The 55,590-nt window shown below is 71.1% G+C and carries 55 protein-coding genes (1 of these 55 only partly in view); 32 read left to right on the plus strand and 23 right to left on the minus strand.

Going from position 1 to position 55,590, the window contains the following annotated elements:
- On the plus strand, positions 1-957 hold a 957-nt coding region (locus M3C17_RS02230), incomplete at its 5' end, for an ATP-binding cassette domain-containing protein (RefSeq protein WP_259976023.1).
- Positions 954-1,955: an ABC transporter permease gene (locus tag M3C17_RS02235; RefSeq protein WP_259976024.1), complete on the plus strand. Its 1,002-nt coding sequence runs from the start codon at positions 954-956 to the stop codon at positions 1,953-1,955. The genes M3C17_RS02230 and M3C17_RS02235, both read left to right, overlap by 4 nt.
- A gap of 7 nt (positions 1,956-1,962) precedes the next feature.
- Here the strand turns inward: M3C17_RS02235 and M3C17_RS02240 are convergent, their stop codons facing one another.
- Positions 1,963-2,697: an aminoglycoside 3'-phosphotransferase gene (locus M3C17_RS02240; protein WP_259976025.1), complete on the minus strand. Its 735-nt coding sequence runs from the start codon at positions 2,695-2,697 to the stop codon at positions 1,963-1,965.
- Positions 2,698-2,923: 226 nt separating this feature from the next.
- Here M3C17_RS02240 and M3C17_RS02245 point away from each other — a divergent pair, with 226 nt between their 5' ends.
- Positions 2,924-3,682, plus strand: a complete 759-nt coding sequence (locus M3C17_RS02245; RefSeq protein WP_259976026.1) for an SDR family NAD(P)-dependent oxidoreductase — start codon at positions 2,924-2,926, stop codon at positions 3,680-3,682.
- Positions 3,683-3,704: 22 nt separating this feature from the next.
- Positions 3,705-4,535 (plus strand): NAD(P)-dependent oxidoreductase, encoded by an 831-nt coding sequence (locus tag M3C17_RS02250; protein ID WP_259976027.1) that lies wholly within the window; start codon positions 3,705-3,707, stop codon positions 4,533-4,535.
- A 132-nt stretch (positions 4,536-4,667) separates the two neighbouring features.
- On the opposite strand, the gene M3C17_RS02255 is transcribed toward M3C17_RS02250, so the two are convergent.
- The 4 genes from M3C17_RS02255 to M3C17_RS02270 all read right to left on the minus strand — a co-directional run bounded on the left by M3C17_RS02255 (position 4,668) and on the right by M3C17_RS02270 (position 7,619).
- Entirely contained in the window at positions 4,668-5,417 is a 750-nt protein-coding gene (locus tag M3C17_RS02255) for a sulfite exporter TauE/SafE family protein (protein WP_259976028.1), read from the minus strand.
- The gene (locus M3C17_RS02260) at positions 5,414-6,115 is read right to left on the minus strand and encodes an ankyrin repeat domain-containing protein (RefSeq protein ID WP_259976029.1); all 702 of its coding nucleotides are present in this window, start codon (positions 6,113-6,115) and stop codon (positions 5,414-5,416) included. The genes M3C17_RS02255 and M3C17_RS02260 overlap by 4 nt, the downstream gene beginning before the upstream one ends.
- A gap of 40 nt (positions 6,116-6,155) precedes the next feature.
- Positions 6,156-6,794, minus strand: coding sequence for a bifunctional 4-hydroxy-2-oxoglutarate aldolase/2-dehydro-3-deoxy-phosphogluconate aldolase (locus M3C17_RS02265; protein WP_259976030.1), 639 nt, complete (start codon positions 6,792-6,794; stop codon positions 6,156-6,158).
- A 63-nt stretch (positions 6,795-6,857) separates the two neighbouring features.
- A complete protein-coding gene (locus tag M3C17_RS02270; protein ID WP_259976031.1) occupies positions 6,858-7,619 on the minus strand; it encodes a GntR family transcriptional regulator in 762 nt (253 codons plus the stop codon).
- A 172-nt stretch (positions 7,620-7,791) separates the two neighbouring features.
- Here M3C17_RS02270 and M3C17_RS02275 point away from each other — a divergent pair, with 172 nt between their 5' ends.
- The 15 genes from M3C17_RS02275 to rlmN all read left to right on the plus strand — a co-directional run bounded on the left by M3C17_RS02275 (position 7,792) and on the right by rlmN (position 26,567).
- Entirely contained in the window at positions 7,792-8,493 is a 702-nt protein-coding gene (locus M3C17_RS02275) for an MgtC/SapB family protein (RefSeq protein ID WP_259976032.1), read from the plus strand.
- A gap of 72 nt (positions 8,494-8,565) precedes the next feature.
- On the plus strand, positions 8,566-9,474 hold the full coding sequence (locus M3C17_RS02280) for a sugar phosphate isomerase/epimerase (RefSeq protein WP_259976033.1): 909 nt from the start codon (positions 8,566-8,568) through the stop codon (positions 9,472-9,474).
- Positions 9,471-10,634 carry a Gfo/Idh/MocA family protein gene (locus M3C17_RS02285; RefSeq protein WP_259976034.1) on the plus strand — a complete coding sequence of 388 codons (1,164 nt, stop codon included), beginning with the start codon at positions 9,471-9,473 and terminating at the stop codon, positions 10,632-10,634. Before M3C17_RS02280 ends, M3C17_RS02285 begins: the two co-directional genes overlap by 4 nt.
- Positions 10,635-10,697: 63 nt before the next feature.
- Positions 10,698-12,107 (plus strand): extracellular solute-binding protein, encoded by a 1,410-nt coding sequence (locus tag M3C17_RS02290; protein WP_259976035.1) that lies wholly within the window; start codon positions 10,698-10,700, stop codon positions 12,105-12,107.
- A gap of 2 nt (positions 12,108-12,109) precedes the next feature.
- Positions 12,110-13,057, plus strand: coding sequence for a carbohydrate ABC transporter permease (locus tag M3C17_RS02295; RefSeq protein WP_259976036.1), 948 nt, complete (start codon positions 12,110-12,112; stop codon positions 13,055-13,057).
- Positions 13,054-13,908 carry a carbohydrate ABC transporter permease gene (locus M3C17_RS02300; RefSeq protein WP_202045679.1) on the plus strand — a complete coding sequence of 285 codons (855 nt, stop codon included), beginning with the start codon at positions 13,054-13,056 and terminating at the stop codon, positions 13,906-13,908. The genes M3C17_RS02295 and M3C17_RS02300 overlap by 4 nt, the downstream gene beginning before the upstream one ends.
- Positions 13,908-14,981 (plus strand): ABC transporter ATP-binding protein, encoded by a 1,074-nt coding sequence (locus M3C17_RS02305; protein ID WP_259976037.1) that lies wholly within the window; start codon positions 13,908-13,910, stop codon positions 14,979-14,981. The genes M3C17_RS02300 and M3C17_RS02305 overlap by 1 nt, the downstream gene beginning before the upstream one ends.
- Positions 14,981-16,237 carry a CehA/McbA family metallohydrolase gene (locus M3C17_RS02310; RefSeq protein ID WP_259976038.1) on the plus strand — a complete coding sequence of 419 codons (1,257 nt, stop codon included), beginning with the start codon at positions 14,981-14,983 and terminating at the stop codon, positions 16,235-16,237. Before M3C17_RS02305 ends, M3C17_RS02310 begins: the two co-directional genes overlap by 1 nt.
- A gap of 41 nt (positions 16,238-16,278) precedes the next feature.
- Positions 16,279-18,966 carry a hypothetical protein gene (locus M3C17_RS02315; RefSeq protein ID WP_259976039.1) on the plus strand — a complete coding sequence of 896 codons (2,688 nt, stop codon included), beginning with the start codon at positions 16,279-16,281 and terminating at the stop codon, positions 18,964-18,966.
- Positions 18,967-19,019: 53 nt separating this feature from the next.
- Positions 19,020-19,958: a 5-dehydro-2-deoxygluconokinase gene (iolC, locus tag M3C17_RS02320; protein ID WP_259976040.1), complete on the plus strand. Its 939-nt coding sequence runs from the start codon at positions 19,020-19,022 to the stop codon at positions 19,956-19,958.
- A gap of 1 nt (position 19,959) precedes the next feature.
- Positions 19,960-20,859, plus strand: a complete 900-nt coding sequence (locus M3C17_RS02325; RefSeq protein ID WP_259976041.1) for a deoxyribose-phosphate aldolase — start codon at positions 19,960-19,962, stop codon at positions 20,857-20,859.
- Between the two features lie 15 nt (positions 20,860-20,874).
- On the plus strand, positions 20,875-22,392 hold the full coding sequence (locus M3C17_RS02330) for a CoA-acylating methylmalonate-semialdehyde dehydrogenase (protein WP_259976042.1): 1,518 nt from the start codon (positions 20,875-20,877) through the stop codon (positions 22,390-22,392).
- A gap of 20 nt (positions 22,393-22,412) precedes the next feature.
- Entirely contained in the window at positions 22,413-23,324 is a 912-nt protein-coding gene (iolB, locus tag M3C17_RS02335; protein ID WP_259976043.1) for a 5-deoxy-glucuronate isomerase, read from the plus strand.
- The gene (iolD, locus tag M3C17_RS02340) at positions 23,324-25,234 is read left to right on the plus strand and encodes a 3D-(3,5/4)-trihydroxycyclohexane-1,2-dione acylhydrolase (decyclizing) (RefSeq protein WP_259976044.1); all 1,911 of its coding nucleotides are present in this window, start codon (positions 23,324-23,326) and stop codon (positions 25,232-25,234) included. Before iolB ends, iolD begins: the two co-directional genes overlap by 1 nt.
- A 43-nt stretch (positions 25,235-25,277) precedes the next feature.
- Positions 25,278-26,567, plus strand: coding sequence for a 23S rRNA (adenine(2503)-C(2))-methyltransferase RlmN (gene rlmN / locus M3C17_RS02345; protein WP_259976045.1), 1,290 nt, complete (start codon positions 25,278-25,280; stop codon positions 26,565-26,567).
- On the opposite strand, the gene M3C17_RS02350 is transcribed toward rlmN, so the two are convergent.
- Positions 26,516-27,139 (minus strand): NAD(P)H-dependent oxidoreductase, encoded by a 624-nt coding sequence (locus tag M3C17_RS02350; protein ID WP_259976046.1) that lies wholly within the window; start codon positions 27,137-27,139, stop codon positions 26,516-26,518. The two genes, rlmN and M3C17_RS02350, sit on opposite strands and share 52 nt — an antisense overlap.
- A gap of 64 nt (positions 27,140-27,203) precedes the next feature.
- Between M3C17_RS02350 and M3C17_RS02355 the strand changes: the two genes are divergently transcribed.
- Together M3C17_RS02355 and M3C17_RS02360 are read left to right on the plus strand one after the other, a co-directional pair.
- Positions 27,204-27,773, plus strand: coding sequence for a TetR/AcrR family transcriptional regulator (locus M3C17_RS02355; protein ID WP_259976047.1), 570 nt, complete (start codon positions 27,204-27,206; stop codon positions 27,771-27,773).
- A gap of 64 nt (positions 27,774-27,837) precedes the next feature.
- On the plus strand, positions 27,838-29,367 hold the full coding sequence (locus M3C17_RS02360; protein ID WP_259976048.1) for a DUF4407 domain-containing protein: 1,530 nt from the start codon (positions 27,838-27,840) through the stop codon (positions 29,365-29,367).
- A 292-nt stretch (positions 29,368-29,659) separates the two neighbouring features.
- Here the strand turns inward: M3C17_RS02360 and M3C17_RS02365 are convergent, their stop codons facing one another.
- Entirely contained in the window at positions 29,660-30,091 is a 432-nt protein-coding gene (locus M3C17_RS02365; protein ID WP_259976049.1) for a hypothetical protein, read from the minus strand.
- Positions 30,092-30,110: 19 nt separating this feature from the next.
- Here M3C17_RS02365 and M3C17_RS02370 point away from each other — a divergent pair, with 19 nt between their 5' ends.
- Both M3C17_RS02370 and M3C17_RS02375 read left to right on the plus strand, forming a co-directional pair.
- On the plus strand, positions 30,111-31,643 hold the full coding sequence (locus M3C17_RS02370) for a PLP-dependent aminotransferase family protein (protein ID WP_259976050.1): 1,533 nt from the start codon (positions 30,111-30,113) through the stop codon (positions 31,641-31,643).
- 29 nt (positions 31,644-31,672) lie between these two features.
- The gene (locus tag M3C17_RS02375) at positions 31,673-32,686 is read left to right on the plus strand and encodes an aldo/keto reductase family protein (RefSeq protein ID WP_259976051.1); all 1,014 of its coding nucleotides are present in this window, start codon (positions 31,673-31,675) and stop codon (positions 32,684-32,686) included.
- Positions 32,687-32,813: 127 nt separating this feature from the next.
- On the opposite strand, the gene M3C17_RS02380 is transcribed toward M3C17_RS02375, so the two are convergent.
- From M3C17_RS02380 to M3C17_RS02400, 5 genes are read right to left on the minus strand one after another with little or no spacing between them, the layout of a single operon-like run.
- Positions 32,814-33,329 carry a glycine cleavage system protein R gene (locus tag M3C17_RS02380; RefSeq protein WP_259976052.1) on the minus strand — a complete coding sequence of 172 codons (516 nt, stop codon included), beginning with the start codon at positions 33,327-33,329 and terminating at the stop codon, positions 32,814-32,816.
- A 20-nt stretch (positions 33,330-33,349) separates the two neighbouring features.
- Complete coding sequence (locus M3C17_RS02385; protein WP_259976053.1) at positions 33,350-34,408, minus strand: PLP-dependent cysteine synthase family protein; 1,059 nt, start codon at positions 34,406-34,408, stop codon at positions 33,350-33,352.
- Positions 34,409-34,430: 22 nt separating this feature from the next.
- The gene (locus M3C17_RS02390) at positions 34,431-35,243 is read right to left on the minus strand and encodes a GntR family transcriptional regulator (RefSeq protein WP_259976054.1); all 813 of its coding nucleotides are present in this window, start codon (positions 35,241-35,243) and stop codon (positions 34,431-34,433) included.
- A complete protein-coding gene (rbsD, locus tag M3C17_RS02395) occupies positions 35,243-35,647 on the minus strand; it encodes a D-ribose pyranase (RefSeq protein ID WP_259976055.1) in 405 nt (134 codons plus the stop codon). The genes M3C17_RS02390 and rbsD overlap by 1 nt, the downstream gene beginning before the upstream one ends.
- Before the next feature lie 14 nt (positions 35,648-35,661).
- Positions 35,662-36,624, minus strand: a complete 963-nt coding sequence (locus tag M3C17_RS02400) for a ribokinase (protein WP_259976056.1) — start codon at positions 36,622-36,624, stop codon at positions 35,662-35,664.
- Between the two features lie 121 nt (positions 36,625-36,745).
- On the opposite strand from M3C17_RS02400, the gene M3C17_RS02405 reads away from it, so the two are divergent.
- On the plus strand, positions 36,746-37,408 hold the full coding sequence (locus M3C17_RS02405; RefSeq protein ID WP_259976057.1) for a transaldolase family protein: 663 nt from the start codon (positions 36,746-36,748) through the stop codon (positions 37,406-37,408).
- Positions 37,409-37,506: 98 nt separating this feature from the next.
- On the opposite strand, the gene M3C17_RS02410 is transcribed toward M3C17_RS02405, so the two are convergent.
- Positions 37,507-38,184, minus strand: a complete 678-nt coding sequence (locus M3C17_RS02410) for a FadR/GntR family transcriptional regulator (protein ID WP_259976058.1) — start codon at positions 38,182-38,184, stop codon at positions 37,507-37,509.
- Between the two features lie 47 nt (positions 38,185-38,231).
- Here M3C17_RS02410 and M3C17_RS02415 point away from each other — a divergent pair, with 47 nt between their 5' ends.
- Positions 38,232-39,107: an amidohydrolase gene (locus M3C17_RS02415; protein ID WP_259976059.1), complete on the plus strand. Its 876-nt coding sequence runs from the start codon at positions 38,232-38,234 to the stop codon at positions 39,105-39,107.
- Positions 39,108-39,207: 100 nt separating this feature from the next.
- Here M3C17_RS02415 and M3C17_RS02420 read toward each other — a convergent pair whose 3' ends face one another.
- Positions 39,208-39,948, minus strand: coding sequence for an SDR family NAD(P)-dependent oxidoreductase (locus M3C17_RS02420; RefSeq protein WP_259976110.1), 741 nt, complete (start codon positions 39,946-39,948; stop codon positions 39,208-39,210).
- A gap of 8 nt (positions 39,949-39,956) precedes the next feature.
- On the minus strand, positions 39,957-40,817 hold the full coding sequence (locus M3C17_RS02425; RefSeq protein WP_259976060.1) for a fumarylacetoacetate hydrolase family protein: 861 nt from the start codon (positions 40,815-40,817) through the stop codon (positions 39,957-39,959).
- A 123-nt stretch (positions 40,818-40,940) separates the two neighbouring features.
- On the opposite strand from M3C17_RS02425, the gene M3C17_RS02430 reads away from it, so the two are divergent.
- Genes M3C17_RS02430 through M3C17_RS02440 form a run of 3 tightly spaced genes read left to right on the plus strand, consistent with a single transcriptional unit; the run spans position 40,941 to position 43,645 of the window.
- Positions 40,941-42,236, plus strand: coding sequence for an L-fuconate dehydratase (locus M3C17_RS02430; RefSeq protein WP_259976061.1), 1,296 nt, complete (start codon positions 40,941-40,943; stop codon positions 42,234-42,236).
- On the plus strand, positions 42,223-43,194 hold the full coding sequence (locus M3C17_RS02435; RefSeq protein ID WP_259976062.1) for an aldo/keto reductase: 972 nt from the start codon (positions 42,223-42,225) through the stop codon (positions 43,192-43,194). Before M3C17_RS02430 ends, M3C17_RS02435 begins: the two co-directional genes overlap by 14 nt.
- Before the next feature lie 31 nt (positions 43,195-43,225).
- Complete coding sequence (locus M3C17_RS02440; protein WP_259976063.1) at positions 43,226-43,645, plus strand: RbsD/FucU family protein; 420 nt, start codon at positions 43,226-43,228, stop codon at positions 43,643-43,645.
- Between the two features lie 106 nt (positions 43,646-43,751).
- Here M3C17_RS02440 and M3C17_RS02445 read toward each other — a convergent pair whose 3' ends face one another.
- Positions 43,752-44,753: a LacI family DNA-binding transcriptional regulator gene (locus tag M3C17_RS02445; RefSeq protein WP_259976064.1), complete on the minus strand. Its 1,002-nt coding sequence runs from the start codon at positions 44,751-44,753 to the stop codon at positions 43,752-43,754.
- A 189-nt stretch (positions 44,754-44,942) separates the two neighbouring features.
- Here M3C17_RS02445 and M3C17_RS02450 point away from each other — a divergent pair, with 189 nt between their 5' ends.
- From M3C17_RS02450 to M3C17_RS02465, 4 genes are all read left to right on the plus strand, one after another.
- The gene (locus M3C17_RS02450; RefSeq protein WP_259976065.1) at positions 44,943-45,812 is read left to right on the plus strand and encodes a sugar phosphate isomerase/epimerase; all 870 of its coding nucleotides are present in this window, start codon (positions 44,943-44,945) and stop codon (positions 45,810-45,812) included.
- A gap of 179 nt (positions 45,813-45,991) precedes the next feature.
- The gene (locus M3C17_RS02455) at positions 45,992-47,494 is read left to right on the plus strand and encodes a sugar ABC transporter ATP-binding protein (RefSeq protein WP_259976066.1); all 1,503 of its coding nucleotides are present in this window, start codon (positions 45,992-45,994) and stop codon (positions 47,492-47,494) included.
- Entirely contained in the window at positions 47,494-48,528 is a 1,035-nt protein-coding gene (locus M3C17_RS02460) for an ABC transporter permease (RefSeq protein ID WP_259976067.1), read from the plus strand. Before M3C17_RS02455 ends, M3C17_RS02460 begins: the two co-directional genes overlap by 1 nt.
- A gap of 132 nt (positions 48,529-48,660) precedes the next feature.
- Positions 48,661-49,662: an ABC transporter substrate-binding protein gene (locus tag M3C17_RS02465; RefSeq protein ID WP_259976068.1), complete on the plus strand. Its 1,002-nt coding sequence runs from the start codon at positions 48,661-48,663 to the stop codon at positions 49,660-49,662.
- A gap of 99 nt (positions 49,663-49,761) precedes the next feature.
- Here M3C17_RS02465 and M3C17_RS02470 read toward each other — a convergent pair whose 3' ends face one another.
- The 7 genes from M3C17_RS02470 to xylB form a co-directional block, all read right to left on the minus strand.
- Complete coding sequence (locus tag M3C17_RS02470; RefSeq protein WP_259976069.1) at positions 49,762-50,298, minus strand: hypothetical protein; 537 nt, start codon at positions 50,296-50,298, stop codon at positions 49,762-49,764.
- A 221-nt stretch (positions 50,299-50,519) separates the two neighbouring features.
- On the minus strand, positions 50,520-51,059 hold the full coding sequence (locus tag M3C17_RS02475) for a hypothetical protein (protein WP_259976070.1): 540 nt from the start codon (positions 51,057-51,059) through the stop codon (positions 50,520-50,522).
- Between the two features lie 70 nt (positions 51,060-51,129).
- Positions 51,130-51,426 carry a putative quinol monooxygenase gene (locus tag M3C17_RS02480; protein WP_259976071.1) on the minus strand — a complete coding sequence of 99 codons (297 nt, stop codon included), beginning with the start codon at positions 51,424-51,426 and terminating at the stop codon, positions 51,130-51,132.
- A 46-nt stretch (positions 51,427-51,472) separates the two neighbouring features.
- Positions 51,473-52,441: a phosphotriesterase gene (locus M3C17_RS02485; RefSeq protein ID WP_259976072.1), complete on the minus strand. Its 969-nt coding sequence runs from the start codon at positions 52,439-52,441 to the stop codon at positions 51,473-51,475.
- The gene (locus M3C17_RS02490; RefSeq protein ID WP_259976073.1) at positions 52,441-53,397 is read right to left on the minus strand and encodes a shikimate dehydrogenase; all 957 of its coding nucleotides are present in this window, start codon (positions 53,395-53,397) and stop codon (positions 52,441-52,443) included. The genes M3C17_RS02485 and M3C17_RS02490 overlap by 1 nt, the downstream gene beginning before the upstream one ends.
- Positions 53,394-54,359 carry a phosphoglycerate dehydrogenase gene (locus M3C17_RS02495; protein WP_259976074.1) on the minus strand — a complete coding sequence of 322 codons (966 nt, stop codon included), beginning with the start codon at positions 54,357-54,359 and terminating at the stop codon, positions 53,394-53,396. Before M3C17_RS02495 ends, M3C17_RS02490 begins: the two co-directional genes overlap by 4 nt.
- On the minus strand, positions 54,359-55,590 hold the 3' portion of the coding sequence (xylB, locus tag M3C17_RS02500; RefSeq protein ID WP_259976075.1) for a xylulokinase. It continues 259 nt past the right edge of the window; only the last 1,232 of its 1,491 coding nucleotides appear in the window; its start codon lies beyond the right edge, outside the window — the gene reads right to left on this strand; it ends in the stop codon at positions 54,359-54,361. Before xylB ends, M3C17_RS02495 begins: the two co-directional genes overlap by 1 nt.

Genomic DNA, 55,590 nt, shown 5'->3' on the forward strand with positions numbered 1-55,590 from the left:
CGGCTCGTCGCCAACGGCGTCGCGGTGATGTACGTGTCGCACCGCATGAACGAGATCGCCCAGGTCGCCGATGTCGTCACGGTCCTGCGCGACGGCCAGGTCGTGCGCACGCTGCCCGTGGCAGACGCCGACGTCGCCGTCGTCACCGAGGCCATGGTCGGCGAGCCGGCCGCCGCCGACGAGTCGGGAGCCCGCCGCACCGCGCCGGTCTCGACGACGGACCTCGAACCGGCACTGTCCGTCATCGGGCTGGCCGACGCCGCAGCTGTGCGCGACGTGAGCTTCGACGTCGCCCCCGGAGAGATCGTGGGGCTCGCCGGGCTGCTCAGCTCGGGCCGCACGGAGACTCTGGAGGTGATCGCCGGACTCCGCCGATCCACGGGCGGCACGATCCGCATCGGGGGTCGTGCGGCCGGGCGGCTGACCCCCGCGCGGGCGCTCGCCCGCGGCGTCGCGCTCGTACCGGAGGACCGCAAACGCGACGGACTCGTGCTCGGGCTCTCGGTCGAGGAGAACATCGCGATGTCGTCCTTCTCGCGGCTCTCGACCGCGGGCGTCGTCCGTCGCGGTGCACGTCGTCGCGCCGCCGAGCGCATGCGATCCGACCTCGACATCAAGGTCGACGACGTGGCCGTTCCGGTCGGGACGCTGTCCGGCGGCAATCAGCAGAAAGCCGTGATCGGGCGCTGTCTGGTCGCCGGGGCGAGCATCTATCTCCTCGACGAGCCGACGCGCGGAGTAGACGTGCGGGCCAAGCAGCAGATCTACGAGGTCATCCGCTCGCTCGCCGACGCAGGCAACGCCGTCGTGTTCGCCTCCTCTGAGTACGAGGAGCTGCTGCTGCTGGCCGACCGCATCGTCGTGCTGACCGACGGCAGGTCCCGCCCGGCCCCGCCCGTCCCCGACCTCACGCTCGATCGGCTGCTCGCCGAGATGATGAAGGAGCACACGCTATGACCGCCTCCGCCGTCCACCCCGCGGGCGCGCCCGCGACCCGTCCGCCGAGGGGGCTGACACGCTTCCGCGATCCGATGCTGCTGCAGCAGCTCGGACTCCTGGCCATCCTCGCGCTCACCGTGGCCGTGTTCTCGGCGACGGCCCCGAACTTCCTCTCGGCGCTGAACATCGAGAACATCCTGCGCCAGGCGGCCTTCGCCGGCATCATCGCGATGGGGATGACGCTCGTGATCGTCGCCGGGGAGATCGACATCAGCGTGGGCTCGGCGGTCGCGTTCTCCTGCGGCCTCATGGGCGTGCTCTTCGAGGCGGGCTGGAACATCGGGGCCGCCATCGCCGTCACCGTGGTGCTGGGTGCGGCGATCGGCGCCGTGGCCGGGATGTTCCGTGCCCGATTCGGCATCCCCTCGTTCATCACCACCCTCGCGCTGTTCCTGACCTTGCGCGGGCTGGCCGAGATGATCACGGAGACCCGCAGCATCCCGATCTCCTCGGAGGTGCTCGACGCGCTCAACGCCTCCTACCTCGGCGTCCCGTTCCCGGTGTGGGTGTTCGGCGCGGTGGCCGCGGTCTTCTGGTGGGTCAGCACCCGGACGGTGTTCGGCCGGTCGGTGTATGCGATCGGAGGCAATGCCCATGCCGCACGACTCGCCGGCATCCCGGTGGCCAGGGTCAGGGTGATCCTGTTCGCGCTCACGGGCGTGCTCGCCGCGATCACCGGGATCCTCACGACCGCGCGGATCGGCGTCGGGACGTCGACCGTGGGCAACGGCCTGGAGTTCAACGTCATCGCGGCCGTGATCATCGGCGGGACGAGTCTCGCCGGCGGCCGGGGCAGCATCCTCGGATCGATCCTCGGCGTGCTCTTCGTGACCGTGCTCGGCAACGCGCTGGTGCTGTACGGGGTGGGCAGCTCCGCACAGCTCGCCGTGCAGGGCGTGGTGGTGCTGCTGGCCGTGCTGGTGAACAGTGTCCGTCGAGGGCCGGTGACGGACTAGCGGTCGCTCAGGTGGCGTTCCACAGGTCGCGGTAGTAGGCCAGGCGCTCGCGGTCGGGCTCCAGGCCGTAGGCCTCGATGAGCGCGTCCTCCCACCCGGGGCCGCAGTTCCACTCGGTGCTCATCGAGGCCACGGCGATGTCGGCCCAGCGGTCGGCGACGCCGAGCGCGGCGAGGTCGACGTGTGCGAGCCAACGGCCGTCGGCGGCGAGCAGGGTGTTCGGCAGGCAGGCGTCGCCGTGGGCCACGACGAGCGTGTCGACGGGCGGCGGGGTGCGCAGCGACGCGGGGACGACGATGCCGCGGCGCTCGGCGTTCGCGATCCGCGACGGCACACCCCAGTCCCAGGGGCAGTCCTCGACCGGCAGGGCGTCGTGCATCGCCCGCAGGCCCTCGCCGACCGCGCGCACGGCGGTCGCGGGATCGTCGGACCAGCGGGGGTCGACGGCGCTGGAGCCGTCGAGAGCCGCCGTGACCAGCCACTCGTGGGTCTCGTCGGCGCCGGCGTCGAGCACGACGGGGACGGTGATCCAGCGGGACGCCCAGCGCATCCGCTCCGCCTCGTCGAGCAGAGAGGATTCGAGGACGCGCGGTGTCCACTTGATGTAGAACGGGTCGCCGACGCCGGTCGCGCGGAACGTGAGACCGTCGTCCTCATTGCGCCACACGCAGACGAGATCCGCCCCTCGGGAGAGGAGATCGACCTGCGCGGGGATGACGACGGACTCGGTAGGGATGCTCACCCGCTCCATCCTGCCGTACCCCGGCGGAGCGGGCTCCGCGTCGTCGGACGCCGTCCGGCCTGGGGACGCCGTCGTCGGGGAGGCGTGACGTAGGCTCGCAGGCGACGCAGCTTCCTGCGTCCGGCTTCCCCGGTGCGCGGTCGCCCCTCATCACGGATCGTGGTGGGACCAGGAACCACGTAGGCTGGGACTCAGTCGCACGACGACGTTCGAAGGAGAACTTCAGATGCAGATCAGCGGACAGGGCGCCCTCATCACCGGCGGCGCCTCCGGACTCGGCCTCGCGACCGCGCGCCGCCTCGCTGCCGCCGGCGCGCACGTGACCATCATCGACCTGCCGAACTCGAAGGGGACGGAGGTCGCGGAGGAGCTGGGCGGCGTCTTCGCCCCCGCCGATGTGACCAGCGCCGAGGAGGTGCAGGCCGCCGTCGCGACCGCGCAGGCCGCGGCCCCCCTCCGCGTCGTCGTGAACTGCGCCGGCATCGCCCCGCCCGCCAAGGTGCTCGACCGCGAGGGCAATCCCGCAGTCCTCGCCGACTTCGAGCGCATCGTCCGCATCAACCTGATCGGCACGTTCAACGTCATCGCGCAGGCCGCAGCCGTCGTCGCGAAGAACGAGCTGCACGACGAGGAGCGCGGCGTCATCGTCAACACCGCGAGCGTGGCAGCGTTCGACGGGCAGATCGGGCAGCCGGCGTACTCCGCCTCCAAGGGCGGCGTGCACGCCATGACCCTGCCGGTCGCACGCGAGCTCGCCCGTCATGCCATCCGCGTCTGCACCATCGCCCCCGGCATCATGGAGACCCCGATGCTGATGGGGCTGCCGCAGGAGGCTCAGGACTCGCTCGGCCAGCAGGTGCCGTTCCCCGCGCGCCTCGGTCGCCCCGACGAGTACGCGGCCCTCGTGCAGCAGATCGTCGAGAACGGCTACCTCAACGGCGAGACCATCCGCCTCGACGGCGCCATCCGCATGGCCCCGCGCTGACCCCCGCCCCGAAGGAGAACCCATGTCACTCGCCGGCAAGACCATCCTGATGTCGGGCGGCAGCCGCGGCATCGGCCTCGCGATCGCGCTGCGCGCCGCCGCCGACGGCGCCAACATCGCCATGCTCGCCAAGACCGACACTCCGCACCCGAAGCTCGAGGGCACCGTGCACACGGCTGCCGAGCAGATCAGGGCCGCGGGCGGGCAGGCGCTCCCGATCGTCGGCGACGTGCGCGACGACGACGACATCACCGAGGCGGTCATGAAGACGCAGGGCGAGTTCGGCGGCATCGACATCGTCGTGAACAACGCCAGCGTGATCGACCTGTCCCGCTCCCTCGACCTCCCCGCCAAGAAGTACGACCTGATGCAGGACGTGAACGTGCGCGGCACGTTCATGCTGTCGCGGGCGGCCGTTCCGATCCTCAGGGATGCGGAGAACCCGCACATCCTGTCCCTCTCGCCGCCCCTGAACCCGAGCCCGAAGTGGCTCGGCGCCCACACCGGTTACACGCTCGCGAAGTTCGGCATGACCATGGTCACGCTCGGGCTCGCAGCCGAGTTCGCGCGCGACGGCATCGCGGCGAACACGCTCTGGCCGCGAACGACCATCGCGACCGCGGCCGTGCAGAACCTGCTCGGCGGGGACAAGGTCATGGCGGCGAGCCGGACCGCGGACATCTACGCCGACGCGGCATACTCCGTGCTGTGCAAGCCCGCCGCGGGCTACACAGGCCAGTCGCTCATCGTGGAGGACGTGCTGGAGGCCGACGGAGTGACCGACTTCTCGCGCTACGCGGCCGTGCCCGGCACCCCGGACAGCGCCCTGTTCCCGGACATCTTCCTGGACTGACGCAAGAGTCGCCGTTCACAACTCAGGAGCGCGGGGTCTCAAAGCGCCCGCCGCGTCCCGTCGCGCGCGATCGGGCGGCGAATCTCCTGAGTTATGAACGGGTCGTCGGAAGGCTCGACCGACACAGACGGCTCAGAACAGCAGATAGATCGCCCCGACCACGGTCAGCGCGATCACGATGCGGTCGAACACGCGCTGGTTCAGGCGCCGCGCGACGCGGAGCCCGAGCAGGGCGCCCAGCACCACGAGCGGCGCGAGCACGGCATCCGTCAGCAGCACGGGGGCGGTGAACAGCCCGATGCCTGCCAGGAACGGCACCTTGATGACGTTAATGATGGCGAAGAACCACGCGGACGTGCCCAGGAACACCTGCACGGGGGTGCGCGTCGCCAGGAAGTACATCGACATCACGGGCCCGCCGGCGTTCGCGACCATCGTGGTGAAGCCGCCGAGCGTGCCGTAGACCCCGGCCAACAGCACCCCGCCGCGCGCCGCCGCCGCGGCCTCCTCACGCCGTTGCCGCCATCGCCGCCACAGGGTGACCGCGATCATCAGCAGCAGGATCACGCCGATCGCCCGCCGCACCACGTCGTCGCCCGTCAGTGCGAGGAACGCGAACCCGAGCAGCAGCCCGGCGATCACGGCGGGGGCCAGCCTCAGCAGGGTCGGCCAGTGCGCGTGGCGACGGTAGGCGATCAGCGCGAACACGTCGCCCACCATCAGCAGCAGCAGCGTGGCAGCTGTGGAGGTGCGCGCGGGCAGCACCGCGGCGAACAGCGCGATGGCCAGGATGCTGCCGCCGGGAAGCGCGGTCTTGGAGATGCCGATCACGACCGCCGCCAGGCCGAGCAGTGCCCAGGCCCAGGGGTCGAGTGCGATCACCGGCGGAGCTCTGCCACGATCGCGTCGTACCCGCGGTCCTGGGCGAGGTCGAGGGGGAGCACACCGTCTCCGTCGCGGAGAGTGGGGTCGGCACCGCCGTCGAGCAGCGCACGCACCACGTCCACGTAGGCCTGCGAGCCGTCCCCGAGCACGATCGCCTCGTGCAGGGCCGTCCAGCCGAGGTTGTTCACGTGGTCGGGGTCGACGCCCGCGTCGAGGAGGATGCGCACCGTGGAGAGGAGCCCGCGCTCGGAGGCGGGGATCAGAGCGGTGCCGCCGAAGCGGTTCGTGCTCGTGAGGTCGGCGCCGTTGGCGAGCGTCAGACGCAGGATCTCGTCGTGGCCCCGGGCTCCGGCGTAGAGGTAGGCCGAGTCCTGGATGTCGTCCTTGGCGTTGACGTCGGCTCCGGCGTCGATCAGCACCGTGGCGGCGTCGATGTGGTTCTGTTTGGTCGCGGCGACCAGGGCGGTCATGCCGCCGTCGCCTCTGGCCTCGATGTCGGCGCCCGCGTCGAGGGCGGCACGCACGGCCTCCGCATCACCCGCAGTCGCGGCGTCGAACAGGGCGGTCGTGGCGTCGGACATCGTGGCCTCCGTGGTCGGTGCGGACGGACGGGGAGCGGGGGCGGCCGTGCACGCCGAGGCGAGAAGCAGCACCCCCGCCAGGGCGGCCGAGAGCAGGACCGGTCGCTTCCGCATCCCTCTGGTATACCAAACGGTGCTGAAAGGCGGGGAGGGCTCAGCCCCGCACGGCGCGCAGCGCCTCCGTGAAGCGCACGGCCCGCTGCTCCAGGTCGGCCCAGTCGGCGGCCTGGATCGAGGCGCTGTTGGCGAGGTCGCCGCCCGCGCCGACGGCCACGGCGCCCGCGGCGAACCAGGCAGCGAGGTTGTCGGGCTTCACGCCGCCGGTGGGCATGAGCGGGGCGTCGGGGAAGGGACCGCGCAGGGCGCCGAGGTACGACGGTCCGCCGAGCGAGGCGGGGAAGATCTTCACCACGTCGACGCCGAGCTCCAGGGCGCCCATGACCTCGGTGGGCGTCATGGCGCCCGTCATGACGACGCGACCCGTGTCGAGCATGGCGCGGGTCAGGTCGGGAAGGGTGCCAGGGCTGACGAGGAACTCGGCACCCGCCTCCGCGGCCTGCGTCGCCTGCTCGGGCGTCGTGACGGTGCCCGCCCCCACGTAGGCCGCCTCGCCGTGGCGGGCGATCAGCTCGCGGATGACGGCGGGGGCATCTGGCGTGGAGTACGTGACCTCGATGCCGGTCACGCCGCCGCGGATGAGCGCCTCGGACGCCTCCAGGGCGAGCTCGGGCGACGGGGCGCGGAGGACGGCGAGGATCCCGGTGGTGCGGGCACGGTCGAGACGGTCGGACATGGGGCTCCTTGATCGAGGGGTCACTCCATTGTCACCGACGACAACTTGTCACTACAAGCTGTGCTACTTCGCGACCAGGGTGGTCTCGAAGCTGTAGAGGTCGGGGCGGTAGCAGTGGTGGCCGAACTCGATCGCGGCGCCCGACTGATCGAACGAGATGCGCTCCATCGTGAGCACGGGTCCGCCCGCGTCGATCTCGAGCAGCTCGGGCTCGTCTGCCTCGGCGCGGCGTGCCCCGATCTTCTGCTTCGCGATGCGGATCGCCACGCCGCGTGCACGCAGCACCTGGTAGAGCCCGCGCGACTCGAGCTGCTCGGTCGTGATGTCGGCGAGTTCGCGCGGGAGGTAGTTCTCGAGCACAGCCACAGCGACGCCGTCGGTGCTGCGCCGCCGTCGCAGGTGCAGCACCTCGGTGCCCGGATCCAGGCCGAGCGCGGCCGCGACCTCGTCGCTCGCGGGGATCACCTCGCGCGCGAGCACCTGCGTGCCCGGCTCGTGGTTGGCGCTCTGCAGGTCTTCGTACAGGCTGGTCAGCTCGACCTGGCGGGTGACGGAGCCCTGCACGACCTGCGTGCCGATGCCGCGGCGGCGCACGAGCAGGCCCTTGTCGACGAGCTCTTGGATCGCGCGGCGGATCGTCGGGCGCGAGAGCCCGAGCTGCTCGGCGATCGACACCTCGTTCTCGAGCCGGGCTCCGGCCGGGATGGCCCCGGACTGGATGGCGCTCTGCAGCCGCGTCGACACCTGGAAGTACAGGGGCACGGGCCCGGTGCGGTCGATGTCCGCGAAGAGCTCGTGGGGCCACGGGGTGACGACTTCGGCCATGGAAGCTCCGCTCTCTGTCAGGGAGTCACATTGTAGCGACAATCAGACGATCGACTCCAGATGCACATTCTCCGCGATATTTCGCGCCTGCACGACCCTCCGCAGGCACCCGGCACCGAGTCCGTAGCCGTGCATGCTTAAAGTGCTATTGTGCTGACATGATTGGAGCAGCGTGAGCTTCCTGTGGGATCCCCACCTGTTCGTCGAGCTCGGTCTCCTCGCTCTCGCGTTCGTGCTCTCCCTCGCCGTGGGCGTCGAGAGGTCCCGCAAGCTGAAGAATGCGGGGCTGCGCACGCACGTGCTCGTCGGGCTCGGATCGGCGATCTTCACCCTCATCTCGGCCTACGGATTCGAGGGCGTGCTCGGCCCCGACGTGGCCGTCGATCCCTCGCGCATCGCCGCCCAGGTGGTGTCCGGCATCGGATTCCTCGGGGCGGGCGTGATCTTCGTGCGCAACAACGCGGTATCGGGTCTCACCTCGGCGGCGACCATCTGGGTGGTCGCGGCGATCGGCATGGCCTGCGGGGCGAACATGCCATTGCTCGCGATCGCCGGCACGGGCCTGCATCTGCTGACGGTCGGGCCGCTGTCCCGACTGCGCGACCGGGTGCGCCCTGAGCCCGAGCGGCTGCGCGTGACGCTGCAGTACGCCGCCGACCGGGGTGCGCTGCGCGAGGTGATGGCCGCCGCCGAGCGCCGGGGCCTGCCGGCGACGCTGCTCGGTGCCGCGCGGATCCACGGGGAGTCCGACATGCGCGCGACGCTCGAGTTCGCCGAGGCCGCGCCCGACTCGCGGTCCGAGCTCATCGACGCGATCGCCCGGCTCGACGGGGTGCGCTCGGTGGTCGTCCAGGGCTTCGCCGAAGACGATTGATGCATATGTCATGACCTGCTAACATTCGAGACGGACCTGGGGTCCGACCATTCGATGGAGAAAGGAACACGCGTGATCCGCATCGCGAACGCGCCGGTGAGCTACGGGGTCTTCGAGTTGGCTCGGCCCGATCTCGTGGCACTCCCGGAGGGGGAGGAGCTCGCCCGCTGGATCAGCGACGCGGGGTACCAGGGAATCGATCTGGGGCCCGTCGGACTCCTCGGCACCGGCTCCGCGCTCAGCGAGCGCCTCGACCGACACGGCCTCGACCTGGCCGGAGGCTGGATCGACCTTCCGTTCGCGGGCGACGAGGAGCGGTTCGCCGCGGCCCTCTCCGGACTCGACGCCACCCTCGACGTCTTCGTCACCGCCGCCGAGCGCGGGCAGGAGCTCGCGCCGCTGCCCACGCTCGCCGACTCCGGCAGCCCCGAGCGCAAGGCGCACCCCGGCGGTGCCCCCGAGCTGACCCTGCGCGGAGACGACTGGTCCCGCTTCGCCGACCGCGTCAACGTCGCCGCCGCGCGCGTGCGCGACCGTGGCCTGGAGCCCACGTTCCACCACCACGCCTGCACCTACGTCGAGACCCCGGAGGAGGTCGACGCGCTGCTCGCGACAACCGAGGTGGATCTGACCTACGACTCCGGCCACCTGCTCATCGGCGGCGGTGACCCGCTGCCGGACTTCCGCCGCTGGCGCGACCGGGTGAACCACCTGCACCTCAAGGACGCCCGCACGGCGATCCTCCACGAGGCGCTCACGGCCGACGACCCCATGCGCTCCGTGTGGGAGAAGCGCGTGTTCGTGCCCCTCGGGGAGGGGGACCTCGCCGTCGATGCACTGCTCGACGAGATCGTCGCGAGCGGCTACGCGGGCTGGCTCATCGTGGAGCAGGACGTGGTGCCGCGCTCCGCCGAGGACGTGGAGCGCGCCCAGGCCGACCAGGTCGCCAACCGCGAGGCCCTGCGGCGGTGGTTCGCGTGACCGTCACCCGCGTCGCCGTGATCGGTCTCGGCGCCATCAGCCAGAGCGTGCACCTGCCGCTGCTGCGTCGCAACGCCGAGGCGTTCGCGATCGCCGCCCTCGTCGACCTCTCCGCCGCCCGCACGGCCGACATGGGCGCGCGCTACGGCGTTCCCTCCACGCAGCTGTTCACCTCGGTGGACGACCTCGTCGCCGCGAAGGCCGCCGGCGACCTCGACGTGGATGCGGCCATCCTCGCGACCACGGGCTCGCACGCCGGAGACACCCTCCGGCTGATCCGCGCCGGCATCCGCGTGCTGGCCGAGAAGCCGCTCGCATACTCGGTCGCCGAGCTCGACGCCCTCACCGCGTACGGCCAGGAGGCCGGCATCGACCTGCGCGACTGGGTGCGCGTCGGCTACATGAAGGAGTACGACACCGCGTCGCAGCGCGCGAAGGAGCTCCTCGCGGACAAGAACCTGCGGGCGGTCGGCGTGCAGGTCATGCATCCGCTCGACGGCTCGCAGCTCGCCTACGCCCGCCTCGCGGCCCCCACCGGCGACGTGTCGCGCGAGGCCGTCGAGCCGCTGCTCGCCGCGACCGCCTCGGTCGTGGACGGGGCCGTCGGCAGCGACCTCCCCGGCGACCTCCGCACGCTCTACACCAACGTCGTGCTCGGCTCGATCGTGCACGACGTGGGACTGCTGCGGGAGCTGGTCGGCGGACTCGGCGACGTGGCCTTCGCGCAGCACTGGGGGCCGAAGATGCCCGGCTCCGTGCACCTGCGCGGCACTCTGGCCCGCGACGAGACGCCGTGGACCGTCGACTGGCACTACATCGACGGGTACCCCGACTACCAGGAGACCGTCACCTTCCACCACGAGACCGGGTCCGTCGAGCTCGTCTTCGGGGTGCCGTATGTGACGAACCTCCCCACGATCCTCCGCGTGACCGAGAGCCACCCGGAGCTGGGCATCCGCGTGAGCGAATCGCGGTGGATGCAGCAAGAGGCTTTCGAGAACGAGCTGTACGCACTCGCGGCCCTGGTCCGCGGCGAGCGCCCCAACGGGGCGAGCGTCGAGGAGTCCATCGCCGACGTGCGTGTCGGGCAGCGGATGATCCGCGCGCTCGCGCTCTCGAAGGGCTTCGCACTCGCACCGAGCGCCGAAGCCGCGCAGTAGACACCCGCAACACCCGAATCCGAGCGCCTCAGCTCGGGGATCAGCGACACAGAAAGGTCGGAAATGGTCACGTATGGAAAGCGCCGCCTCATCGCGGCGTTCGCCCTCACCACCGTCGGTGCGGTCGTCCTGGCCGGCTGCTCCGGAGGATCGGAGCCCGAGACGGAGGAGTCGTCGGGGCCCGTCACCCTGACCCTCACCACCAACTCCATCACCGGCGGCAAGAACGCCGCCGAGGCCGACTGGATCGCGGACTGGGTCGTCCCCGAGTTCGAGAAGGCCATGAAGGAGGACGGCAAGGACGTCACCGTCGAGTTCCAGCCGCAGGGCGTGGACGACGAGGACTACAAGACGAAGATCGCCCTCGACCTGCAGTCCGGCAAGGGCGCCGACATCATCGGCATGGACGGCATCTGGGTCGGCGAGTTCGCCGAGGCCGGCTACATCAAGCCGCTCGCCGAGGTCGGCGGAGACGCCGTGGACGACTGGGACGGCTGGGCGCAGATCCCCGACGCCGTGCAGAGCGCGCTGTCGTTCGACGGCGACCGCTACGGCGTGCCGCAGGGCGCCGACGGCCGGGTGCTCTACTACAACAAGGACCTGTTCGCGCAGGCCGGCCTCGACGAGGAGTGGGCGCCGGAGAGCTGGGACGACATCCTGGACGCGGCGAAGGACCTCAAGCAGCTCGACGGGGTGACCCCGATCCAGCTCAACGCGGGCACCGCGATGGGTGAGGCCACCACCATGCAGGGCCTGCTGCCGATGCTCGTCGGCACCGGCGAGCAGGTGTACGAGGACGACAAGTGGGTCGGCGCGACCGACGGGATGAAGGAGGTCCTCGACCTCTACAAGACCATCTACGTCGACGAGGGCCTGGGCGACCCGGTGCTGCAGCAGGAGGCCTCCGGCCGCGACACCTCGTTCCAGCTCTTCGCCGAGGGCAAGATCGGCATCCTGCTGGAGGGCGACTACTTCTGGCGCTCGGTCATCAACCCCGCCGAGGGCGTGGGCACCGCGCCCATGGCCGACCGCGACGAGGTCGTTGGCTACGCCAAGATCCCCGCGATCGAGCCGGGCGAGGGCATCAAGGACCAGGACTACGTCTCGATGTCGGGCGGCACCGGTCGCGTGCTCAACCCCAACTCGAAGAACCCCGAGCTGGCGTGGGAGCTGCTCGCGTTCATGAACTCGCCCGAGGCGTACGAGGCCCGTGCCGCCGGCACCCTCGCGATCTCGCCGCGTGACGACGTGAACGAGAAGCTGCTCTCCTCCGACCCGATGCTGACGTTCGTGAGCCAGGAGGTGCTGCCGATCACGGCGTACCGCCCGGGTCTGGCCGCCTACCCGCAGGTGTCCGTGCTGCTGCAGCAGGCCACGCTCGACGTCGCCACCGGCACCTCGGTGGACGACGCCCTGCAGACCTACGTCCGTGGTCTCGAAGGCGTCGTGGGTCCGGACGCGATCTCCGAGTGACCATGACGCAAGCAACGATGCCGGCGGGGAGCGTCACCGCTCCCCGCCGGCGCCGCGCGGAGGATGTGGCGGGCCTCGGGCGCGCCAGGGCGACGCTGTTCGCGGCGCCCGGCCTCCTCCTGATCGGCCTGTTCCTCCTCTTCCCGGCGATCTGGACCGTCTACCTCGGGATGACGAACTACCGTCTGACCGGGTTCGCCGCCGCCAACCCGGAGTTCGTCGGACTGGAGAACTTCTCCACCGCGCTCAATGACCCGCGGTTCTGGAACTCGCTGTGGCTGACGCTGGTGTTCGTGCTCGTGTCGGGCATCATCGGGCAGACCGTGCTCGGGTTCGCGCTGGCGTGGATGCTCCGCAACGTCCGCCCCGGCGTGAAGACGTTCGTCGAGACCCTTGTTCTCGCCGCCTGGGTCATCCCCGCCTCCGTGGCCTCGTTCCTGTGGCTCGCCCTGCTCGACCGCCGCAGCGGCACCCTCAACGCCCTGCTCGGCACCGAGGGCGCGGCCTGGCTGATCGAGCACCCCATGGAGTGCATCATCATCTTCAACATCTGGGTCGGGACCGCGTTCTCGATGCAGCTGTTCTCCTCGGCGATCAGCGCCGTCCCGCCGTCCCAGCTGGAGAGCGCCCGCATGGTCGGCGCCAACACCTGGCAGCAGCTGCGCGACGTGATCCTGCCGAACATCAAGGGCCACCTGCTGACCAACACCCTGCTGATCACGCTGTGGACCTTCAACACCTTCACGCCGTACCTGCTCACCGCGGGCGGACCCAACGGGCAGACCGACATCCTCTCGGTGTACATCTACCAGACCGCCATCCCGGGCGGGCAGCTGGGTCTCGGTGCGGCGATCTCGCTCATCATGCTCCTCATCAACCTCGTGATCGCGCTCATGTACACGCGGGTCTCGCGGGGCCGGAGCACCAAGAAGAAGAAGGTGCGCTCATGATGACCACCATCAAGACCGTGGCGCGCGACCGCTCGGTGACGCACTTCGTCTCGCGGATCCTCTTCACGCTCGTGCTCGTGCTGGTGTCGCTGTTCTTCGCGCTGCCGATGGTGTGGCTGATCCTCGCTCCGTTCGACGCGACGCCGTCGCTCACGGTGTCCTGGCCGGACTGGACGCTGGACAACTTCGCGCGGCTGGTGGAGAACCCGTACGCGATGAAGTCGATCCTGAACTCGCTGATCCTCGGCATCGGGACCATGGCGCTGGTGATCGTGCTCGGCGCGCTGGCGTCGTACGCCATGAGCCGCATCAACATCCCCGGGCGCGACGGCATCCTCTACGGGCTGCTGCTGCTGTCGTCGATCGTGACCGGGACCGCGGCCATGGTGCCCACCTTCCAGCTCATCAACCAGCTGCAGCTGATCAACACGCACGTCGGTGTGATCCTCGTGCTCGCCGGCGGCATCCTGCCCACGGTGATCTTCATCCTCAAGGACTTCATGGACTCGATCCCGAAGTCGTACGAGGAGTCGGCGCGCCTGTACGGCGCCGGGCCCTTCCGCATCCTGAAGGACGTGGTGGTGCCGATCGCCCGGCCGGGGCTGGCGTTCATCGCGATCTGGACCATCGTGCAGGTGTGGGGCAACTTCCTGGTGCCGTTCCTGCTGCTGCGCACGCCCGACATGCAGCCGGCCGCCGTGCTCATGTACACCTTCTACACCGAGAGCGGTCAGGCCGACCTGCGGCTCATCTCCGCGTTCTCGCTGGTCTTCTCGGTGCCCGTCCTCCTCATCTACTTCTTCGTCAACCGCCGCTACGGCTTCCGCTTCCACGGAGGGATCAAGTCCTGATGGCCGCCATCATCGCAACAGAACTCGTCAAGGAGTACCCCGGTGGGGTGCGCGGCGTCGACAGCGTCGACGTCGAGATCGCCGACGGCGAGTTCTTCGCCCTCCTCGGTCCCTCCGGCTGCGGGAAGACCACGCTGCTCCGCTCGATCGCGGGCCTGGAGAGCATCACCTCCGGGAAGCTCACGATCGGCGAGAAGGACGTCACGAACGCCGAGCCCGGCGAGCGCGGCGTGGCCATGGTCTTCCAGGACTACGCGCTGTTCCCGCACATGGACGTCGCCGACAACATCGCCTACCCGCTGCGGATCCGTCGTGTCGCCAAGAACGAGCGCCGCGCCACGGCCGAGTCCGTCGCGAACGGCCTCTCGCTGAACGGCCTCATCGAGCGCCGCCCCGGGCAGCTCTCCGGCGGACAGCAGCAGCGTGTGGCGCTCGCCCGCGCGGTGGCGACCCGGCCGGACGTGCTGCTCCTGGACGAGCCGCTGTCGAACCTCGACGCCCGGCTGCGGCTCGAAGCGCGGACGTTCCTCAAGGAGCTGCAGCGCGACCTCGGTGTCACCACCGTGTTCGTGACCCACGACCAGGCCGAGGCGCTCGCGCTCGCCGACCGGATCGCGGTCATGAAGGCGGGCAAGCTGCAGCAGATCGGCTCTCCCCGCGAGATCTTCCATCGGCCGAACAACACCTTCGTCGCCGGCTTCATCGGCTCGGTGCCGATGAATCTGCTGGAGACCACGGTCACGGGTGGCCGCGTGCGCATCGGCGACGCCGACGTGCCCGTGCCCGCCGAGGCTACCGCTGCCGTCCGCGAGGGCCAGTCCGTGAGCTGGGGCATCCGCCCCGAGTACCTGCGCTGGTCGACCGAGCCCGTCGAGGGCGGCATCGCGGCGGAGGTCGTCGTGACCGAGACGCTCGGCGCGACCAGCCTGGTGCTGGTGAGCGCGGGCGAGCACAAGCTGCAGGTCGTCGTGCCCGAGGAGCAGGAGCCCGCCGCGGGCGACCGCGGCTGGATCGTGCCGCAGCTGGGCCGCGCGCTGCTGTTCGACACCGAGACCACGGAGCGCATCGGCTGATGACCGCCACCCGCACCACCCTCCACCTCACCCACGAGATCCAGAACGCGGACCGCTACGTGCGGGTGCCGTTCGACGTGCCCCGCGGCACGGACTCGCTGGAGGTGCGCATCTCCTACGACACCGAGGCGGCCGTGATCGACCTCGGCTGCGAAGGCGCTGCGGGGTGGCGCGGCTGGTCCGGCGGTGCGCGCCACGACTACGTGATCCGCAGCGACGACGCCACCCCCGGCTACCTCCCCGGTCCGCTCGAGGAGGGGGAGTGGAACGTGATCCTCGGCGTGCACCGGCTGAGCGCGGGCGGCGCCGACGTGACCGTCGAGGTGCTGCTGCCCGCGGAGTCGGGCATCGACCACGGGCCCGTGCCCGCGCCGGTGACCGGGGTGCCGCGGGGGAGCAGCAGGAACCTCCCGGCGGCGCAGGGCTTGCGGTGGTACGCGGGCGACTTCCACGCCCACACCGTGCACTCGGACGGGCAGGAGAGCATCGCGGGGCTCGCGTCCCTCGGGGTGCGGGCGGGGCTGGACTTCCTGGCCGTGACCGACCACAACACCACGAGCCACCACGCGCATCTGCCGGGTGTGGGCGCCGCGCAGGGCATCACGCTGCTGCCCGGCCAGGAGGTGACCACGCACCGGGGTCACGCGAACGCCTTCGGCGACATCGGCTGGATCGACTTCCGGCGCCCCGCGCAGGAGTGGGTCGACGAGGTGGAGCGCCGCGGCGGCGTGCTCAGCGTGAACCACCCGATCTCGGGCGACTGCTCGTGGCTGCATCCGCTCGACCGCACCCCGCGGGCGATCGAGCTGTGGCACTCGACCTGGTACCGCGAGCTGATCGCGACCTCGCCCCTGGCGTTCCACGAGCGGTGGGACAAGAGTGCGGTGCTGCTCGGCGGGGCCGACTTCCACATGCGGAGCCAGGGCGTCGGCCCCGGCACCCCGACCACGTGGGTCGCGGCAGAGGACGACTCGGCCGAGGCGATCCTCGCGGGTGTCGCGGCGGGCCGCACCGCGATCATGGGCGGCGTCACCGTGCGCGACGGCCTCAGCACGCCCGAGCTGTTCACCGCCCCCGTGCTGCTGCGCATCGACGGCGAGCTGCTCGCGATCGACGCCGACGGGCTGATCCTCGTGGACGGCGCGGGCGAGCGTCGCTCCGTGCACGGCGCCAGAGCCTCCTTCTCCGGCGACCCCGCCGCCGGCCCGTACTACCTGCTGCACCCCGACCGCAGCATCGCCGCCCTCTGCGCCTGAGCGCACCGAACGACCCATCAGAGATACAGGAGTCCCCGCCCGTGAGCAGTGAGATCGTCGTCGTCCCCCACACCCACTGGGACCGCGAGTGGTACGAGCCGCACGATGTGTTCCGCCTCCGGCTCGTGCACATGCTCGACCGGCTGATCGGCATCCTCGAAGGCGAGCCGTCGTACCGGTTCACGCTCGACGGGCAGGCCGCGGCCATCGAGGACTACCTGGAGATGCGGCCGGAGATGCGGGATCGGGTGGTCGCGCTCGTGGAGAGCGGGCAGCTCAGCATCGGTCCGTTCCTCATCCTGCTGGACGAGTTCGGCTGCGACGGCGAGACGATCATCCGCAACCTGGAGCTCGGCCGCGCCGCGAGCGCGCGCCTGGGCCGCACGATGCCGGTCGGCTATCTGCCGGACATGTTCGGCCACGCGGCGCAGATGCCGCAGATCCTCGCCGGCTTCGGCATCCGGCACAGCGCTCTGTGGCGCGGTGTGCCCGCCGACGTGCAGGAGCACGCGTTCTCCTGGGTCGCCCCGAACGGGGACGCGGTGCGCTGCGAGTACCTGTTCGACGGCTACGGCAACGGCCTCGACATGTTCGCGCTGCCCGGCCAGCTGCCCGAGCTCGCGCCCGACTACGCCGCCCGCACCGCCTCCTGGTACGGCGAGGACCCGGTGCTGGCGATGCTGGGCACCGACCACTCCGCCCCGCCGGAGGATCTCGCGGAGGTCATCCGCGACTACGACGCGGGCGGCCGGGAGCCGCACCTGTCGATCGCGACCCTCGACGAGCACCTGTCCCGCTACGCCACCGACGCCGAGGCGCTCGCGGCGCTGCCGCAGGTGCGCGGGGAGATGCGCTCGCACGCCCGCGGCAACCTGCTGCCCGGGGTGTTCTCGATCCGCACGAACCTCAAGCGGGAGATGGCCCGCTCGGAGCAGGCGCTGACCGCCGCCGAGCGCCTGGACCTGCTGTACGGCAGCCGCGACCACCGCGCCTTCTTCGACACGGCCTGGTACCGCCTGGTGGAGAGCACCGCGCACGACTCGGTCACCGGCTGCGGCGTCGACACGACCGCGGAGCAGGTGGGCACCCGCATCCACACCGCCGGACACATCGCCCGTGGCGTGATCGACAGCGTGCTGCGGGACGTCGCGACCGCCGTGACCCCGGCCACGCACCTGGCGTTCAATCCGTCCGGGTTCGCTCGTCGTGCGCAGATCGAGGTCACCCTGCACGGCGTGGACCCGGCCGCCCTCGCCCCCGGCGTGCAGCTGCTCGACCCGCTGCCGACCGTGCTCGGCGACGAGCGGATGCGCACGGCCGATCTGCCGAAGATCCTCCGCCGCATCCACGGACGGGAGCTGTTCGGGCAGCAGATCAACGGCTACGCGTGGGGCGAGCAGTCGCTGCGCTTCGAGGTGGCCGAGAGCCCCCGCGGGGTCTGGGACCTGGCGGCGTTCACGGTCGAGCTGGAGGAGCGCGTGGCCGCCGACCCCGCGGGCGACGACCTGTGGCACGTGGAGACCATCGCCGACGCGCGGCACCGTGCCCTGCTCGCGGTCGACCTCGACGGCGTGGCGCTCGCACCGGTCTCCGAGACCACGGCGCCCGCGCCCGTTGACCCGGTGCGCGTGACCGCGGACTCCCTCGCCAATGCGGCGCTGACCGCGACCGTCAACCCCGACGGCACGGTGCGCATCGAGAGCGCGAACGGCGAGGTCGTGGACGGCGCCCTGGCGCTGGTCGACGAGGGCGACTGCGGCGACTCCTACAACTACGGCCCCGTGGATGCCGCATCGACGGTCACGGCGCCCTCGTCGGTCGAGGTGACGGTGGTCGAGGAGGGTCCGCTGCGCGGTCGCCTGCTGATCCGCCGGGTGTACGACGTGCCGGAGCGCCTGGACGCGGACCGCACCCGCAGCGCACGCACGGTGCCGCTGGTCACCGAGACCACGGTCGAGCTCCGAGAGGGCGAGGACTTCCTCCGCGTCGGCATCGAGTACGTGAACACCGCATCGGACCACCGGCTGCGGGTGCTCGTGCCGGCCGGCGCCTCGGGGCTGGACGCCTCGCGCAGCGCGGGGCAGTACGGCACGACGGTGCGCGGGCGCGAGGCCGAGGGCGGCTGGGGCGAGTTCCCGCTGCCGACCTACCCCGCCTACCGTTTCGCGGCGGCCGGCTCGACGGCCGTGCTCGTGCAGAAGCTCTCGGAGTACGAGCTGGTGTCGGCACCGGGCGCGCAGGATGCGCTCGCGATCACGCTGTCCCGCTCGGTGGGCATGATGAGCGTGAACGTGCACCCGCTGCGCGACGAGCCGGCCGGGTCGGAGATCCCGGTGCCGGGCGCGCAGTACCTGGGTGTAGCCGTGCACACGGAGCTCGCGATCATGGTGGGCGTCGCGGAGGAGTCCGTCGTCCGTGCGGCCGATCTGTTCCGGCACGACCCGCTCGTGGTGCGCGGCACCGGCGCGGTGGACGGCCCCGTCCCTGAGCCCGCCTTCCGCGTGGAGCTGACGGGTGACGTGGTGCTGGAGTCGGCGCGACGCGTAGGCGCGGAGGCGGAGCTGCGCTTCGTGAACTACCTCGACCGTGACCGCGAGCTGGCACTGACGGCGGACGGCTCGTGGGCTCGCGTGGACCTGCGCGGCGAGGTGCAGGAGCAGGCCGTGGACGCCGTGACGGAGCGCGCGGCCGGCGGCGGCGTGCTGAGCCTGCGACGCCCGCTCGACTGAGTGGGGCGGTTAGTGCTAATGTCAGAACAAATGGAGCGAACGAAGGAGGGGCGATGACGGAGATCCTGAGCATGGGTCGACTGGGCGTCGACCTCTACCCGCTGCAGGACGGCGTCGGACTCGGCGAGGTCACCAGCTTCGGCAAGTACCTCGGCGGCAGCGCCGCCAACGTCGCCGTCGCCGCCGCGCGCTACGGCCACACCACCGCGCTGCTCTCCCGCGTCGGCGACGACCCGTTCGGGGAGTACCTGCGCGGCGAGCTGGAGCGGCTGTCGGTCTCGGCCCGCTTCGTCGCCACTGACCCCACCTACAAGACCCCGATCACGTTCTGCGAGATCTTCCCGCCGGACGACTTCCCGCTCTACTTCTACCGGGAGCCGTCGGCGCCCGACCTGCAGATCCGCACGGACGACGTCGACGCCGACACCGTCCGCGACGCGGCGCTGCTCTGGTTCACCGCGACCGGGCTGAGCGAGGAGCCGAGTCGCACGACGCACCTCGACCTGCTCGCGCTGCGCGGGCGCAGGGCGCACACCGTGTTCGACCTCGACTACCGCCCCATGTTCTGGGAGTCGCCCGGCGAGGCCCGCACCTGGGTGCAGCGCGCCCTCGACGGAGCCACGGTGGCCGTGGGCAACCGCGAGGAGTGCGAGGTCGCGGTGGGCGAGATCGACCCGGAGCGGGCGGCTGACGCGCTGCTCGACCGGGGCGTCGAGCTCGCGATCGTGAAGCAGGGACCCCGCGGTGTGCTCGCGAAGACCCGGTCCGAGCGGATCGAGATCCCGGCGCGTCAGGTCGAGGTCGTCAACGGCCTCGGCGCGGGCGACGCGTTCGGCGGCGCGCTGTGCCACGGACTGCTCGCCGGATGGCCGCTGGAGAAGACCCTGACCTACGCCAACGCGGCGGGCGGCATCGTCGCCGGCCGTCGCGAGTGCTCGACGGCGATGCCCACCGAGCGCGAGGTCGCGGAGGTCGTGAACGGAGATGCGTGACATGACAGCACTGACGGAAGAGGACTTCCAGCGGCTCCGCACGGTGCGCGCCGAGTCCCCGCGGTCGATCCGCGAGCTGCTGGCGGCCCGGCGCCGCCGCGACATCATCCGCGGCGACGGGCGGCTGTTCATCATCGCCGCCGACCACCCCGCCCGCGGCGCGCTCGCCGTCGGCGGAGAGCCCTACGCCATGGCCGACCGCTACGAGCTGCTCGACCGGCTCGCGATCGCGCTGCGGCACCCCGGGGTGGACGGCGTGCTCGGCACCCCGGACATCATCGACGACCTCGCGGTGCTGGGCCTGCTCGACGACAAGATCGTGGTCGGCTCGATGAACCGCGGCGGACTGCGCGGCGCGAGCTTCGAGATGGACGACCGCTACACGGGCTACGACGTGCCCGCCATGGTCGACTCGGGCATCGACTTCGCCAAGGCCCTGCTGCGCGTGAACCTCGACGACGACGGCACGGCCCCGACTCTCGCCTCCACGGCGGACGCGGTGACCGCGGCGGCCAGGGCGGATCTGCCGATCATGCTCGAGCCGTTCCTGAGCCGCCGCGTGGACGGCCGCATCGTGAACGACCTGAGCCCGGACGCGGTGATGCTGTCCATCGCGATCGCGAGCGGCCTGGGCGCGAGCAGTGCGAGCACGTGGCTCAAGCTGCCCGTGGTCGACGACATGGAGCGCGTCCTCGCCGCGACCACGCTCCCCGTGCTGCTGCTGGGCGGCGATGCGGGCGCCGACCCTGATGACACGTTCTCCTCGTGGGAGGACGCCCTGTCCCTTCCCGGTGTGCGCGGACTCACGGTCGGCCGCACGCTGCTGTACTCGTCCGACATCGATGTGGCCGCGGCCATCGACGTCGCCGCCTCCCTCGTCCACCCCGGCCTCTCGGCCTGACTCCGAAGGACACGCATGACCTCCGACACCCCCGTCATCGGCCACTGGATCGACGGCGCTCCGCGCGCTTCGGCGAGCGGCCGCACGGCTCCCGTCTTCAACCCGGCGACGGGTGCCGAGTCCGGACGGGTGGCGCTCGCCGACGACGCCGAGATCGCGGCCGCCATCGCCTCCGCGCGGCGCGGGTACGAGGAGTGGAGCGGCTGGTCGATCGCGAAGCGGCAGGGGGTGCTGTTCGCGTTCCGGGAGCTGCTGCATGCGCGCAAGGGCGAGCTTGCCGCGATCATCACCGCCGAGCACGGCAAGGTGCTGTCCGACGCCATGGGCGAGATCCTGCGCGGGCAGGAGGTCGTCGAGCTCGCCACCGGGTTCCCGCATCTGATCAAGGGCGCCTACTCCGAGAACGTGTCGACCGGCATCGACGTGTACTCGCTCAAGCAGCCCCTCGGCGTGGTCGGCATCATCTCCCCGTTCAACTTCCCGGCCATGGTGCCGATGTGGTTCTTCCCCATCGCGATCGCGGCCGGTAACGCCGTGGTGCTGAAGCCCAGCGAGAAGGATCCGTCGGCGGCGCTGTGGCTCGCGCGGCTGTGGGCGGAGGCGGGGCTGCCCGCCGGGGTCTTCACGGTGCTGCAGGGCGACAAGCAGGCGGTGGACGGTCTGCTGGAGAGCGACGACGTGGCCTCGATCTCGTTCGTCGGGTCGACCCCGATCGCGCAGTACATCTACGAGACCGCGTCCCGGAACGGCAAGCGTGTGCAGGCGCTCGGCGGCGCGAAGAACCACATGCTGGTGCTGCCGGACGCCGACCTCGACCTCGTCGCCGACCAGGCGGTGAACGCGGGCTTCGGCGCGGCGGGCGAGCGCTGCATGGCGGTGTCGGTCGTGCTCGCGGTGGAGCCCGTGGCGGACGCCCTGATCGAGAAGATCGCCGACCGCATGGGCCGCCTGCGCATCGGCGACGGGGCCGGCGACGGTGCGGGCGAGCCCGACATGGGTCCGCTGATCAGTGCGGAGCATCGAGCGAAGGTCGCCGGCTACGTCGACATCGCCGAAGCCGACGGCGCGCGCATCGTCGTGGACGGCCGGGATCTCGCGGTGGACGGCCTGGAGGAGGGCTTCTTCTTCGGCCCGACGCTCATCGACGCGATCCCCACCGACTCGCGCGCGTACCGTGATGAGATCTTCGGCCCGGTGCTGTCGATCGTCCGGGTGCAGACGTTCCAGGAGGGCGTCGACCTCATCAACTCCGGCCGCTTCGGCAACGGCACCGCGATCTTCACGAACGACGGGGGAGCCGCGCGGCGCTTCCAGCACGAGGTGCAGGTCGGCATGATCGGCATCAACGTGCCGATCCCCGTGCCCGTCGCCTACCACTCGTTCGGCGGGTGGAAGGCGTCGCTGTTCGGCGACGCGAAGGCGTACGGTGTGCACGGGTTCGACTTCTTCACCCGCGAGAAGGCGATCACCAGCCGCTGGCTCGACCCCGCCACCCACGGCGGCATCGACCTCGGCTTCCCGCAGCACAGCTGACCGAGCCGACAGGAGGCGCCATGTCCGCGGACGAGCAGTGGTTCCACCGCCGGGGTGCCCTCGGGCGCGACGGCTGGGAGAGCGTGGTCGACGAGCGCACACCCGGCTGGGAGCACACCGGGTTGCGCGTCGGCGTGCTCGGCGACGGGGAGGCGCTGGAGCTCGCGGAGACCGGGGTGGAGCGCATCGTCGTGCCCCTCGCGGGCTCCTTCACGGTGCAGCATACGGAGGGCGGCGAGGTCTCCGAGACCGTGCTCGCCGGACGCGCCTCGGTGTTCCACGGCCCCACGGACGTGCTGTACCTGTCGGCCGCGTCCACCGCGGTCTTGCGCGGCAGCGGGCGGGTCGCCGTGGCGTCCTCACCGACCGGGGCCGTGCATCCCACCCGACTCATCCGTGCGGAGGAGACCCCGGTCGAGCTGCGCGGCGCGGGACGGTCGAGCCGTCAGGTGCACAACTTCGGCACCCCGGACGCGCTCGACGCGGAGCGCCTCATCGTGTGCGAGGTCGTCACGCCCGCGGAGAACTGGTCGTCCTACCCGCCGCACAAGCACGACCAGCACGTGCCGGGACGGGAGTCGCGCCTGGAGGAGATCTACTACTTCGAGGCCGCGCCCACGCGGGCGGGCGGAGCGGCCGCGGCCGAGGGCGACGCGTTCGGCCTGTTCGCCACGTACTCCTCCGACGCGGGCGACATCGACATCTCCGCGATGGTGCGCACGGGCGACATCGCACTCGTGCCCTACGGCTTCCACGGCCCCGCCGTCGCCGCGCCGGGGTACGACCTGTACTACCTGAACGTGATGGCGGGCCCCGACCGCGAGCGGGCCTGGCTCATCACCGACGACCCCGCGCACGCCTGGGTGCGCGACAGCTGGACCGGGCAGGACATCGACCCCCGGCTTCCCTACCGAGCAGAAGGAGAGCGCTGATGCGGACGAGGCGGATGACGGTCGGACAGGCGCTGGTGGAGTTCCTGTCGCGCCAGTGGACGGTCGACGGCGCGCACCGCGAGCGCACGATCCCGGGCATGTTCGGCATCTTCGGGCACGGCAACGTGGCGGGGCTCGGGCAGGCGCTGCAGCAGTACAACGCGGAGCAGCCCGACCTCATGCCGTACCACCAGGCCCGCAACGAGCAGGCGATGGTGCATCAGGCCGTGGGCTTCGCCCGCATGCACCGCCGCCGCGCCACGTTCGCCAGCACGGCCTCGGTAGGCCCCGGCGCCACGAACATGCTGACCGGCGCCGCACTCGCCACGACCAACCGGCTGCCCGCGCTGCTGCTGCCGAGCGACACCTTCGCCACGCGCGTCGCCGACCCGGTGCTGCAGCAGCTGGAGAGGCCGCACGACATCGGGCTCACGGTCAATGACGCGTTCCGCCCGGTGTCGGTGTTCTTCGACCGGGTGCAGCGGCCGGAGCAGCTGTTCTCCGTGGCGCTCGCCGCGATGCGCGTGCTCACGGACCCCGCGGAGACGGGCGCCGTCACGATCGCGCTGCCCGAGGACGTGCAGGCCGAGGCGCTCGACGTGCCGGAGGAGTTCCTGCAGGAGCGGGAGTGGCACCTGCGTCGACCGCTGCCGGAGCGCGGGCCGCTCGCGCGCGCCGTCGAGGCCATCCGCGGCGCGGAGCGTCCGTTCCTGGTGGCGGGCGGCGGCGTGATCTACTCCGAGGCGGAGGCGGAGCTCCGGGCCTTCGTCGAGGCCACCGGCATCCCCGTGGGCACCACGCAGGCGGGCGGCGGCGCGCTGCCCTGGGACCACCCGCAGTACCTGGGCGGCGTGGGCGCCACCGGGTCGACGGCGGCCAACCGCCTGGCCGCGGAGGCCGACGTGATCGTCGGCGTGGGGACCAGGTACAGCGACTTCACGACCGCCTCGCGCACGGCGTTCCAGCACCCGGATGCCGTTTTCGTCAACGTGAACGTCGCCCCGTTCGACGCGTACAAGCACGGCACGCAGCTGCCCCTGATCGCGGACGCGCGCGAGGCGCTCGAGGCGCTGACGGCAGCGCTCGGCGGCACGCGTGTGCGCACCGAGCTGGCCGCCGAGATCACGCGGCAGAAGCAGGAGTGGGACGCGACGGTCGACGAGGCGCTCGCCCCCACCGGCCGCGAGCTTCCCGGTCAGCCCGAGATCATTGGCGCGGTGCGGGCCGAAGTGGCGGAACGGGATGTGATCGTGCAGGCCGCGGGCTCGCTGCCCGGCGATCTGCACAAGCTGTGGCGCGTCAGCGACCCGCTCGGGTACCACGTGGAGTACGCCTTCTCCACCATGGGCTACGAGATCGCGGGCGGCCTCGGTGTCAAGCGCGGGCTGGAGGCCGCGGGTGATGACCGCGACGTGGTGGTGATGGTGGGCGACGGCTCGTACCTGATGCTGAGCTCCGAGCTCGCGACCGCGGTGGCGGAGGGCATCAAGATCATCGTGGTGTTGATCCAGAACCAGGGCTTCGCGTCCATCGGCCACCTGTCCGAGACGGTCGGCTCTGAGCGCTTCGGCACGAAGTACCGCCGCTACGACGCCGAGACGCGCAGCTTCCAGCACGGGGACGTGCTGCCGGTGGACCTCGCGATGAACGCCCGCAGCTACGGCGTCGACGTGATCGAGGTGGCGCCGGGGCCCGCCGTCGTGGAGGAGCTGCGGGCGGCTGTCCGCGCCGCGAAGGCCGCCGCGCACACGACCCTCATCCACGTGGAGAGCGACCCGACCGCGTACGCCCCGGACGGCGAGGGCTGGTGGGACGTGCCGGTGGCCGAGGTCGCGACCACCGCCTCCGCCCGCGAGGCCCGCGCCGCCTATGAGCAGCAGCGCACGGTACAGCGCCCGCTCCTCGGCTGACCGCCCCAGGCGCCTCCCACCGGGGCCCCGGTACCCTGGAGGGATGACCGAGAACCCCCGCACGCGTGAGACGCGGCCCCAGGCAGCGCCCGCGTCGTCCCGCTCGGGGGCGATCCGCGAGACCCGCGCCCCGCAGGTCCGCCCGAAGACCGAGGGCTGGACGCAGCAGAAGGATGCCGAGGGTCGCCCGCTACTGCAGTTCGCGAGCCCGAAGCGCGGCAAGCCGCCCGTGCACCTCGCCGACCTCACTCCGGCCGAGCGGATCGAGAAGGTGAAGGAGCTGGGCCTTCCCGGGTTCCGCGCCAAGCAGCTCGCCACGCACTACTTCCGCCACTACACGTCGGACCCGGCGGAGATGACCGACCTCCCGGCGGGCATCCGCGACGACCTGGTCGCGGGCATGCTCCCGCCGCTGATGACCGAGGTGCGCCGCCTGGAGACCGACCGCGGCGACACGATCAAGTTCCTGTGGCGGCTGCACGACGGCGCGCTCGTCGAGTCGGTGCTCATGCGGTACCCCGGCCGCATCACCCTGTGCGTGTCGAGTCAGGCCGGCTGCGGCATGAACTGCCCGTTCTGCGCGACGGGTCAGGCGGGTCTCACGCGCAACATGTCGACCGCGGAGATCATCGAGCAGATCGTGCGCGCGAACCGCGCCATCGCGAACGGCGAGCTGGGCGGCAAGAAGCGCGACGACCACAGCATGGAGCGCGTGTCGAACATCGTCTTCATGGGGATGGGCGAGCCGCTCGCGAACTACAAGCGGGTCATGGATGCGGTGCGCACCATGGTCGCCCCGCAGCCCGACGGGCTCGGCATGAGCGCGCGCGGCATCACGGTGTCCACGGTCGGCCTCGTGCCCGCCATCAGGAAGCTGGCCGACGAGAACATCCCGGTGACGTTCGCGCTGTCGCTGCACGCGCCGGACGACCACCTGCGCGACGAGCTGATCCCGGTGAACTCCCGCTGGAAGGTCGACGAGGCGCTCGACGCGGCCTACGACTACTACGCCAAGACGGGTCGCCGCGTGTCGATCGAGTACGCGCTCATCAAGGACATGAACGACCACGCCTGGCGCGCCGACCTGCTGGCCGAGAAGCTGAATCAGCGCGGGCGCGGATGGGTGCACGTCAACCCGATCCCGCTGAACCCGACGCCCGGGTCGATCTGGACCTCGTCCGAGAAGGACGTGACGGATGAGTTCGTGCGCCGCCTGAACGACGCCGGCATCCCGACGACCCTTCGCGACACCCGCGGCAAGGAGATCGACGGGGCCTGCGGTCAGCTGGTCGCCACGACGGAGGACGAGGCCGCCGCCGCAGCGATGGCCTGAGGCGTCCGCTCGCGGCGGGCGTCAGCCGCGCCGAGGCGCTCTGCGCGGTCGAGCCACCGTGCGATGGTGCTCGCGTCGGCGCCTTTCACGCCGAGCATCCGGGTGCGTCGCACGGTGCGCACTCCGCACAGACGCAGCGTGTTCCTGGCGACCTGGGTCTGCGCTGGCAGCCCCGTGAAGGGCGCCGCGTACCAGGGGGTGTCGGCGAGCAGCAGCAATCGACCCTGCCGGGCGGGGAGCAGTCCTTGCGGAAGCCCCAGCGCGGTGTAGCGGTACTCCTGCTGCGGGAGGAGCGCGCGGTCGAAGAATCCCTTGAGCACCGCGGGGACCGAGCCCCACCAAAGCGGCGTCGCGACGGCGATGCTCGTCGCCTCGTGCAACGCGCGCTTGGCGTCGACGAGGGCGGGCTCCAGCGTCATCCGCTCCCGGTAGCCGAAGCGGAGGTGCGGGTCGAAGTCGAGGTCGCGCAGGGCCAGCACGCGCGCGTCGCCGTGCCCCTCCGCGTAGTGCCGGGCGATCGCGGCGGTCAGGGACTGCGGATCGGGGTGGCCATCGATCACGAGAGCGGTCATGCGGGTTCCTATCTGGACACTGTCAACTAGCTGGACAGTGTCAAGATAGGAGAGAATGTTGCGCATGTCAAGTTCGAAGACGGCCTATCACCACGGCGACCTGGCCCGCGCGCTGGAGGACGCCGCCATGCAGCTCCTGGAGCGCATGCCCGCCGGGGAGATCAGCCTGCGCGAGGTCGCACGGGCCGCGAACGTCAGCCACAACGCGCCGTATCACCACTTCGCCGACCGGCGCGGGCTGCTCAAGGCCATCGCCGAGCGCAGCATGGCCGACCTGCTCGCCCGCGTGCGGGAAGCCGTCGCCGGGGCGCGCACCCCGCGGACCGCGCTCGTTGCCGGCGGGTCGGCCTATGTGCGCTTCGCGGTGGAGCACCCGCACGCCTTCGACGCGGTGTACGACCCCACCGTGTGCGTCCCCGGGGCGCCGACGCCGACCATGGCCCCCCTGATCGAGGGTCTGGAGAGGGTGCTCGCCGAGGCCGCGGCCGCGGCGGGGCTCGACCGTCCGGCCGACGTCACCGCGCTGTGGGGTCTCGTCCACGGCCTCGGCACGCTCGCCGCCGCCGGGCACTTCACGCTCGACGACGCCCTGGCGGCCTACCGTGCCGCCGTGGAACGGCTGCTCGGCACCTGATCCTGGGAGCGGCTCGGAGGAGTCTTCCATGGGACGCACAGACGGCATTTCGTAGATTGTCGGGATGCCCTATTCCGCCCATCGCCCGGGTCGCTTCGACTCGCAGGGTCGGATCATCCTCGACGGCGACCCGAATGCCGAGACGGATGACCTCGACTTCCTGCGCGATTTCGAGCCGACGGGACCCGAGAACGATCCCTTCGTCGACGCGTCCGATCGGTCAGCGACCGCCCCGCTGACCGACGCCGCGGATCGCCCCGCGCCCGCGACCGAGGTGCCGGAGCCTTCCGCGCCCGTGACCGAGGCCGTCGAGGACGACGCCGCTGCGCAGAAGCCCGAGCGCGTGCGCCGACCCCGCCGCCCGCGCCGCCGTCGCACCGCGGCAGAGCGCCTGCGCGCCCTGGCGATCCTCGGCGGCGCCGAAGGCGAGATCCTCGACCGGGTTCCCGGCGAGACGCCGCGCTTCGTGCAGATGTTCTTCGTGCTCGCCGGCACCGCGCTGGTGTCCGCGATCTCCATGCTGTTCGCGCTGACCACCGGGGTGCAGGCCGCGATCTGGCTCGCCGTGCCGCTCGCGGTCGTGTGGGCGCTCATCATCTTCAACCTCGACCGGTTCCTCACCTCGACCATGACGTCGACGAGGAACGTGTGGAAGCTGATCGGCCTGGCGATCCCGCGCGTGATCATGGCGGCCATCATCGGCTTCGTCGTGGCGGAGCCGCTCGTGCTGCAGATCTTCCACAACGACATCTCCCGCGAGGTCGCGGCGACCAACATCGTGCAGGCGCAGTCCGATCAGGAGGCGCTGGAGTCCGGACCGGAGCGGAAGGCGCTCGACGCCGCGTCCGACCGGGTCGCTGCACTCGAGAATCAGGCGGCGACCGGCATCGTCGCGGGCACCGAGTCCTCCTCGGCCACCGAGTCGGCCGCGCAGGCCACGGTGGACGACCTCACCGCGAAGATGACCGCACAGCAGGCCGTGATCGACCAGGCGCGCGTGCTGTACCAGTGCGAACTGACGGGTGAGGGCGCCGGCACGGTCCCCGGCTGCACGGGCGTGAACGGCGAGGGCGCGAGCTCGCAGGCAGCCCAGGCACAGCTCAACGAGGCGCAGCAGACCTACGACGCGCTGGCCGCACAGCTGCGGACGGCGAACGAGGAGCTCGCGGCCGCGGGCTCCGCCGCGAAGGAGAACACGTCCGCCTCCGAGTCGCAGAACCGCGAACAGGCGAAGGACGAGCTGCCCGCTGCGCGCGACACCTACGACCAGGCGCTCGCCGCCTACAACGCCAGGGCCGACGCGGTGGCGCAGGGCAACGCGGGAGCGGTGGGCCTGCTCAGCCAGATCAGCGGACTCAACCGTCTGAGCGAGAAGGAGCCCGCGATCCTGTGGGCGCACATCCTGATCGCCGCGCTGTTCTTCATGATCGAGCTGCTTCCGGTGCTGGTGAAGGTGCTGACGAGCTACGGCGACCCGAGTCTCTACGAGAAGGCGCTCGCGATCCGCAAGCAGGTCGCCCTCGACAGGGTGACCGCGGAGGGCTTCCGCGACCGCGCCGAGATCGTGACGACGCCGGGGGCGCAAGCCACCTGAGTCCCGGGCGCCGCAGGACCCGGGGCGCAGGCGGACCACGTCGGACGCAGGCGGACTGAGTGGGGATCAGGCGGATCGGGTCGGGCGCAAGCGGACCCGAGTTGGGGCTCCGGCAGATCGGGGACGGCTCCGGCGCGCCGCCCCTTTGCGTTCAGGCGGATCGGGTCGGACGCAGGCGGCCCGGGTCGGACGCAAGCGGACCGGGGCTAGTTCCGGGGGCCGCTTCTCGGCGTTCAGGCGGCCGAGTATGGGATCAGGCAGGCTGAGCGCGGGCGCGGGTCGCGCTCGGCACTCAGGCGGACTGAGGTACGCGCGCTGCTGCGCGGTCCGGGGGGCGTGCGCGGTCGGAGCGCTCGCCCGGTCCGAGCGCGAGGGTGAGGAGGCCCGCCTCGACGCCGCGCGCTCGCGTCGCCGTGTGCGGGGTGGCGGCGGCTGCGGGGCGCGTCGCCGGTGAGGCGGTGCGGAGCAGGTCGGCGAGCGTCCGGGGCCGGAGCTCCGGGTCGGCGGCGACGGCGAGGGCGAGAGAGCGGATGAGGGCGACGACGGAGGGCGTCCTCGTCCAGTCGACGGCGGTGACGGCGGCCTCGACCTGGCGCAGCGCGGGCGCGAGCGCGGGATCGCCGACAGCGCTGTCGTCAGTGAGGTGATCCAGCAGCTGCTCGATGGTCCAATTCGTGTCGATTGGTCCGAGATCGAGCAGTTCGGTGGTGATCGCGGTGTCCATTGGTCCAGAATCGGATCTCATGAGCACGCAGCACAGGGCCAATGCCCTGCCAGTGGACCAGGGATCGGCCACGGTGGACTCGACCCGCGTGCCTGCCGCCCCTCCCGTCGCCACGGCGGAGCCTCTGGTGCAGGCGGGGGAGGCGTCGGCCGCCGGTCTCGCTGCCCGGCTCGGTCGGTGGACGCACGGCGACGGCACCCTCGCCCTCCGGCTCTCGCGGGCGCTGGCCGCCCTGATCGCGGGCGGTGAGCTGCGCGCGGGGGACCGGCTGCCCGCGGAGCGCGCCCTCGCCACCGTGGTCTCGGTGTCGCGCGGCACGGTGGTCTCGGCCTACGCCGCGCTCGCCGAACAGGGGCTCGTCGAGCGTCGACAGGGCAGCGGCACGCGGGTGTCCGGCGCCGCGTCGGGGGCTCCGGTCGCGCGTCCCGGCCGCGGCGAGGCGCTGTTCTCGGCCGTGCCCAACACGATCGATCTGCTGCGCACCGTGCCGCAGATCCCCGAGCTGGGTGTGCAGCTGATCCGCGACCATCAGCCGCGCCTCGACCTGGCACTGCTGCCGGAGACCGACCCGGCGGGGCTCCCCGCGCTCCGCGAGCTGATCGCCGACATGTACCGGGCGGAGGGCACGCCCACCACTCCGGAGCAGATCCTGGTGACGCATGGCGCCCAGCAGGCGATCAGCCTCGTGGTGAACGCGCTGGTCGGACCCGGAGACATCGTGCTCGCCGAGGAGATCACGTGGCCGGGGGTGACGGACAGCGTGGGGCTGCGCGGCGGGACCGTGCACGGGGTGCCGATGGGCGCGGACGGGCTGGACGTGGTCGCGCTGGAGCAGGCGATGGCGCGGCTCCGACCCGTGCTCGTCGCACTGAATCCGCACCATCAGAATCCCACCGGGACGCGTCTGCCCGCCGCGGCGCGGCACCGCGTGGCCGAGCTCGCCGCGCAGTACGGAGTGCCCGTGATCGAGGACAGGGTGGTGGCGGGCATCTCCTTCGACGGCGTGGTGCCGCCGACGCTCGCCGCCGAGCGGGTCGATGCCCCGATGATGGTCGTGGAGTCCGTGTCGAAGTGGGCCTGGGCCGGGCTGCGGATCGGGTGGCTGCGCGCCGACCCCGTGCTGGTGCGGCGGCTGCGCGGAGCCCGGCAGCTCGCCGACCAGTCCACGAGCGTGCCGGGGCAGCTGCTCGCGCTCGACCTCATCGCCCACGCCGATGAGCTGCGGCTGGCCAACAGCCGCGTCCACCAGGAGCGGCTGCGGCTGCTGGAGCAGCTGATGGCGGAGCACCTTCCGGACTGGACGTATGACGCGCCGCGCGGCGGGCTGTCGCTGTGGGCAGCGCTGCCCCGCGGCTCCGCCACCGCGCTGGCCAGGGTGGCGGCCGCGCACGGAGTGTCGATCGCAGGCACGGCTGCGTTCGCCGCCTCGGCCGCTCCGGACGACCACGTGCGCCTTCCCTTCACCGCGCCCGACGACGTGCTCGCGGAGGGCGTCCGTCGCCTGGGTGCCGCCTGGCGCGAATACCGGGAATCCCTCGACCGTCCGGCCTGAGCGTCCGCCGCCGGGACTAGCGTTGATCCATGGTCAACTATCGCTATCTCGGCAACAGCGGTCTCAAGGTCTCGGAGATCACCTACGGCAACTGGGTCACGCACGCTTCGCAGGTGGAAGACGACGCGGCCGTGAAGACCGTGCATGCCGCTCTCGACGCCGGCATCACCACGTTCGACACCGCAGACACCTACGCCAACACGGCCGCCGAGGTCGTGCTCGGCAGGGCGCTGGAGGGGCAGCGGCGCGAGGGGCTGGAGATCTTCACGAAGGTCTACTTCCCGACCGGCCCGAAGGGCCCGAACGACACCGGCTTGAGCCGCAAGCACATCATGGAGTCGATCAACGGCTCGCTGAAGCGACTCGGCACCGACTACGTGGATCTGTATCAGGCGCACCGCTTCGACTACGAGACCCCGCTGGAGGAGACGTTCCAGGCCTTCGCCGACGTCGTCCGTCAGGGCAAGGCGCTCTACATCGGCGTCTCGGAGTGGACGGCGGAGCAGCTCCGCGACGGTCACGCCCTGGCGAAGCAGCTCGGCATCCAGCTCATCTCGAACCAGCCGCAGTACTCGATGCTGTGGCGGGTCATCGAGGGCAAGGTCGTGCCCGCGTCGGAGGAGCTCGGGATCTCCCAGATCGTCTGGTCGCCCATGGCGCAGGGCGTGCTGAGCGGCAAGTACCTGCCGGGGCAGCCGGTGCCGGAGGGGTCGCGCGCGACCGACCAGAACTCGGGCGCCGGGTTCATCAAGAGCTTCCTGCAGGACGACATCCTCACCGCGGTGCAGCGTCTGAAGCCGATCGCCGAGCAGGCGGGGCTGTCGATGCCGCAGCTCGCGATCGCGTGGGTGCTGCAGAACCCGAACGTCGCGGCGGCCCTCGTGGGCGCCTCCCGTCCGGAGCAGCTCGCCGACACCGTCAAGGCCTCGGGCGTGACGCTCGACGCCGACACGCTCTCCGCGATCGACGAGGCCCTGGGCGACACGGTCAACCGGGACCCGGAGCACACCTACTCCGTCTCCCCGAAGAGCCGCCTGGTCTGACCCGGCCGAAGCGAAGACCCCCTCGCGCCGGTGACGGTGGAGGGGGTCTTCGCAGGTGGCGGACGTTTCGGCAGCCAGCAGCTCGCGCGATCGCTGACCCCCGTCGACTCCGCACGGGACGCCGGCGTCAGCCGAGGGTGATGTCGACCTGGATCTCCGTGGCGAGGCGCTCCAGGTCGGCGCGCAGCGCGTCGAGGTCGACGGTCGCCGGGACCTTCGCGATCACCGATGCCTCGAACAGCCGCCCGCCCGCCATCGCCGCATCGCGGGTCTCGGTCGCGAGCTCCTCGATGCTCAGAGCGTGCGCGTTCAGCACGGCCGACACCTCCCGGATGATGCCGGGGCGGTCGTTGCCCAGCACCTGCATCACCAGCAGCTGCTCCTCGGCCTCCGCCTGCTGCGGCGTCCCGGTCAGCACCGACAGGGTCAGCAGTCCCTGGCCCTGGATCGCGCGCAGCGCGGTCTCCAGCTCGCCCGCCCGCTCGGTGGGGATCGACACCTCGATCACGCCCGCGAAGGTTCCGGCGAGCTCGGCCAGGGAGCTGTTCTCCCAGTTGCCGCCGTGGGCGTCGACGACATCGGCGACCGCGGCGACGAGTCCCGGCCGGTCGGCACCCGCGACAGTGAGGATGAGTGTGGTCATGGCCTCAGCGTAGCCCGGGGTCAGACCGCCCAGACCCCCGACTCCAGGAAGTGCTCCAGGCGGGCGCGGTGCGGGGCGAGGTCCCACCCCTGCTGTGCGACCCAGTCGTCGGAGTAGTACGTGTTGGCGTAGCGCACACCGCTGTCGCAGATCAGCGTCACGACGCTGCCGGTCTCGCCCGCGGCCCGCATCCGGGCGATGAGCTGGAAGGCGCCGTACAGGTTCGTGCCCGTGGAGCCGCCGGCCCAGTGCAGGGTGCGCTCGCGGAGCAGGCGGATCGCGGCGATGGAGCCCGCGTCCGGCACCTGGATCATCTCGTCGATCACGGTCGGCACGAACGAGGCCTCCACGCGGGGGCGCCCGATGCCCTCGATGCGGCTCGGGCGACCGGCGGGCGGGTCGACCGTGCCGGCCCATCCGTCGTAGAAGGCCGAGCCCTCGGGGTCGACCACCGCGATCCGGGTCTCATGCCGGCGGTAGGTCACGTACCGGCCGAAGGTCGCGCTCGTGCCGCCGGTGCCCGCGCCGGTGACGATCCACCTCGGGATGGGGTGCCGCTCCTGGGCGAGCTGGCTGAACACGCTCTCGGCGATGTTGTTGTTGCCGCGCCAGTCGGTCGCCCGCTCGGCGAACGTGAACTGGTCGAGGTAGTGGCCCTGGCACCCGGCCGCGAGCCGCTGCGCCTCGGGTGACATGTCCTCCGCCCGATCCACGAAGTGGCAGGTGCCGCCGTAGAACTCGATCAGGTCGATCTTCTCCTGCACGGTAGACCGCGGCACGACGGTGATGAAGGTGAGGCCGAGCATGCGGGCGAAGTACGCCTCGGATACGGCGGTCGAGCCGCTCGACGACTCCACGAGCGTCGTGCCCTCGCGGATGCGGCCGTTCACCAGGCCGTACAGGATGAGCGAGCGCGCCAGACGGTGCTTCAACGACCCGGTGGGGTGCACCGACTCGTCCTTCAGGTACAGGTCGATGCCCCACTCGGCCGGCAGCGGGAACAGGTGCAGGTGCGTGTCGGCGCTGCGGTTCGCGTCGGCTTCCAGCAGGGCGATCGCGGTGCTGGTCCAGTCGCTCATGCCTTCGAGCGTAGCGGGGTGCTCAGCCGACGGTGCCGGCGGGGGAGGCGCCGCCCGATCCGTCGAGATGCAGCAGCGAGGCCTGTGACTGCTCCTGCTGCAGCTGGAACTCGAAGCGGGAGCGGTCGCCGCGGTGATACGCGATGAAGTACTCGATGGGCACGCCGTCCTCGCTGCGGCTGACACTGCGCAGGCGGAGCAGGGCCGACCCGGCGCTGATGCCGAGGTGCTGCGCCTGGTCGTGCGTGGCCACGGTCGCCTCCGCGGAGCGCACGCCGTGCGTCGCGACGATGCCGTGCTCTGCGAGCAGCCGGTACAGCGACGCCTCGGTGAGGTCGGCACCGAGGGTCACGCCGCCGACCGCCTCCGGCATCCACGTGGTCGACAGGGACCACGGCTCGCCGTCCACGTGGCGCAGCCGCTCCAGCGCGACGACGGGCGAGCCGACCGGCACCTCCAGCGCCAGCGCGACCTCCTCATCCGCCACGGTCTGCTCGTGCCGCAGCACGTCGCTGTGCACGTGCCCGCCACGGCGCTCCACGTCGTCGTACAGGCCGACGAGCGTGTGCACGAGACTCTCGCTCGTGCGGGGGCGGGAGACGAAGGTGCCCTTGCCCTTCACGCGCTCGACGAGGCCCTCGTGCTCGAGCTGCGCGAGGGCCTGCCGCACGACCGTGCGGGAGATGCCGTAGCGCTCGCACAGGCGGTGCTCGCCGGGCAGGGGGTCGCCCGGCTGCAGTCCGTCCCTGGCGATGCCGTCGATGATCAGCTGGCGCAGCTGGTCGTACATGGGGGCAGCGGAGTGGCGGTCGATCGCATCCTCGACGGTGGTCATCAGTACGCCACCCCCGCGTGCAGGATCACGTTGGCGTAGGGCGTGTACTCGCCGGAGCGCACGAAGGCCCGGGCCGCATGCGTGCGCTCCTTGAACGCGACATGCGGCACCATCACGATCTCGAAGCCCATGCCGGCGAACCGCTCGCGCAGCGCCTCCAGCATCTCGGGGCTCTGCTCGGCGATCTCGGCGGAGACCGTCGCCCCCTCCACCACGAGCTCGGCGAGCACGGTGTCGAGCACGTCGAGGAACGCCGGGGCGCCGGGCCGGTAGGCGAGGTCGATGCGCTCGGCGCCGGGCGGGATCGGCAGGCCGGCGTCGGTCACGACGAGCATGTCGGTGTGCCCGGTCTCGCTGATGACCCGCGACAGGGCGGGGTTGATCGTGGTCGACGTCTTGCGCATCGGTGCTCCTGGGTTCAGTTCGGGACGGCGGCGGTGGTGCGCTCCGCGAGGAAGGCCTCGACGTCGGCGCGGTGGGGGAGGCTCGGAGACGCCCCCTGCTTCGTGACGGTGAGGGCTCCGGCGGCCGTCGCCAGGCGCACCGCGTCCGTCAGCGTCGCTCCGCTCGCGAGCGCGGCGCCGAGGTAGCCCGCGTAGGCGTCGCCGGCGGCGGTGGTGTCCACGGCCTCGACGGGGAAGGGCGGGACGACCGTGGCGCCCTCCGGCGTCACCACGCACGAGCCCTGACCCGCGAGCGTGATGACCGCGGCCCCGACGCCCTGCTCCAGGAACCAGCGCCCTGCGCGCTCCGCGGAAGCGGCATCCGTCACCTCGATGCCGCTGATGAGCGAGGCCTCCGTCTCGTTGGGCGTGACGATGTCGATGCTGCGCCAGATCGCAGGCTCCAGCTCGGCGGCGGGGGCCGGGTCGAGGATCACGGTCATCCCGTGTGCGCGGCCCTGCCCGGTGATGTGGGCCGTGAGTGCGGACGGCGTCTCCAGCTGCGTGAGCAGCACCGACGTGGTGGGCGCGAGCGCCGCCAGGGCCTCGTCGATCTGTTCGGTGCTCAGCGCCGCGTTGGCGAGCGGCACCATGACGATGTCGTTCTGGGCCGAGGCGTCGACCCGGATGTGCGCGATCCCGGTCGGGCCCGGTACGGTGCGCAGGTGGGCGAGGTCGACGCCCGCCGCGGTGAGCCCGTCGACCACGAGGTCGTGGAACAGGTCGTCTCCGACGCAGCCCACGAAGCTCGTACGTGCGCCGGAGCGCCCGGCGGCGACCGCCTGGTTCGCGCCCTTGCCGCCGAGCATCAGGGTGAACTGATCGCCGAGGATGGTCTCTCCGCGCGCGGGCAGCCGCCCGGAGAAGGTCGTGACGTCGGCCGTGACACTGCCGACGATGACGACGCCGGAGCGGTCGCCGGGGTGTGCGGGGGTCATCTCGCTCCTGATCCTCCTCGACAGCGCGGGGCGCTCCCGTGTCTTTGACAAGGATCGGGAGCTGTCATTACATTAGCCGAGTCCCCACCTGTAACGACAGGTTGTCCGCGAGGAGACCCCGATGACCCCGATCGCGCCCCGCCTGTACGTCGACAGCGCCGACACCGACCGCGTCTCCCGACTGCTCGCCGCGGGCGTCGTGCACGGCGTGACCACGAACCCGACGATCCTCGAGCGTGGGGGACGCACGGCGGCCGAGATCCCCGACCTGTACGCGCGGTGGACCGATGAGGGCGCGCGCGAGGTGTTCTTCCAGACCTGGGGCGGCGACACCGCGTCCTTCCTGCGCAACGCCGAGGGGATCCGCGCTCTCGGAGACCGGGTGGCCGTGAAGGTCCCCGCCACCGCCGCCGGCTTCGCCGCGGCCTCGGCCCTCGTCCGCGACGGGGCGACCGTGCTCGTCACCGCCGTGTACTCCGTGGGACAGGCGCTCGCATGCGCAGCCATCGGCGCGCAGTACATCGCCCCGTACCTCGGGCGCATGCGCGACGCGGGGATGGACGGCGACGCCGTGATCGCCCGGATGCAGGAGATGTGCGCGGGCAGCGGATCGAACGTGCTCGCCGCCTCCCTCCGCTCCGCCGACGACATCACGGGGCTGCGCGCCGCCGGCATCCCCTTCTTCACCGCCGCGCCGGACGTGATCGAGCAGCTGCTGTTCCACGAGGTCAGCGACAGCTCCGCGACCGACTTCGACGCCGCGATGGGGCGCCTGGGCGCCTGACCGCTCGTCCGCAACTCCTCGAGAATCGCGCGGGGGCGCGCCCACGCGCCGATATCGGGCGGTTGTGCGAGCGATTCTGAGGAGTTGTGTGCGGCTGCTCAGGCCGACGCGGCCTGCCGGAGCCAGCGCTCGACGCCGGCGATGTGAGCCGTGGCGAGCGAGGTCGCCAGGGCGGAGTCGCGCTGGGCGATGGCATCGGCGATGGCACGGTGCTCCGACAGCGTGCGCTCGACCGCGCCGCCCTCCGTGAGCCCGCGCCACACGCGCGCCCGCACGGTCTGGCTGCTCAGGTGCTCGATCAGGCTCGCGAGGTAGGCGTTGCCCGCCATTCCCACGATCTCCCGGTGGAAGCGGATGTCGTGCTCCACCAGCTCCTCGATCCCGACCGAGGCATCGATGCCGTCCACTTCCTCCTGCACGGCAGCGATCGCCTCGTCCGAGCCCAGCGTCGCCGCGAGTCCCGTGGCCTGAGACTCGAGCATGCGCCGCACCGCGAACATCTCCAGCATGGAGTCGTCGTCGTGCATGTCCACCACGAAAGCGATGGCCTCCAGCAGCAGATGCGGCTCCAGGCTCGTGACGTAGGTGCCGTCGCCGCGGCGCACGTCGAGCACGCGGATCACCTCGAGCGCCTTGACGGCCTCGCGCATCGAGTTGCGGGACAGGCCGAGCCGCTCGGACAGCTCCTTCTCCGGGGGCAGGCGATCCCCGGGGGCGAGCTCGCCCGACACGATCATCGCCTTGATCTTCTCGATCGCCTCGTCAGTGACAGCCATGGCGTCATCCTCGCACAGTGATCGGATGTCTGCGGCAAGATGGGGGCATGCGCACCCTCGACTCGCACCTGCACCTGTGGGATCCGGACGCCCTGACGTACGCGTGGCTGGACGGCCCCCTCGCGGGGCGGTTCGCGGACCCGGAGCTGGACGCCGTACGGGTGGACAGCGCCACGGAGGAGCGTGCGGTCTTCGTGCAGGCCGAGACCACCGAGGACGACTTCCTGGCCGAGGTGCAGTGGGTCGCCGCGCGGGCCTCGCACCTCGGCGTGGTCGGCATCGTCGCGGGGGCCCGGCTCGACCGCGGCACCGACACCACCGTGCACCTGGAGAGTCTTTCGGCGGAACCGCTCGTGGTCGGCGTGCGACACCTGCTGCAGGACGAGGCCGACGCGGTGGCGCTGTCCTCGGCCTTCATCACGGGCGCGCGTGAGGTCGCCGCACGGGGCTGGAGCTTCGACGCGTGCGTCCGGGCGGAGCAGCTTCCCGACGTGGCGCGGCTCTCCGGCGCGATCCCCGAGCTGCGGATCGTGCTCGATCACCTCGGCAAGCCGGCCGTGGGGACGGCGGGTTCGCCGCTCGCGCCGACCGTGGAGTGGGAGCGGGACCTCGCCGAGCTCGCCCGCCATCCCCAGGTGCACTGCAAGGTGTCGGGCCTGCCTGCGGAGGCCGGGGGCGACTGGAGCCTCGCCCAGCTGGAGCCGTTCCTCGATGTCGCGGCCGATCTCTTCGGGCCCGAGCGGCTGATGTGGGGGACGGACTGGCCGGTGTCCGCCGTCGGGCCTGCCGCCTCCGGCGCCGCGACATATCAGCCGGACGCCCGCCGTCGCTGGGCGGAGGCGGTCGCGGAGTGGGCGCAGTCCCGCGGCATCGATCAGCAGGCCCTCTTCCACGACACCGCTGCCGTGTTCTACCGCCTCTGACCGCGGCACCCTCGCGGCCCGCGCGCCCTCGCTCCCGGGGCTGTACACGCGGAAAGGCCCGGCCCCGCGAGGGAACCGGGCCTTCACGAAGGCGGCCGCGTCATTCCGGACGGAGCCGCAGCTGCGCCATGCCGCCGTCCACCTCGATGAAGGTGCCCGTGGTCGAGCCCGCCGCGGGGCTCACCAGGTAGGCCACGGCCGCGGCGACCTCGTCCGGGCTCACGAGCCGTCCGTGCGGCTGCCGTGCTTCGAGGGCGGCGCGCTCGGCCTCCGGGTCCGCCGCGGAGTCGAGCAGTCGGCCGACCCAGGGGGTGTCGGCGGTGCCGGGGTTGACCGCATTGACGCGGATCCCCTCGCGCAGGTGGTCGGCGGCCATCGCGCGGGTGAGGGCCGACACGGCGCCCTTGGACGCGGAGTACAGCGCGCGCTGGGGGAGTCCGGTGCTCGAGGCGATGGAAGCCGTGTTGCACACCGCGGCGGCGGGGGACTTCCGCAGCCACGGGAGGGCGGCGGCGGTCACGCGCGCGATGCCCGTCACGTTGATGGACAGCACCCGTGCCCACTCATCGTCGTCGTTCGCCGTGATGTCGCCCTGCGCGCCGACGCCGGCGTTGTTGACCACGACGTCGATGCGACCGAAGCGCTCCGCGACGGCGGCCACGGCGGCCTCCACGCTGGCGCGGTCGGACACGTCGGCCGTGAAGGCGGCGAAGCGCTCGTCGGCGTTCGCGGTGTCGCGGTCGAGCACGGCGATCGTCGCGCCGTCCTCGTGCAGCCGTCGCGCGATCGCGGCGCCGATGCCGGACGCCCCTCCCGTGACGATCGCGACCAGTCCTTCCATCGTTGCGCTCACTTCTGCTCCTCCCAGGCGATGAAGTCCTGGCGCTGGCGCCCGAGACCGTCGATCTCGATCTCGACCACGTCGCCCGCGGCCAGGTAGGGGTACTTGCCGGACAGGGCCACGCCCTGCGGGGTGCCGGTGAGGATCAGGTCGCCCGGCTCGAGGGTGACGTACTGCGACAGGTGGTGCACGATCTGCTCCACCGAGAAGATCATGTCGCTGGTGTTCGAGTCCTGTCGAGGCTCGCCGTTGACGAAGCTCCGCAGGCCGAGCGCCTGATGGTCGACCTCGTCGGGGGTGACCAGCCACGGGCCGGTGGGGTTGAAGCCGAACGCGATCTTGCCCTTCGACCACTGCCCGCCGGAGACCGCCAGCTGGAAGTCGCGCTCCGAGACGTCGTTCGCCGCGACGAAGCCGGCCACGTGCGCCATCGACTCCTCGGGCGAGTCCAGATAGGCGGTGCGGGTGCCGATCACGATGCCGAGCTCGACCTCCCAGTCGGTCTTCTCGCTGCCGCGCGGGATGGTCACGGCGTCGTTCGGACCGACGACGGTGTTCGGCGTTTTCAGGAAGATGATCGGGATGGTCGGCGGCTCGGACCCGGACTCGGCCGCGTGGGCGGCGTAGTTCATGCCGATGCAGATCACGGCGCTGGGTCGGGCGATGGGCGCGCCGATGCGCAGGTCGGCGGCGCCGGGCAGCTCGGGCAGCTCGCCGGCGTCGCGGGCGGCGGCCACGCGGGCGCGGAAGTCACCGGCGAGGAACTCACCGTTGACATCGGATGTCAGTGGGCGGAGGTCGAGGTAGCGGTCACCCTCAATGAGGACGGGGATCTCCGCCCCGGGGGTGCCGAGCCGCGCGAACTTCATGATTCTCCTGATCGTTCGGGAAGCCGCTCTGCGGCGGCCGGTCTCGTTGACAGTATAGACATCGGATGTTTACACTCCAAGGGATCCGCACGGAAGACAGAGCCGTGCATGGAGAGGAATCCCGTGAGCCGTATCGTCGCCCTCGACACCACCGACATCCGCTTCCCCACGTCGCTGAGCCTCGACGGGTCGGATGCCATGAACCCCGACCCCGACTACTCCGCCGCGTACGTGATTGTCCGCACGGACGCCGGCGACGGCATCGAGGGCCACGCGTTCGTGTTCACGATCGGTCGGGGCAACGACGTGCAGGTCGCGGCGATCGATGCGCTCGCCGGGCACCTGGTCGGCCGTGAGATCGAGCCCCTGCTCGACGACATGGGCGGCACCTTCCGCGAGATCATCGGCGACTCGCAGCTGCGCTGGCTCGGTCCCGAGAAGGGCGTCATGCACATGGCCATCGGCGCCGTGATCAACGCCCTGTGGGACATCAAGGCCAAGCGCGCCGGGCTGCCGCTGTGGCAGCTGCTCGCCCGGATGACCCCGGAGGAGCTGGTCGACCTGGTCGACTTCCGCTACCTGACCAACGCGCTCACCCGGGACGAGGCGCTGCAGATCCTGCGCGCCGCCGAGCCGGGCCGCGCCGAGCGCGAGCAGCAGCTGCTGGCCACGGGCTACCCCGGCTACACCACCAGCCCCGGCTGGCTCGGGTACTCCGACGAGAAGCTGGAGCGGCTCGCCCGCGAGGCCATGGCCGACGGCTTCACGCAGATCAAGCTCAAGGTCGGCGCCGACCTGCAGGACGACATCCGCCGCTTCCGCAAGGCCCGCGAGGTGTGCGGGCCCGACTTCCCCATCGCGATCGACGCGAACCAGCGCTGGGAGGTGTCGGAGGCGATCGACTGGGTGAACGCGCTCGCCGAGTTCCGCCCCGCCTGGATCGAGGAGCCCACGAGCCCGGATGACATCCTCGGTCACGCCGAGATCGCGCGCGGCGTCGCTCCGATCCGCGTCGCCACCGGCGAGCACGCGCAGAACCGGATGATCTTCAAGCAGCTGCTGCAGGCCGAGGCCATCTCCGTCATGCAGATCGACGCGGTGCGCGTCGCCGGCGTCAACGAGAACATCGCCAACCTCCTGCTCGCGGCGAAGTTCGATGTGCCCGTGTGCCCGCACGCGGGCGGCGTCGGGCTGTGCGAGGCCGTGCAGCACCTCTCGATGTTCGACTTCATCGCCGTCTCCGGCACCCGCGAGGGGCGGCTGATCGAGTTCGTCGACCACCTGCACGAGCACTTCGTTGTGCCGACCGACATCCAGGGCGGTGCGTACATGGCTCCGACCGCGCCGGGCACGGGCATGGAGATGAAGGCGGACAGCATCGCGGAGTACACCTGGAAGGGTGCGCATGTCCACGCCTGACCGCCTCGCCGTCCCGACCCTCGGCTACGGCGCCGCGAACGTCGGCAACCTCTTCCGCGAGCTGTCCGACGACGACGCCTGGGCCGTGCTCGACGCGGCGTGGGAGAGCGGCATCCGCTTCTACGACACGGCGCCCCATTACGGGCTCGGCCTGTCGGAGCGGCGGCTCGGCGCGTTCCTGCAGACCAAGCCGCGCGACGAGTACGTCCTGTCCACCAAGGTCGGCCGGCTGCTGCGCGCGAACCCTGACCACGCGCCCGGCGGCCTCGACACCGCGAACGACTTCCACGTGCCGGACGACCTGCGGCGCGTGTGGGACTTGTCGGCCGAGGGCATCCGTGCGAGCCTCGACGAATCGCGCGAGCGGCTCGGCATCGAGCGCATCGACCTGCTCTACCTGCACGACCCGGAGCGGCACGACCTCGACCTCGCGCTCGCGGAGGCCCTGCCCGCCCTGGAGCAGCTGCGCGCGGACGGCGAGGTCGCCGCGATCGGCATCGGCTCGATGGTGTCGGAGGCCCTCGCGGCCTCGGTGCGCTCCGCCGACCTGGACCTGGTGATGGTCGCCGGGCGGTACACACTGCTGGAGCAGCCCGCCGCCGTCGACGTGCTGCCCGCGTGCCGGGAGAACGGGACGGGGATCGTCGCGGCCTCGGTGTTCAACTCCGGACTGCTGGCGGCGGATGAGCCGCGTCGCGACGGACGCTACGAGTACGGGCAGCTCCCCGACGAGCTGTGGGACCGCCTTGTCCGCATCGCCCGGGTGTGCGCTGACCATGGGGTGCCGTTGCCGGCGGCTGCGATCCAGTTCCCGCTGCAGTCCGACGTGGTGCGCTCGGTCGTCGTGGGCGGCAGTCGCCCCGCGCAGCTGCAGCAGAACGCCGAGTACGCTGCCCTGGAGATCCCCGCGGCGCTGTGGGAGGACCTGGCCGCCGAGGGCCTCATCCCCGCGGCCTGACGCTCGCGACACCCGACCGAGAGGAGCCGTCGTGCTCGAAGGAATCAACCCGCTGCTGACGGGCGAGCTGCTGCTGCATCTTGACCGGATGGGCCACTCGGACGCGGTGGTCGTCGCCGACGCGCACTTCCCCGCGTGGGCCCTCGGTGCCCGCGTGGTCGACCTGCCCGGCACGACGACCCCGGAGGTGGTGGCAGCCATCCGCAGCGTGCTTCCCCTCGACGACGCCCCCGGCATCGACCTGATGACCTCCGCCGACGGCGCCGTGCTCGACGTGCAGCGGGAGCTCATGGCGGCCGCCGGCACCGAGCTCGACACGACTCGCTTCGTGGAGCGCTTCGCGTACTACGACGTCGCAACGGGGGCGTACCTGATGGTGCGCACGGGCGAGACCCGCAAGTACGGCAACGCCCTGCTCCGCAAGGGCGTCGTCGGTCACCTCTCCGCGTGATCGGCGGTTCATAACTCAGGAGATCTGCGCGGATCTCATCCGCGGCCGGGTCCCCCACCGCCGCACGCGCCGATTCTCCTGAGTTGTGAACCGGTCCGAACGGGGATCAGCGGCCCCGCGTGGACTCGCGCACCACGAGCTCGGCGGGGAACGGGGTCGTCGCGGGCGGACGGGCCGTGGGGTCGGCGAGCTGCTGCAGCAGGGCGGTCCCCGCGGCGCGGCCGATCTCGTAGCCGGGCTGTCGCACGCTCGTGAGCGGCACCACGCTCTGGTGGGCCTCGGCCACGTCGTCGAAGCCGATCAGCGCGATCTCCTCCGGCACCCGGATGCCGTGTCGCAGCAGCGGGGTCAGCACCCCGAGCGCGACCATGTCGTTCGCGGCGAACACGGCGTCGGGGCGCTCGTGGGGCGGGAGCGCGGCGATGCGTGCGCCCGCGCGGAGGCCGTCCTCGGTCGTGAGGTGGTCCACGTCCGTGACCGACACCGTGGCGTCGGTGCCCGCGACGGCCTCACGCAGCCCGGCCAGCCGGTTGTTCGATTCGGTCACCGCGGGAGTGCCGAGGAACAGCAGGCGACGGCGACCGAGCGACAGCAGGTGTTCGCCCGCCAGCCGGCCTCCGCCGTGGTCGTCGAACGTGACCGAGGCGACGGTGGGGGATTCGCGGATCGGGCCGATCACGACGGAGCGGATGCCGCGGTCGGCGAGCTGCTCCAGCCGCGGCACCACGTCGCCGAGCGGATAGATGACGATGCCCTGCACGCGGTGCGCCTCGAACATGTCGATGTTGTGGCGCTCGCGGTCGCGGTCGCGATCGCTGTTGCTGAAGAAGAGCGACCATCCGCGCTCGCGCGCCACGTCGTCGACGCCGCGGGACAGGTCGTGGAAGTACGGCAGCCATGCGTCGAGCAGGATGAGCGCGAGCGCCTTGCTCGATCCCGCACGCAGCTGCCGCGCCGACTCGTTCGGGACGAAGCCGAGCTGTTCGATCGCGGCGCGCACCTTCTCGCGGCTGGCGGCGCCGAGCACGTGCGGGTGGTTCAGGTAGTTCGAGACGGTGGACGAGGAGACGCCGGCGAGTGCGGCCACGTCTTTCACGCTGGCGGGCATCGGTCTCCTTCGTCGGCGGGCGACGGCGTGGGTCGCAGCGTCGCGGGACCAGGCTAGCCGAGGACTTGGAACGTGCCAAGAAAGTTCTTGACTCGCCCCGCGGGCCGACGTAGCGTGGCACGCACATCGGAATTGGAACGTGCCAAGTCCGCACGGCGACGGTGCCGCACACCCGCCGGGAGAGGTCCCATGAACATCGGCTGCCACGGACTCGTCTGGACCGGGAGCTTCGACGCCGACGGCATCCGTCTGGCGGTGGAGAAGACGAAGCAGGCGGGGTTCGACCTGATCGAGTTCCCGCTCATGGACCCGTTCTCCTTCGACGTGGCGGCGGCGAAGGAGGCTCTGGCCGAGCACGGTCTCGCGGTCTCCGCCTCCCTCGGCCTCTCCGACGAGACCGACATCACGAGCGCCGACCCGACGGTGGTCGCCGCGGGGGAGGCGCTGCTGCTCCGGGCCGTGGACGTGCTGGCCGAGCTCGGCGGCACGCACTTCTGCGGCGTGATCTACAGCGCCATGAAGAAGTACATGGATCCGGTCACGCCGGAGGGGCTCGCGAGCAGCCGCCGCACGATCGCCCGCGTCGCCGACCACGCGGCCGCGCGCGGGGTCGCCGTCTCCCTCGAGGTCGTGAACCGCTACGAGACCAACGTCCTCAACACCGCGCGCCAGGCGCTGGCATACCTCGCTGAGGTGGATCGCCCGAACCTCGGCATCCACCTCGACACGTACCACATGAACATCGAGGAGTCGGACATGTTCGCGCCGGTGCTCGACGCGGCCCCGGCCCTGCGATACGTGCACATCGGCGAGAGTCACCGCGGCTATCTCGGCACCGGGACGGTCGACTTCGACACGTTCTTCAAGGCGCTCGGTCGCATCGGCTACGACGGCCCGATCGTGTTCGAGTCGTTCTCCTCGGCGGTGGTGGCTCCCGACCTCAGCCGCATGCTCGGCATCTGGCGGAACCTCTGGACCGACAACATCGAGCTGGGCGGGCATGCCAACGCGTACATCCGCGACAAGCTCGTCGCCGTGGACTCGATCCGCCTGCACTGAGAGGGCGGCGACGGGTTGAGATCAAGATGTTATTACAGGTCTTCCGTCGTCATGGATCGTTAGATACATTTAGATACAACTTGCACAGACCCGGGTGCAGGACGCAGAATTGATCCGATGTTTCCGGCGGAATGATCCGTCGGCGTCGCAACAGGACCTTCAAGGAAGCAGGTGAGCGCATGAGTGGACCCATCCTCAGGGTCGAGGGGATCAGCAAGGGATTCCCCGGCGTGCAGGCGCTGAAGGACGTGCATCTCGAGGTGCGCGAGGGTGAGGTGCTCGTGCTCGTGGGCGAGAACGGCGCCGGCAAGTCCACGCTGATGAAGATCCTCTCCGGGATCTACACGAAGGACGAGGGCACGATCACGTTCGAGGGCCGAGAGGTCGAGCTGACCAGCCCCCTCCAGGCGCAGGAGCTCGGCATCACGATCATCCATCAGGAGCTCAACCTGATGCCGGATCTGACCGTGGCGCAGAACATCTACGTGGGGCGTGAGCCCACCACGGGGCCGTTCCTGTCGGAGCGCAAGCTCAACAAGCAGACCGCCGAGCTGCTGCAGCGCCTCGACATCCACCTCAACCCGCGTCAGCTCGTGGGCGAGCTCACGGTGGCCGAGCAGCAGATGGTCGAGATCGCGAAGGCGCTGTCCTTCAACGCCAAGGTCCTGATCATGGACGAGCCGACCTCCGCCCTCACCGACAGCGAGGTCGAGACGCTGTTCGTGCTGATCGAGCAGCTCAAGGCGCGCGGCACCGGCATCGTCTACATCTCCCACCGCATGGACGAGCTCCGCCGCCTCGCCGACCGGGTGACTGTGCTCCGCGATGGCACATACATCGGATCACTCGACAAGTCCGAGATCACGATCCCCACGATCATCGAGATGATGGTCGGCCGTGTGATCGACGAGGGAACGCGCCCCCAGGCCCGCGAGCACCTCAACGATCCCATCGTCCTCGACGTGCAGGGACTGTCGACCAAGTCGCTCTTGAAGGACGTGTCGTTCCAGCTGCACAAGGGCGAGATCCTGGGCTTCGCCGGGCTCATGGGTGCCGGTCGCACCGAGACCGCACGAGCCGTCATCGGCGCCGACCACCGCGACGGCGGCACCATCACGATCGGTGGACGGCAGGTGCGGATCGGCCAGCCCGCCGATGCGGTCAAGCACGGGGTCGGCTACCTCTCCGAAGACCGCAAGCTGCTCGGCCTGATGCTGGAGCAGGACGTCACATTCAACACCGTGCTCGCCTCGCTCGGCTCCTACGCGAACGGCATCGGCTGGATGGGCGACGGCAAGGCCAAGAACCGCACCAAGGAGTACGTGCAGCAGCTGCGCGTGAAGACCCCGTCGGTGAACCAGGTCGTCAAGCTCCTCTCCGGAGGGAACCAGCAGAAGGTCGTCATCGCCCGGTGGCTGATGCGCGACTGCGACATCCTCATCTTCGACGAGCCGACCCGAGGCATCGACGTCGGCGCGAAGGAGGAGATCTACCGCCTCATGCAGCAGCTCGCCGACGCGGGCAAGTCCATCATCGTCATCTCGTCGGAGCTCCCCGAGATCCTCCGTGTCGCGAACCGCATCGCCGTGTTCGCGAACGGGCGCATCACCGGGACGCTCCGCAACGAGGAAGCCAGCCAGGAGAAGATCATGCAACTCGCAGCCCACGGGGAGGAAGACTGATGAGCACCCCACAGCAGTCCGGATCGTCGACGACGACGATCATCCAGACGGCGGTGAACGAGAACACCGACAAGCGCGACGTCGCCGGGTTCCTGAAGCGCCAGTTCCAGCAGTCCCTCGCGTTCGGCACGCTGATCGTGCTGGTGATCTTCTTCTCGATCGCCAGCCCGAACTTCTTCACCTTCAGCAACATCGCGACCGTGCTGCTGTCGACCGCGGTCATCGGCATCCTCGCCCTCGGCACCACGTTCGTCATCATCACGGGCGGCATCGACCTGTCGATCGGCACCGGCATGGCGCTGTGCGCCGTGATGACGGGCGTGATCGTCACGAACCTCGGGCTGCCGGTGTGGCTCGGCGTGATCGGCGGCATCGCGACGGGTGTGCTGATGGGGCTCATCAACGGGGTCAACATCACGTTCCTGCGGCTGCCCCCGTTCATCGCGACCCTCGCCATGATGATGATCGCGGGCGGTCTCGCCCTCGTGATCTCGAACGTCGCGCCGATTTACTTCTCGACCTCCGCGCCCGACTTCAAGAAGATCGCGCTCGGCGTCATCATCCCCGGCATCCCGAACGCCGTGCTGATCACGGCCGCGCTCGCGATCGTCGCGTACCTCGTGCTGTCGAAGACCCTCCTCGGCCGCTACACGTTCGCGATCGGCTCGAACGAGGAGGCCACCCGCCTCTCCGGCGTCAACACCCGTCGCTGGACGATCCTCATCTACATGTTCGCCGGCGCCTTCACCGGCATCGCGGGCATCGTGATCGCCTCCCGCCTCGACTCCGCCCAGCCGCAGATCGGCACCGGCTACGAGTTGCAGGCCATCGCGGCCGTGATCATCGGCGGCACCTCGCTGCTCGGCGGACGCGGCTCGATCCTCGGCACCGTGATCGGCGCGCTGATCATGAGCGTGCTCGTCAACGGCCTGCGGATCATGTCGATCCAGACGGAGTGGCAGAACATCGTGGTCGGCATCGTGGTGCTGCTGGCCGTGTTCCTCGACTCGCTGCGCAACCGTCAGCGCACCTGAGACACGGACGGCGGCGAATCCCGTGCCCGCCGTCGTCCACCCGGCCACCGCCGGACCGCGGAGCGATCCGCACAGGCACCAGGAATGTCCACCGCCGGCCCGCCGGCACCCACACAGAACAATGGAGTTTCCATGAAATTCGGCAAGAAGACCGCCTTCGCGGCGCTCGTGGCCGCATCCGCGCTCGTGTTCGCCGGCTGTGCCGGCGGCGGCGACGTGATCGAAGAAGGATCCGGCGGAGGCAGCGGCAGCGGCGACGGTGAGATGTACATCGCCATGGTCTCGAAGGGCTTCCAGCACCAGTTCTGGCAGGCCGTGAAGAAGGGCGCCGAGCAGAAGGCCGAAGAGCTCGGCGTGAAGATCACGTTCGAGGGCCCCGCCGCGGAGACCGAGATCGCCCAGCAGCTCGAGATGCTGACCGCCGCGATCGACAAGAACCCGGATGCCATCGCGTACGCCGCGCTCGACCCGGAGGCGTGCGTCGCCCCGCTCGAGCAGGCGAAGTCGAAGGACATCCCCGTCGTCTACTTCGACGCCCCGTGCGACGGCGATGTGGGCCTCAGCCTCTCCGCCACCGACAGCAAGGTCGCGGGTGCGCTCGCGGCCGAGCACATGGCGGAGCTCATCGGCGGCGAGGGCCAGGTCGCGATCGTCGGCCACTCGCAGATCAACTCGACCGGTGTCGAGCGTCGCGACGGCTTCGTCGAGAAGATCGAGGCGGACTACCCGGACATCGAGATCGTCGACATCCAGTACGGCGACGGCGACCACCTGAAGTCGGCCGACATCGCGAAGACCCTGATCGCGGCGCACCCCGACCTCAAGGGCATCTACGGCACCAACGAGGGCTCCGCCATCGGCGTCGTGAACGCGGTCAACGAGCTGGGCCTCGACAAGGGCAAGATCACGATCGTCGGCTTCGACTCCGGTGCCGCGCAGATCAACGCGATCAAGGACGGCACCATGGCCGGCGCCATCACCCAGGACCCGATCGGCATCGGCGCCCAGGTCGTGCAGGCCGCGTACGACGCGGCCAACGGCGAGGACGTCGAGGAGTTCTACGACACCGGCTCCTACTGGTACGACAAGAACAACATCGAGGACGACAAGATCGCCGCGGTGCTCTACGAGTGATCCCCTGAGGATCGACGAAGCCCCTCGCCTTCCGGGTGGGGGGCTTCGTCGTGTTCAGGACAGTGGGGGTGCTGTGTCCGAGGTCAGCAGGCCGGGGAGTCAGCAGCCGGGGGCGGTGGGCTGTTCGGTGCAGGTGTGCTGGACGAGGGCGGTGGTGGCCTCGTAGATGCGGAGGGTCTGGGCGGGGCCGGGGATGGTGAGTTCGCCGTCGACGGGGAACCAGCCGTTGCCGAGGTCGACTTCGGCGGCGTAGTGCACCGTGACGTGGGCGGTGTAGGTGCCGCGGTCACGGTAGGTGTGGCTGGTGGCGGTGGGGGTGAACTGGGGTCGGTGGAGGGCGGCCCAGGTCTGCCCTGCGGTGGTGGTGGTCGTGGTGGTGCCGTCGCCGTAGTCGAAGTCGAAGGCGACGGGGGTGAAGCGGACGGTGACGGGCAGGTCGAGGAGCGTGCCGGTGCGGGTGTGCACGGTGGCGGGGGCGACGAAGTTGGTGGGGAGTCCGGCGACCCCGGCACCTGCGGGGTCGCTGGTCGCGGCGACCGGGTCGGGCGCGAACGCGGTGAGGTCGGAGATCGTGAGCGGGCCGCCCGCGGGGCTGGTGATGCGGACGACCTCGAACGCGCACCTCGAGTGATCCATCCGGTCAGCCACGCAGTTCTTCGGCAGGGCGGTGTCTCGAGGAGGGCCCGGATCGGGTGACGTGCGCTGCGGGCCACCCGACCCGGGGGTGGTCTTCTTCGCGGTGATCGTAACGTTACTGCTTCCGGAACTCGTCATGAATGTCGTTCCTGCGACCGGCGGGCCGTCGTCCGGCCCGGCCCCTGACGCGAAGAGGCAGCAGCTCAGGGCAGCAGCGACGATCAGTCGCATGATGGTGCGGCGGATCGGGTGGCGTGGGTGATCGCCAGGGCGTCGCGCTCACGGACGAAGGTGATTTCAGCGACGTAGACGGGCGTTCTCCCCGGATCGACCAGTGACGCTCCGTTCTTGTCGAGAATCTGGACGCTGCTCACGTCGATGCACACACGGGCATGAATCTCGTCGAACGTGGGTGTCGTGTCAAGCGGTCGAAATCCGATCACGACGTTCGTACCGGTGATCACCACCTCTTCGGCATGCATGACGGAGAGGTTCTTGCGATCGACGTCCTCGAAATCGCCCGTCGTCTTCTCGTACACCTTCTCGAACGTCTTCGGATCCGCCGGATCCACCTGGTTGAGGGCGTCGTTGTATTCGCGGTAGGTGGTCTCGGCGGCGGCGAAGGCCTCGTCCTCCGAGGCGAAAAGCGGGGTGGGCGTGGGGGAGGGCGTGGGCTGCGGGGCGGGGGAGCAGCCGGTCAGTCCGAGCAGGGCGAAGAGGGCGGCGGCGATGCACGCCAGGGAGGGGTGGGGACGAGTCACCGGGCCACGGTACGTCGAACTCGTGGCCGTCCGTCCGCGTTGTCCACAGGCCGGCCGCGCGGGCGCAGGGTCAGACGCGGCGGAGGAAGGTGAGGATCGACGCGGGCTCCACGATCAGCTCCTGGAGCGCCGCGTTGAACGGCACTCCGGCGGACGCGGACAGGTGCTCCTGGAAGGCGACCTCGTCGCGATACACCTCGTACACGAAGAAGCGGTCCGGGTCATCGACGAGACGCGACGCATCGAACACGATGTTCCCCTCCTCGGCGCGCACGACCTCCGCGAAGTCCCTCAGGAGTGCGGCGACGCGGTCGGCCGCGCCGGGTCGCGCGGTGAACATGGCATGCAGAACGGTGGGCTCGGTCATGGGGGCTCCTCGGGTGCGGAGTGAGACGGTGTCGGGTGGCGGAGTCTCAACGGGTGAGGGTGAGCAGTCGTGCGGGCGTGTGCACGAGCATACGCTCCACGGCTTCCTCGCCCACCGCCTCGCGCAGGCGGGGGAGGTAGCGCTCGCCGAGGTAGGCGAGTCCGGGCATGCCGCCGTATGCGCTGTAGCGCGTACGTCGTGCGACATCCCCGCCCAGCACGATGCGGTCGCCCGCGCCGCGCTCCACCACGGCGGCCGTGAGCGCCAGCAGTTCCGCGTCGGACCGGGTGCGCGGGCGGGCGAAGCCGTCGTAGCCGAGGTGGGCGCCGCGCTCCGCGAGAGAGACGTGCAGTCCGGGGTCGGGGTCGCGGTCGGCGTGCGCGAGCATCACCCGGTCGGACGCCACGCCCTCGTCGGCGAGCAGGTCGAGCACCTCATGCGCCGCCGTGCAGAACTCCAGGTGCACCATCACGGGGGCTCCGGTGGCCCGGTGGGCCGCGGCCACAGCGAGCAGCGTCGTGCGCTCGAACGCGCTGATGCGCCAGTAGTCGGTGCCGCCCTTGAGCAGGCCTGCGCGCACCGGGGAGCCGTCCGGAGCCGCGGCGGTCGGCACGTCGGGCGCCGCGAACACGGCCGCGTCGTCGGAGGGCATGCCACGCTCGATGTCGGCGACGAACAGCGCGGCCAGCCGTTCCGCGTCCCACACCCGCATCGGGTGGTCCGCGCCGTAGTGGGCCTCGCGATGCCGCCCGGTCGCGGCGACCACCCGCAGGCCCGTGCGCGCACTGATCCGCGCCAGAGCCGCCGGGTCCCTGCCGAGGCCGAATGGCGTGGCGTCGACCATCGCGTCGAAGCCGCTCTCGCGCAGCAGCCGTGCCTCCTCGCCGGACGCGGCCTCGTCGTCGAGCTCGTCGCCCGGCAGCAGCGGCGACACCTGGAACAGGTGCTCGTGGTAGTCCACGCGCCCGAGCTCCGACGGATCGATGTCACCGAGCACCGTGCGCACGGTCGCCATCAGCGCACCGTCTCCGCGGCTTCGGCGAGCTGCTCCACGACCTCGGGCGTCAGGTCGAGCTCGAACACGTCGGCGACCACCTGCGACCACCCGTGGATGAAGTAGCGCCAGCCGTCGACCACGTGGAGCCCGCGGGATTCCGCCTGGGCCTCGGCCTGATGCAGGAACTCCAGCGAGCCGCGGTAGTTGAACTCCCACGCGTACGCGCTCTCCGGGAACACGACCGCGTCGGTCAGCGGCGACCCGGGGCGGTCCTTGCCGAGCCCGGTGGCGTTCGCGATGACGGAGCCCGCGGGCGCGGCGGCGACCAGGGCATCCGCCTGCTCCGGCGTCTCCGTCACCACGTAGCGGATCAGGTTTTCCGGAGTGCCGTGCTGGCGATGCACCTCGCGCAGGTGGTCGAGCTTGTCCTGCGTGCGGGCCGTCACCGTGACCCGCGAGGGAGCGTCGCCGCGTTCCGCGAGTGCCCAGCTGAGTGCCGTGCCGGAACCGCCGGCGCCCAGGATGACCACCTCGGCCCCCGTGCGCGAGAAGTGGTCGGCGGGGAGGAAGTCGTTCAACGCGAGGTCGACCGTGATCGGATCCTTCGCGCGTCCGGACAGGAGCCCTCCGCGCTTGGCGATGCTGGAGATCTCGGCGCACGACACGGCGAACGGATCGAGCTCGGCGAACAGGTCGGACGCCGCGGCGTACACATTCATCTTGTGCGTGGTGACCAGGGCCCCGCGGTGGTGCGGGTCGTCGCGGATCTGCTCCACCATCGCCCGGTACTGCGCGGGGTCGGCGTCCATCGGCAGATCGTGCCCGACGAGGGTGCGGGTGGGCAGGCCGAGGATGTCGGCCCAGAGCGGGAAGACCTTCATGATCGACGAGGACGCGGTGGTGACCCCGACGAAACCCATGTAGTCGGCGGTGGCCGCGTCAGCGGCGGAGACGGCGTCGGCGGTGGTGGTCATGAGGTCTCCTGAGGGACGGGCACGGGGTGGGCGGGCTCGGCCCCGGCGAGCACGGCGATCACATCGTCGAGCGAGAGGGAGCCCATGTTGTCGACGGCCTGGGTGGTCTGCGCGCCGAGGTGCGGCGTGACGATCACCCGGTCGGCCAGGTCCGCGGCGAGCAGCGGACTGTCGTGCGCGGCGGTGTCGCCGTCGAGGGTGTCGGCGGCGTAGCCCGCGAGGGTGCCGTCGCGGAGCGCTTCGGCCACCGCCTGCTCGTCGACGAGGTCGCCGCGCGCGGTGTTGACGACGACGGTGCCCCGGCGCATGCCCGCGAGCCGCTCGGCGTCGAGGAGGCGCTGTCCGCCCGGGGCATGCAGCGTGACGACGTCGGCGGTGCCGAACAGCTCGTCGAGCGCGACCGGCTCGGCCCCGCCCGCCCGCACGACATCGGCGGGAAGGAACGGGTCCGCGGCCAGCACGCGCGGGCCGAAGCCGCTGAGCCGCCGCGCGACACCCTGTCCGATCCGGCCGAAGCCGACGATGCCGACCGTCGCGGCGCCCAGCTCGCGGCCGCGGCGCACGCCCCAGTCACCCGCGCGCACACGGCGATCGCCGTCCGGGATGCGACGCAGTGCCGCGAGCATCAGGCCGAGGGTGTGATCGGCGACCGCGTCGGCGTTGGCGCCGGGGGTGTTTGTGACCGGGATGCCGCGTTCGCGAGCGGCCGCCACGTCGACCGCCTCCGTGCCGACGCCGTAGCGCGCCACGACCCGGAGCTTCGGCGCGGCGGCGAGGTGCGCGTCGGTCACCGGGCCCGTGCCGGCGATCCAGGCATCCGCGCCATGCAGCAGCACCCGCAGCTCGTCCAGGTCGTGGTGCGCGGGGCCGCGCAGGATCCGGTGGCCCGCCCGTGCGGCGCGCGCGACCAGGTCGAGGTCGCCGTCCGAGAAGGAGCGGCTGGTGACGAGGATGACGCCCATCAGCGCGGCCGTCCGGCGAACCACGGCGCGAGGGCCGTGTAGGCGTCGGTGAAGCGGGTGTGCCGCTCGGCGTAGACCGCGTGGCGCCCGGGGTCGGGTGTGAACTCGGCCGTGACCTCGCTCAGCGCTCGTGCGGCGGAGAAGTCGGTGAGACCGAGCCCCACGGCGCATGTCACAGCGGCACCGAGGCTGTTCGCCTCCTCCACGATCGTGCGGCGTCGCACGGGCACACCCCACACATCGGCGAGGACCGAGAGGTACACGTCGCTCTGTGCGCCGCCGCCCACCGCGTCGATGCGGTCGATCGCGGCGCCCGCCTCGCGGAACGCCTGGATGCAGGTGAGCAGGTTGAACGCGGTTCCCTCCAGCACGGCACGCATCAGGTGCGCCCTGCCGTGGTGTCGCGCGAGTCCGACGAAGGCGCCGCGAGCGTCGGGGTCCCACAGCGGGGAGCGCTCGCCGAGCAGGTACGGGAGGAAGTACAGGTCGTCTGTGTCGATGTCGGCGGCGGCCTCTGCGGTCAGCCGCCCGGTCTCCGGGCGTGCGGGATCGGGCGAGAGCGCCTCGGCGATCCACTGCACCGACGCGCCGCCGGCCTGCATGGTCGCGGTCGGCACGTAGGAGGCGGGCACCACGTTGTCGAACGTGAAGGTGCGCATCGCGGGGTCGTGCAGCGGGCTGTCGGCCGCGAACGAGATCCACGACGACGTGCCGAGGCAGACGTAGGCGCCGTCCTCGGGGGCCACGACGCCGGAGCCGACCGCTGCGAGCGGGCCGTCCCCGCCGCCCATCACCACGCGCACGCCCGTGTGCAGGCCCAGTGCCTCCGCGGCGGCGGAGGTGAGCGGGCCGGCGATCTGCGTCGACTCCAGGATCTCCGGGAAGAGGGTGCGGTCGAGCCGTGCGGCCGAGAGCACGTCCTCGGACCAGGTGCCCGCCCGCTGGTCGTAGGCGTTGGTGCCGGAGGCGTCGGAGCGGTCCGTGGCGAGTCGCCCGGTGAGCCGCAGCACGATGAAGTCCTTCGCGACGCACACGCGCCGCACGCGCGCCCAGACCTCGGGCTCGTTGTCGCGCACCCACATGATCTTCTCGACCGAGTACGTGGGGTTGAGGCGATGGCCGAGGATGGCGTAGGCGCGCTCGGCGCCGATCGCGGCCTCCAGTTCGCGCTGCTGTGCGCCGGCCCGGGTGTCGGCCCAGATGATCGCGGGTCGCGCGGGCTCGCCCTCGG

It is taken from the genome of Microbacterium sp. p3-SID336, assembly GCF_025143365.1.
Lineage (GTDB): Bacteria > Actinomycetota > Actinomycetes > Actinomycetales > Microbacteriaceae > Microbacterium.

Excerpts from the sequence above, each read along its gene's own strand:
- rbsD (WP_259976055.1), bottom strand. The coding sequence starts at position 35,647 with ATGCGCAAGACGTCGACCACGATCAACCCCGCCCTGTCGCGGGTCATC.
- M3C17_RS02370 (WP_259976050.1), top strand. The coding sequence starts at position 30,111 with ATGAGCACGCAGCACAGGGCCAATGCCCTGCCAGTGGACCAGGGATCG.
- M3C17_RS02295 (WP_259976036.1), top strand. The coding sequence starts at position 12,110 with ATGACGCAAGCAACGATGCCGGCGGGGAGCGTCACCGCTCCCCGCCGG.
- iolC (WP_259976040.1), top strand. The coding sequence starts at position 19,020 with ATGACGGAGATCCTGAGCATGGGTCGACTGGGCGTCGACCTCTACCCG.
- M3C17_RS02490 (WP_259976073.1), bottom strand. The coding sequence starts at position 53,397 with ATGACCACCACCGCCGACGCCGTCTCCGCCGCTGACGCGGCCACCGCC.
- rlmN (WP_259976045.1), top strand. The coding sequence starts at position 25,278 with ATGACCGAGAACCCCCGCACGCGTGAGACGCGGCCCCAGGCAGCGCCC.
- M3C17_RS02270 (WP_259976031.1), bottom strand. The coding sequence starts at position 7,619 with ATGGCCGAAGTCGTCACCCCGTGGCCCCACGAGCTCTTCGCGGACATC.
- M3C17_RS02300 (WP_202045679.1), top strand. The coding sequence starts at position 13,054 with ATGATGACCACCATCAAGACCGTGGCGCGCGACCGCTCGGTGACGCAC.
- M3C17_RS02380 (WP_259976052.1), bottom strand. The coding sequence starts at position 33,329 with ATGACCACACTCATCCTCACTGTCGCGGGTGCCGACCGGCCGGGACTC.
- M3C17_RS02400 (WP_259976056.1), bottom strand. The coding sequence starts at position 36,624 with ATGACCCCCGCACACCCCGGCGACCGCTCCGGCGTCGTCATCGTCGGC.
- M3C17_RS02445 (WP_259976064.1), bottom strand. The coding sequence starts at position 44,753 with ATGCCCGCCAGCGTGAAAGACGTGGCCGCACTCGCCGGCGTCTCCTCG.
- M3C17_RS02460 (WP_259976067.1), top strand. The coding sequence starts at position 47,494 with ATGAGCACCCCACAGCAGTCCGGATCGTCGACGACGACGATCATCCAG.
- M3C17_RS02385 (WP_259976053.1), bottom strand. The coding sequence starts at position 34,408 with ATGAGCGACTGGACCAGCACCGCGATCGCCCTGCTGGAAGCCGACGCG.
- iolB (WP_259976043.1), top strand. The coding sequence starts at position 22,413 with ATGTCCGCGGACGAGCAGTGGTTCCACCGCCGGGGTGCCCTCGGGCGC.
- M3C17_RS02260 (WP_259976029.1), bottom strand. The coding sequence starts at position 6,115 with ATGCGGAAGCGACCGGTCCTGCTCTCGGCCGCCCTGGCGGGGGTGCTG.
- M3C17_RS02265 (WP_259976030.1), bottom strand. The coding sequence starts at position 6,794 with ATGTCCGACCGTCTCGACCGTGCCCGCACCACCGGGATCCTCGCCGTC.
- M3C17_RS02390 (WP_259976054.1), bottom strand. The coding sequence starts at position 35,243 with ATGACCACCGTCGAGGATGCGATCGACCGCCACTCCGCTGCCCCCATG.
- M3C17_RS02250 (WP_259976027.1), top strand. The coding sequence starts at position 3,705 with ATGTCACTCGCCGGCAAGACCATCCTGATGTCGGGCGGCAGCCGCGGC.
- M3C17_RS02450 (WP_259976065.1), top strand. The coding sequence starts at position 44,943 with ATGAACATCGGCTGCCACGGACTCGTCTGGACCGGGAGCTTCGACGCC.
- M3C17_RS02330 (WP_259976042.1), top strand. The coding sequence starts at position 20,875 with ATGACCTCCGACACCCCCGTCATCGGCCACTGGATCGACGGCGCTCCG.
- M3C17_RS02235 (WP_259976024.1), top strand. The coding sequence starts at position 954 with ATGACCGCCTCCGCCGTCCACCCCGCGGGCGCGCCCGCGACCCGTCCG.
- M3C17_RS02245 (WP_259976026.1), top strand. The coding sequence starts at position 2,924 with ATGCAGATCAGCGGACAGGGCGCCCTCATCACCGGCGGCGCCTCCGGA.
- iolD (WP_259976044.1), top strand. The coding sequence starts at position 23,324 with ATGCGGACGAGGCGGATGACGGTCGGACAGGCGCTGGTGGAGTTCCTG.
- M3C17_RS02485 (WP_259976072.1), bottom strand. The coding sequence starts at position 52,441 with ATGGCGACCGTGCGCACGGTGCTCGGTGACATCGATCCGTCGGAGCTC.
- M3C17_RS02405 (WP_259976057.1), top strand. The coding sequence starts at position 36,746 with ATGACCCCGATCGCGCCCCGCCTGTACGTCGACAGCGCCGACACCGAC.
- M3C17_RS02410 (WP_259976058.1), bottom strand. The coding sequence starts at position 38,184 with ATGGCTGTCACTGACGAGGCGATCGAGAAGATCAAGGCGATGATCGTG.
- M3C17_RS02350 (WP_259976046.1), bottom strand. The coding sequence starts at position 27,139 with ATGACCGCTCTCGTGATCGATGGCCACCCCGATCCGCAGTCCCTGACC.
- M3C17_RS02310 (WP_259976038.1), top strand. The coding sequence starts at position 14,981 with ATGACCGCCACCCGCACCACCCTCCACCTCACCCACGAGATCCAGAAC.
- M3C17_RS02360 (WP_259976048.1), top strand. The coding sequence starts at position 27,838 with ATGCCCTATTCCGCCCATCGCCCGGGTCGCTTCGACTCGCAGGGTCGG.
- M3C17_RS02465 (WP_259976068.1), top strand. The coding sequence starts at position 48,661 with ATGAAATTCGGCAAGAAGACCGCCTTCGCGGCGCTCGTGGCCGCATCC.
- M3C17_RS02415 (WP_259976059.1), top strand. The coding sequence starts at position 38,232 with ATGCGCACCCTCGACTCGCACCTGCACCTGTGGGATCCGGACGCCCTG.
- M3C17_RS02470 (WP_259976069.1), bottom strand. The coding sequence starts at position 50,298 with ATGGATCACTCGAGGTGCGCGTTCGAGGTCGTCCGCATCACCAGCCCC.
- M3C17_RS02435 (WP_259976062.1), top strand. The coding sequence starts at position 42,223 with ATGTCCACGCCTGACCGCCTCGCCGTCCCGACCCTCGGCTACGGCGCC.
- M3C17_RS02365 (WP_259976049.1), bottom strand. The coding sequence starts at position 30,091 with ATGGACACCGCGATCACCACCGAACTGCTCGATCTCGGACCAATCGAC.
- M3C17_RS02290 (WP_259976035.1), top strand. The coding sequence starts at position 10,698 with ATGGTCACGTATGGAAAGCGCCGCCTCATCGCGGCGTTCGCCCTCACC.
- M3C17_RS02325 (WP_259976041.1), top strand. The coding sequence starts at position 19,960 with ATGACAGCACTGACGGAAGAGGACTTCCAGCGGCTCCGCACGGTGCGC.
- M3C17_RS02375 (WP_259976051.1), top strand. The coding sequence starts at position 31,673 with ATGGTCAACTATCGCTATCTCGGCAACAGCGGTCTCAAGGTCTCGGAG.
- M3C17_RS02425 (WP_259976060.1), bottom strand. The coding sequence starts at position 40,817 with ATGAAGTTCGCGCGGCTCGGCACCCCCGGGGCGGAGATCCCCGTCCTC.
- M3C17_RS02495 (WP_259976074.1), bottom strand. The coding sequence starts at position 54,359 with ATGGGCGTCATCCTCGTCACCAGCCGCTCCTTCTCGGACGGCGACCTC.
- M3C17_RS02355 (WP_259976047.1), top strand. The coding sequence starts at position 27,204 with ATGTCAAGTTCGAAGACGGCCTATCACCACGGCGACCTGGCCCGCGCG.
- M3C17_RS02455 (WP_259976066.1), top strand. The coding sequence starts at position 45,992 with ATGAGTGGACCCATCCTCAGGGTCGAGGGGATCAGCAAGGGATTCCCC.
- M3C17_RS02420 (WP_259976110.1), bottom strand. The coding sequence starts at position 39,948 with ATGGAAGGACTGGTCGCGATCGTCACGGGAGGGGCGTCCGGCATCGGC.
- M3C17_RS02305 (WP_259976037.1), top strand. The coding sequence starts at position 13,908 with ATGGCCGCCATCATCGCAACAGAACTCGTCAAGGAGTACCCCGGTGGG.
- M3C17_RS02480 (WP_259976071.1), bottom strand. The coding sequence starts at position 51,426 with ATGACCGAGCCCACCGTTCTGCATGCCATGTTCACCGCGCGACCCGGC.